General features: G+C 69.4%; 52 protein-coding genes, 2 pseudogenes and 1 riboswitch (1 of these 55 cut by a window edge). Of the genes and pseudogenes, 34 read left to right on the forward strand and 20 right to left on the reverse strand.

All coding sequences use genetic code 11. The features are described 5' to 3' along the window. Nucleotides 1–309: 309 nt before the first annotated feature. Both ACNPQM_RS18255 and ACNPQM_RS18260 read right to left on the reverse strand, forming a co-directional pair. Nucleotides 310–930: an L-threonylcarbamoyladenylate synthase gene (locus ACNPQM_RS18255; protein WP_358861977.1), complete on the reverse strand. Its 621-nt coding sequence runs from the start codon at nucleotides 928–930 to the stop codon at nucleotides 310–312. Nucleotides 931–1,178: 248 nt separating this feature from the next. Continuing rightward, nucleotides 1,179–2,342, reverse strand: coding sequence for a glycosyltransferase (locus ACNPQM_RS18260; RefSeq protein ID WP_418084802.1), 1,164 nt, complete (start codon nucleotides 2,340–2,342; stop codon nucleotides 1,179–1,181). Between the two features lie 195 nt (nucleotides 2,343–2,537). Between ACNPQM_RS18260 and ACNPQM_RS18265 the strand changes: the two genes are divergently transcribed. Next, nucleotides 2,538–3,764: an FUSC family protein gene (locus ACNPQM_RS18265; RefSeq protein WP_418084803.1), complete on the forward strand. Its 1,227-nt coding sequence runs from the start codon at nucleotides 2,538–2,540 to the stop codon at nucleotides 3,762–3,764. 198 nt (nucleotides 3,765–3,962) lie between these two features. Here ACNPQM_RS18265 and ACNPQM_RS18270 read toward each other — a convergent pair whose 3' ends face one another. Further along, entirely contained in the window at nucleotides 3,963–4,916 is a 954-nt protein-coding gene (locus tag ACNPQM_RS18270; protein WP_418084804.1) for a DUF5996 family protein, read from the reverse strand. Between the two features lie 571 nt (nucleotides 4,917–5,487). Continuing rightward, nucleotides 5,488–5,673, forward strand: a riboswitch (cyclic di-AMP (ydaO/yuaA leader). A 4-nt stretch (nucleotides 5,674–5,677) separates the two neighbouring features. Here ACNPQM_RS18270 and ACNPQM_RS18275 point away from each other — a divergent pair. Together ACNPQM_RS18275 and ACNPQM_RS18280 are read left to right on the forward strand one after the other, a co-directional pair. Further along, nucleotides 5,678–6,445 carry a transglycosylase SLT domain-containing protein gene (locus tag ACNPQM_RS18275; protein WP_418084805.1) on the forward strand — a complete coding sequence of 256 codons (768 nt, stop codon included), beginning with the start codon at nucleotides 5,678–5,680 and terminating at the stop codon, nucleotides 6,443–6,445. Nucleotides 6,446–6,817: 372 nt separating this feature from the next. Then, complete coding sequence (locus ACNPQM_RS18280) at nucleotides 6,818–8,464, forward strand: GMC oxidoreductase (RefSeq protein ID WP_418084806.1); 1,647 nt, start codon at nucleotides 6,818–6,820, stop codon at nucleotides 8,462–8,464. A gap of 3 nt (nucleotides 8,465–8,467) precedes the next feature. Here ACNPQM_RS18280 and ACNPQM_RS18285 read toward each other — a convergent pair whose 3' ends face one another. Together ACNPQM_RS18285 and ACNPQM_RS18290 are read right to left on the reverse strand one after the other, a co-directional pair. Then, a complete protein-coding gene (locus ACNPQM_RS18285) occupies nucleotides 8,468–8,947 on the reverse strand; it encodes a carboxymuconolactone decarboxylase family protein (protein WP_358861982.1) in 480 nt (159 codons plus the stop codon). After that, on the reverse strand, nucleotides 8,944–10,023 hold the full coding sequence (locus ACNPQM_RS18290; protein WP_418084807.1) for a dihydrodipicolinate reductase: 1,080 nt from the start codon (nucleotides 10,021–10,023) through the stop codon (nucleotides 8,944–8,946). The genes ACNPQM_RS18285 and ACNPQM_RS18290 overlap by 4 nt, the downstream gene beginning before the upstream one ends. Nucleotides 10,024–10,192: 169 nt before the next feature. Between ACNPQM_RS18290 and ACNPQM_RS18295 the strand changes: the two genes are divergently transcribed. After that, nucleotides 10,193–10,912 carry a hypothetical protein gene (locus tag ACNPQM_RS18295; RefSeq protein ID WP_418084808.1) on the forward strand — a complete coding sequence of 240 codons (720 nt, stop codon included), beginning with the start codon at nucleotides 10,193–10,195 and terminating at the stop codon, nucleotides 10,910–10,912. Between the two features lie 251 nt (nucleotides 10,913–11,163). On the opposite strand, the gene ACNPQM_RS18300 is transcribed toward ACNPQM_RS18295, so the two are convergent. Continuing rightward, nucleotides 11,164–12,360 carry an MFS transporter gene (locus ACNPQM_RS18300; protein WP_418084883.1) on the reverse strand — a complete coding sequence of 399 codons (1,197 nt, stop codon included), beginning with the start codon at nucleotides 12,358–12,360 and terminating at the stop codon, nucleotides 11,164–11,166. A gap of 74 nt (nucleotides 12,361–12,434) precedes the next feature. Here ACNPQM_RS18300 and ACNPQM_RS18305 point away from each other — a divergent pair, with 74 nt between their 5' ends. The 4 genes and pseudogenes from ACNPQM_RS18305 to ACNPQM_RS18320 all read left to right on the forward strand — a co-directional run. Continuing rightward, nucleotides 12,435–13,193 (forward strand): DeoR/GlpR family DNA-binding transcription regulator, encoded by a 759-nt coding sequence (locus tag ACNPQM_RS18305; RefSeq protein WP_418084809.1) that lies wholly within the window; start codon nucleotides 12,435–12,437, stop codon nucleotides 13,191–13,193. A gap of 514 nt (nucleotides 13,194–13,707) precedes the next feature. Further along, on the forward strand, nucleotides 13,708–14,154 hold the full coding sequence (locus ACNPQM_RS18310; protein WP_418084810.1) for a nitroreductase family deazaflavin-dependent oxidoreductase: 447 nt from the start codon (nucleotides 13,708–13,710) through the stop codon (nucleotides 14,152–14,154). Nucleotides 14,155–14,335: 181 nt separating this feature from the next. Beyond that, entirely contained in the window at nucleotides 14,336–14,557 is a 222-nt protein-coding gene (locus tag ACNPQM_RS18315) for a DUF6381 family protein (RefSeq protein ID WP_418084811.1), read from the forward strand. Between the two features lie 78 nt (nucleotides 14,558–14,635). Next, nucleotides 14,636–15,163 (forward strand): annotated as a pseudogene (locus tag ACNPQM_RS18320) (SDR family NAD(P)-dependent oxidoreductase); the annotation flags it as partial. A gap of 207 nt (nucleotides 15,164–15,370) precedes the next feature. Here ACNPQM_RS18320 and ACNPQM_RS18325 read toward each other — a convergent pair. The 4 genes from ACNPQM_RS18325 to ACNPQM_RS18340 form a co-directional block, all read right to left on the reverse strand. Further along, nucleotides 15,371–16,180 (reverse strand): carbohydrate ABC transporter permease, encoded by an 810-nt coding sequence (locus ACNPQM_RS18325; RefSeq protein ID WP_418084812.1) that lies wholly within the window; start codon nucleotides 16,178–16,180, stop codon nucleotides 15,371–15,373. Between the two features lie 125 nt (nucleotides 16,181–16,305). Continuing rightward, nucleotides 16,306–17,454, reverse strand: coding sequence for a carbohydrate ABC transporter permease (locus tag ACNPQM_RS18330; protein WP_418084813.1), 1,149 nt, complete (start codon nucleotides 17,452–17,454; stop codon nucleotides 16,306–16,308). A 5-nt stretch (nucleotides 17,455–17,459) separates the two neighbouring features. Next, nucleotides 17,460–18,704, reverse strand: coding sequence for a sugar ABC transporter substrate-binding protein (locus ACNPQM_RS18335; protein ID WP_418084814.1), 1,245 nt, complete (start codon nucleotides 18,702–18,704; stop codon nucleotides 17,460–17,462). A gap of 90 nt (nucleotides 18,705–18,794) precedes the next feature. Next, nucleotides 18,795–19,844 carry a LacI family DNA-binding transcriptional regulator gene (locus ACNPQM_RS18340; RefSeq protein ID WP_418084815.1) on the reverse strand — a complete coding sequence of 350 codons (1,050 nt, stop codon included), beginning with the start codon at nucleotides 19,842–19,844 and terminating at the stop codon, nucleotides 18,795–18,797. Nucleotides 19,845–19,969: 125 nt separating this feature from the next. Here ACNPQM_RS18340 and ACNPQM_RS18345 point away from each other — a divergent pair, with 125 nt between their 5' ends. After that, on the forward strand, nucleotides 19,970–22,093 hold the full coding sequence (locus ACNPQM_RS18345; protein ID WP_418084816.1) for a glycogen debranching N-terminal domain-containing protein: 2,124 nt from the start codon (nucleotides 19,970–19,972) through the stop codon (nucleotides 22,091–22,093). A gap of 293 nt (nucleotides 22,094–22,386) precedes the next feature. Here ACNPQM_RS18345 and asnB read toward each other — a convergent pair whose 3' ends face one another. After that, nucleotides 22,387–24,240: an asparagine synthase (glutamine-hydrolyzing) gene (gene asnB, locus ACNPQM_RS18350; protein ID WP_418084817.1), complete on the reverse strand. Its 1,854-nt coding sequence runs from the start codon at nucleotides 24,238–24,240 to the stop codon at nucleotides 22,387–22,389. A 469-nt stretch (nucleotides 24,241–24,709) separates the two neighbouring features. Between asnB and ACNPQM_RS18355 the strand changes: the two genes are divergently transcribed. Further along, nucleotides 24,710–25,519 (forward strand): inositol monophosphatase family protein, encoded by an 810-nt coding sequence (locus ACNPQM_RS18355; protein WP_418084818.1) that lies wholly within the window; start codon nucleotides 24,710–24,712, stop codon nucleotides 25,517–25,519. Nucleotides 25,520–25,742: 223 nt separating this feature from the next. On the opposite strand, the gene ACNPQM_RS18360 is transcribed toward ACNPQM_RS18355, so the two are convergent. Both ACNPQM_RS18360 and ACNPQM_RS18365 read right to left on the reverse strand, forming a co-directional pair. After that, complete coding sequence (locus ACNPQM_RS18360; RefSeq protein ID WP_418084819.1) at nucleotides 25,743–26,480, reverse strand: flavodoxin family protein; 738 nt, start codon at nucleotides 26,478–26,480, stop codon at nucleotides 25,743–25,745. Between the two features lie 275 nt (nucleotides 26,481–26,755). Continuing rightward, entirely contained in the window at nucleotides 26,756–27,445 is a 690-nt protein-coding gene (locus tag ACNPQM_RS18365; RefSeq protein ID WP_418084884.1) for a TetR/AcrR family transcriptional regulator C-terminal domain-containing protein, read from the reverse strand. Nucleotides 27,446–27,568: 123 nt separating this feature from the next. Here ACNPQM_RS18365 and ACNPQM_RS18370 point away from each other — a divergent pair, with 123 nt between their 5' ends. Beyond that, nucleotides 27,569–29,284, forward strand: a complete 1,716-nt coding sequence (locus ACNPQM_RS18370; RefSeq protein WP_418084820.1) for a CocE/NonD family hydrolase — start codon at nucleotides 27,569–27,571, stop codon at nucleotides 29,282–29,284. A gap of 164 nt (nucleotides 29,285–29,448) precedes the next feature. Here ACNPQM_RS18370 and ACNPQM_RS18375 read toward each other — a convergent pair whose 3' ends face one another. Further along, nucleotides 29,449–30,198 (reverse strand): hypothetical protein, encoded by a 750-nt coding sequence (locus ACNPQM_RS18375; protein WP_418084821.1) that lies wholly within the window; start codon nucleotides 30,196–30,198, stop codon nucleotides 29,449–29,451. Between the two features lie 333 nt (nucleotides 30,199–30,531). Here ACNPQM_RS18375 and ACNPQM_RS18380 point away from each other — a divergent pair, with 333 nt between their 5' ends. The 7 genes and pseudogenes from ACNPQM_RS18380 (at nucleotide 30,532) to ACNPQM_RS18410 (ending at nucleotide 35,000) form a co-directional block, all read left to right on the forward strand. After that, nucleotides 30,532–31,533, forward strand: coding sequence for a PHP domain-containing protein (locus ACNPQM_RS18380; protein ID WP_418084822.1), 1,002 nt, complete (start codon nucleotides 30,532–30,534; stop codon nucleotides 31,531–31,533). Nucleotides 31,534–31,670: 137 nt separating this feature from the next. After that, nucleotides 31,671–32,050, forward strand: a pseudogene (locus tag ACNPQM_RS18385) (ArsR/SmtB family transcription factor). Next, a complete protein-coding gene (locus ACNPQM_RS18390) occupies nucleotides 32,047–32,817 on the forward strand; it encodes an aquaporin (RefSeq protein WP_418084823.1) in 771 nt (256 codons plus the stop codon). The pseudogene ACNPQM_RS18385 and the gene ACNPQM_RS18390 overlap by 4 nt, the downstream one beginning before the upstream one ends. After that, nucleotides 32,817–33,236 carry an arsenate reductase ArsC gene (locus ACNPQM_RS18395; RefSeq protein WP_418084824.1) on the forward strand — a complete coding sequence of 140 codons (420 nt, stop codon included), beginning with the start codon at nucleotides 32,817–32,819 and terminating at the stop codon, nucleotides 33,234–33,236. The genes ACNPQM_RS18390 and ACNPQM_RS18395 overlap by 1 nt, the downstream gene beginning before the upstream one ends. A 110-nt stretch (nucleotides 33,237–33,346) precedes the next feature. Next, nucleotides 33,347–34,123, forward strand: a complete 777-nt coding sequence (locus ACNPQM_RS18400; protein ID WP_418084825.1) for a heavy metal-responsive transcriptional regulator — start codon at nucleotides 33,347–33,349, stop codon at nucleotides 34,121–34,123. Continuing rightward, a complete protein-coding gene (locus ACNPQM_RS18405; RefSeq protein WP_418084826.1) occupies nucleotides 34,120–34,434 on the forward strand; it encodes a hypothetical protein in 315 nt (104 codons plus the stop codon). Before ACNPQM_RS18400 ends, ACNPQM_RS18405 begins: the two co-directional genes overlap by 4 nt. Before the next feature lie 239 nt (nucleotides 34,435–34,673). Beyond that, nucleotides 34,674–35,000, forward strand: a complete 327-nt coding sequence (locus tag ACNPQM_RS18410) for a transposase (protein ID WP_418084827.1) — start codon at nucleotides 34,674–34,676, stop codon at nucleotides 34,998–35,000. 611 nt (nucleotides 35,001–35,611) lie between these two features. Here the strand turns inward: ACNPQM_RS18410 and ACNPQM_RS18415 are convergent. Further along, a complete protein-coding gene (locus ACNPQM_RS18415; protein WP_418084828.1) occupies nucleotides 35,612–36,385 on the reverse strand; it encodes an ABC transporter permease subunit in 774 nt (257 codons plus the stop codon). After that, complete coding sequence (locus ACNPQM_RS18420) at nucleotides 36,382–37,302, reverse strand: ABC transporter ATP-binding protein (RefSeq protein ID WP_418084829.1); 921 nt, start codon at nucleotides 37,300–37,302, stop codon at nucleotides 36,382–36,384. The genes ACNPQM_RS18415 and ACNPQM_RS18420 overlap by 4 nt, the downstream gene beginning before the upstream one ends. Nucleotides 37,303–37,480: 178 nt before the next feature. Between ACNPQM_RS18420 and ACNPQM_RS18425 the strand changes: the two genes are divergently transcribed. The 9 genes from ACNPQM_RS18425 to ACNPQM_RS18465 all read left to right on the forward strand — a co-directional run bounded on the left by ACNPQM_RS18425 (nucleotide 37,481) and on the right by ACNPQM_RS18465 (nucleotide 45,682). After that, on the forward strand, nucleotides 37,481–38,686 hold the full coding sequence (locus tag ACNPQM_RS18425; RefSeq protein WP_418084830.1) for a sensor histidine kinase: 1,206 nt from the start codon (nucleotides 37,481–37,483) through the stop codon (nucleotides 38,684–38,686). Then, nucleotides 38,683–39,417 carry a response regulator transcription factor gene (locus ACNPQM_RS18430; protein ID WP_358862261.1) on the forward strand — a complete coding sequence of 245 codons (735 nt, stop codon included), beginning with the start codon at nucleotides 38,683–38,685 and terminating at the stop codon, nucleotides 39,415–39,417. The genes ACNPQM_RS18425 and ACNPQM_RS18430 overlap by 4 nt, the downstream gene beginning before the upstream one ends. Before the next feature lie 49 nt (nucleotides 39,418–39,466). Further along, on the forward strand, nucleotides 39,467–39,652 hold the full coding sequence (locus ACNPQM_RS18435; protein ID WP_418084831.1) for a helix-turn-helix domain-containing protein: 186 nt from the start codon (nucleotides 39,467–39,469) through the stop codon (nucleotides 39,650–39,652). A 164-nt stretch (nucleotides 39,653–39,816) separates the two neighbouring features. Then, nucleotides 39,817–40,341 (forward strand): IS30 family transposase, encoded by a 525-nt coding sequence (locus tag ACNPQM_RS18440; RefSeq protein ID WP_418084832.1) that lies wholly within the window; start codon nucleotides 39,817–39,819, stop codon nucleotides 40,339–40,341. A gap of 592 nt (nucleotides 40,342–40,933) precedes the next feature. Further along, on the forward strand, nucleotides 40,934–41,623 hold the full coding sequence (locus tag ACNPQM_RS18445) for a hypothetical protein (RefSeq protein WP_418084833.1): 690 nt from the start codon (nucleotides 40,934–40,936) through the stop codon (nucleotides 41,621–41,623). Continuing rightward, complete coding sequence (locus ACNPQM_RS18450; protein ID WP_418084834.1) at nucleotides 41,620–42,300, forward strand: DUF4166 domain-containing protein; 681 nt, start codon at nucleotides 41,620–41,622, stop codon at nucleotides 42,298–42,300. The genes ACNPQM_RS18445 and ACNPQM_RS18450 overlap by 4 nt, the downstream gene beginning before the upstream one ends. A 38-nt stretch (nucleotides 42,301–42,338) precedes the next feature. Continuing rightward, complete coding sequence (locus tag ACNPQM_RS18455; RefSeq protein ID WP_418084885.1) at nucleotides 42,339–43,001, forward strand: TetR/AcrR family transcriptional regulator; 663 nt, start codon at nucleotides 42,339–42,341, stop codon at nucleotides 42,999–43,001. A 156-nt stretch (nucleotides 43,002–43,157) separates the two neighbouring features. After that, nucleotides 43,158–43,865 carry a hypothetical protein gene (locus ACNPQM_RS18460; RefSeq protein WP_358862258.1) on the forward strand — a complete coding sequence of 236 codons (708 nt, stop codon included), beginning with the start codon at nucleotides 43,158–43,160 and terminating at the stop codon, nucleotides 43,863–43,865. A gap of 521 nt (nucleotides 43,866–44,386) precedes the next feature. After that, nucleotides 44,387–45,682 (forward strand): alpha/beta fold hydrolase, encoded by a 1,296-nt coding sequence (locus ACNPQM_RS18465; RefSeq protein WP_418084835.1) that lies wholly within the window; start codon nucleotides 44,387–44,389, stop codon nucleotides 45,680–45,682. A 76-nt stretch (nucleotides 45,683–45,758) separates the two neighbouring features. On the opposite strand, the gene ACNPQM_RS18470 is transcribed toward ACNPQM_RS18465, so the two are convergent. Further along, complete coding sequence (locus ACNPQM_RS18470) at nucleotides 45,759–46,331, reverse strand: rhodanese-like domain-containing protein (protein ID WP_358862256.1); 573 nt, start codon at nucleotides 46,329–46,331, stop codon at nucleotides 45,759–45,761. 76 nt (nucleotides 46,332–46,407) lie between these two features. Between ACNPQM_RS18470 and ACNPQM_RS18475 the strand changes: the two genes are divergently transcribed. Further along, nucleotides 46,408–46,686, forward strand: coding sequence for a metal-sensitive transcriptional regulator (locus tag ACNPQM_RS18475; protein WP_266978054.1), 279 nt, complete (start codon nucleotides 46,408–46,410; stop codon nucleotides 46,684–46,686). Nucleotides 46,687–46,713: 27 nt separating this feature from the next. Here ACNPQM_RS18475 and ACNPQM_RS18480 read toward each other — a convergent pair whose 3' ends face one another. From ACNPQM_RS18480 to ACNPQM_RS18490, 3 genes are read right to left on the reverse strand one after another with little or no spacing between them, the layout of a single operon-like run. Then, a complete protein-coding gene (locus tag ACNPQM_RS18480) occupies nucleotides 46,714–47,496 on the reverse strand; it encodes a sulfite exporter TauE/SafE family protein (protein WP_418084836.1) in 783 nt (260 codons plus the stop codon). Continuing rightward, complete coding sequence (locus tag ACNPQM_RS18485; protein ID WP_358862274.1) at nucleotides 47,493–47,852, reverse strand: rhodanese-like domain-containing protein; 360 nt, start codon at nucleotides 47,850–47,852, stop codon at nucleotides 47,493–47,495. Before ACNPQM_RS18485 ends, ACNPQM_RS18480 begins: the two co-directional genes overlap by 4 nt. A gap of 49 nt (nucleotides 47,853–47,901) precedes the next feature. Continuing rightward, complete coding sequence (locus ACNPQM_RS18490; RefSeq protein WP_358862254.1) at nucleotides 47,902–49,314, reverse strand: MBL fold metallo-hydrolase; 1,413 nt, start codon at nucleotides 49,312–49,314, stop codon at nucleotides 47,902–47,904. A gap of 400 nt (nucleotides 49,315–49,714) precedes the next feature. Here ACNPQM_RS18490 and ACNPQM_RS18495 point away from each other — a divergent pair, with 400 nt between their 5' ends. The 6 genes from ACNPQM_RS18495 to ACNPQM_RS18520 form a co-directional block, all read left to right on the forward strand. Continuing rightward, entirely contained in the window at nucleotides 49,715–50,539 is an 825-nt protein-coding gene (locus ACNPQM_RS18495) for an LLM class F420-dependent oxidoreductase (protein WP_418084837.1), read from the forward strand. An 87-nt stretch (nucleotides 50,540–50,626) separates the two neighbouring features. Further along, nucleotides 50,627–51,055, forward strand: coding sequence for a TIGR03668 family PPOX class F420-dependent oxidoreductase (locus ACNPQM_RS18500; RefSeq protein WP_418084838.1), 429 nt, complete (start codon nucleotides 50,627–50,629; stop codon nucleotides 51,053–51,055). Between the two features lie 371 nt (nucleotides 51,056–51,426). Continuing rightward, nucleotides 51,427–52,392, forward strand: a complete 966-nt coding sequence (locus tag ACNPQM_RS18505; RefSeq protein WP_418084839.1) for an NADPH:quinone oxidoreductase family protein — start codon at nucleotides 51,427–51,429, stop codon at nucleotides 52,390–52,392. Then, the gene (locus tag ACNPQM_RS18510; RefSeq protein WP_418084840.1) at nucleotides 52,389–53,576 is read left to right on the forward strand and encodes an acyl-CoA dehydrogenase family protein; all 1,188 of its coding nucleotides are present in this window, start codon (nucleotides 52,389–52,391) and stop codon (nucleotides 53,574–53,576) included. Before ACNPQM_RS18505 ends, ACNPQM_RS18510 begins: the two co-directional genes overlap by 4 nt. Beyond that, complete coding sequence (locus tag ACNPQM_RS18515; RefSeq protein WP_418084841.1) at nucleotides 53,573–54,682, forward strand: acyl-CoA dehydrogenase family protein; 1,110 nt, start codon at nucleotides 53,573–53,575, stop codon at nucleotides 54,680–54,682. The genes ACNPQM_RS18510 and ACNPQM_RS18515 overlap by 4 nt, the downstream gene beginning before the upstream one ends. 328 nt (nucleotides 54,683–55,010) lie before the next feature. Further along, on the forward strand, nucleotides 55,011–55,804 hold the 5' portion of the coding sequence (locus tag ACNPQM_RS18520) for a phosphatidylinositol-specific phospholipase C/glycerophosphodiester phosphodiesterase family protein (RefSeq protein WP_418084842.1). 97 nt of this gene lie beyond the right edge of the window; 794 of the gene's 891 nt are visible here — the first part of the coding sequence; the start codon lies at nucleotides 55,011–55,013; its stop codon lies off the right edge, out of view.

Below are 55,804 nucleotides of genomic sequence, written 5' to 3' on the forward strand. Positions count from 1 at the left end.
CGCTACGGCTCCATCGACCACGTCAACTCGGCCTACTGACCGCACCTGCCGGCGGTACGGCCGAACCAGGCCAGAACATGCCCAGGGCCCGGCCTGACGTCGTGACCGAGGCGGAAGCATGGGGCTTCCCGGGCTCCCCGCCCTCGAACAGGTTCGCTCGGCAGGCAGGTTCATCCCGCTCCACGCACACCCGCTGGGCCCGGACCCTGAGGGCGGAGACAGCTGAGCGTATGGCGGTCGACCACGTGGCATCCGAGGCAGGGGCAAGCGGTCCCATGCCTCGCCAGTGGTGACGCCGTCGGTGTATGGCTATTCGAATCGTGTGGTGTCGCCAGCGCCTCGGCGCACGATCATGGCTTCGCCTTCGGAGAAGTCGATGACCGTCGTCGGTTCGGTGCCGCAGTCACCCGAGTCGACCACCGCGTCCACCTCGTGGTCGAGCCGCTCCTTGATCTCCCATCCCTGTGTCATCGGCTCGTCCTCGTCGGGCAGGAGCAGGGTGCTGGAGAGCAGCGGCTCCCCGAGCTCGGACACCAGGGCCTGGGTAACCACGTGGTCGGGAATGCGGACTCCTACCGTCTTCTTCTTCGGGTGCAGCAGCTGACGTGGCACCTCCTTCGTCGCCGGGAGGATGAAGGTGTAGCTCCCGGGCGTGGCTGCCTTGATCGCGCGGAACACGTCGTTGTCGACGTGTACGAACTGACCGAGTTGCGCGAAGTCCTGGCACACCAGGGTGAAGTGGTGACGATCGTCGAGGTTCCGGATCGAACGGATCCGGCCGATGCCGTCACGGTTGCCCAGCTGGCATCCCAGTGCGTAGCAGGAGTCCGTCGGGTACGCGATGAGCGCACCGGAGCGGATGGTCTCAGCCACCGTGCTGATGGTGCGCCGTTGAGGATTTTCGGGGTGTACGTCGAAGTACTTCGCCATTGTTCGAGCTTATGTGATCCGGACTGCCGTGGTGAGGTACAAACAGGATCCGGGACGTCGGCGAGAACCCCGGCAAGTCCGGCGCAGGGTGACGACGTACGACCGCCGTGCCCCGGGCGTGGTTCGGCGGCTGCCGGCCGACGACTGGGCCTCCGCCGCCGCCCAGTACAGCCGGCAAAGCCGGACCACGCCCAGGTCGTGCCGGCACAGGTTCTCCCACTGACCGCCGCTCGTCCCCTTCCCTCGTCTCAGCGAGGACCGGGCGCCGGACAGGCCTCGAGACTGTCGAGCAGTTCGCCGGCTGTCGGCGTGTCACACATCTCGGCCGTCAGGCGCTCGGCACCCGCCCGGTACGACGGATTCTTGAGTACCAGTTCGACGGCCGACCGTATGCCGGCAACACCGTCCGGGCCGAACCCGGCCGCCTCCTGCCCCGGCCCGTCCGCCGTGACGGTCAGACCTGCGCCCGCCTCGGTGACCAGCCTTGCGTTCGTCGGCTGGTCGGCGAAGAGGGGCAGGCAGACCAGCGGGACACCGGAGGCGAGGGCGCCGTAGACCGTGCCCGAACCGCCGTGGCAGAGCACGAGGGAGGCGCCGCCCAGTACGTCGGCCTGGGGGACCCACTTCTCCACACGGACGTTGCGGGGGATCGCCCCGAAGTCCGACACATCGGTGAAGGGACCCGTGGTCAGCAGGACGCGCGCCGGCAGCCCGCTCACGGACGCCAGTACCGTCCGGTACAGGGCGGAGGCGTTCGGCATGCCGCCCACCTCGGTGCCGAGCGTGACGTAGACGAGCGGTTCTTCGCGGCCGTGCCACCAGTCCGGCAGAGCGTTCGAGGCAGGCGGCTGATGGTAGCGCCGGGTCACCGCGTACGGTGAGGGGTCCAAGGAAGCGGGCAGCCGGGTCAGATAGGGGGAGACCCGGAGCCGTTCCGCGATGCCCGTACCGTACGAATCGAGTGCAGGGCGGAGCAGTTCGTCGGTGGACTCGGTGAACTGTGCGACAGAAACGGCGACCTGGGCATGTGGGACACCGTGCCGCTCGGCTGCCACCACCGATGCGAGCTCGTACGTCTCGTGCAGGACGAGATCCGGCCGCCACTCCCGGCAGAGCTCCTCCAGCGTCGGCAGCATGGCGGTGATGCAGAGTCTGCCGAACACCTCCCTGGTCATCAGGGACACGCCCTCGTCCGCGGGCAGCCCCAACACCCGCATCATCAGCGGCACGAGCTCGGCCTGCGGCGGCTCCCCGCCGATGTGGTAGGGCTGTTTCCGGGCTGCCAGTAACGGTTCGAGCTTCGGCGGTGCGACGACGAGGACATCGTCCCCACGCACCGCGCAGGCGTCGATGAACGGGACAAGCGGGCTGAAGTGGCCCGATCCGCTGGTAGAGGCGACAAGTACACGCATGGCACGAGCGTAGGGATCGGCGTCTCGCACCCACAGGACCGCATTGCGCCGACTTTCGGGCCTCCGCCATCGTCCCGTCCTGCTGCCCACCCACCGACCCCAGGCGGCGGTACGGACCCGACGACGGGGCCCACGCGCAACCCGTCCGGTGGATTCGTGGTGCTGCGAGCAGACGTACGAGGGAAGGAGAGTGAAATGCCCGAACTCTCCGCACCCGTGATCAAGCTCGTACGGCAGACCACCGAGCCTGTCGCGGCGCAGACCCTGCGCTCGACGGCGGCCGCGGTCATCTCCTATGTCGTCGCGGTGTGGACCCTTCCTCAGCCGGTACCGCTGACGGCTCCACTGACCGCGCTCCTTGTCGTTCAGGTCACCCTGTACGCGACGCTCACCACGGGCATCCGGCGCGTCAACTCCGTCGTCGTCGGGGTGCTCATCGCCATCGGCTTCAGCGCACTGGTGGGTCTGAACTGGTGGAGCCTGGGTCTGACGATCTTCAGCTCGCTGATCATCGGACGGATGGTGCGAGTGGACGAGTTCGTGCCGGAAGTCGCCATCAGCGCGATGCTCGTCCTCGGTGTCTCCCAGGTCGCAGCCACCGCCTGGGACCGCGTTCTGGAGACCCTGATCGGTGCGGGCGTCGGCCTGTTGTTCAACCTGCTCGCACCGCCCGTATGGGTGCAGAACGCGGGCGTGTCCATCGACGAACTGGCGCGCGAGATGGGAGGGATGTTCCGGGCCATCGGCGAGGAGGTCGGCGGCCACATGTCGGTCGCGCAGGCGGCGGCGAGACTGCACGACGCCCGCAGACTGGACCACGACATCGTGGCCGTCGACGCCTCGCTCCGGCAGGCCGAGGAGAGCCTCTTGCTCAACCCCCGGATCCGGCAGGGCCTTCTGTACCGCATCGTCCTGCGTACCGGACTCGACACACTGGAGATCTGTGCCGTTGTACTCCGTGTGCTGGCTCGCACGCTGACGGACCTGGCCAAAACCCGGACCGGGGAAACCATGTTCCCGCAGGACGTGGCCGAAGCGCTCCGGGAACTCTTCGCGCAGATGGCCGACGCGGTCGAGAGCTTCTCCACGCTGATCACCACCCCGGTGTCCGCCAATGCCGAGGACGCGGAGTCGCGACTTGCCGCCGCACTGGCCGCCAGCCGCGCCACTCGGGACGTGGTGGCCGACCTCCTGCTGGAGGACGTTCAGGAGCACCCCCGACAGTGGCAACTGCACGGTGCGCTGCTCGCCGAGGTCGACCGCATTCTGGATGAGCTGGACATCGACAAACGCGCCGAACGCCTTGGCGAGGAACTCGACCGCCACTCCGCTGAACTGCACGAACGTCATCCCCGGCTCGCCGCACTGCGGCGGCGGCTCGGCAGCCACCGGGCTCCGCAGCCGACAGTCCCGGGAGGGTGAGGGCGAGGCGATGGGACATCCCTTCCCGGCCGGCTTCGAGCCGGGGGAGAACTGGCTCCGGAACAACGAGGCCGAGGAATATGACGAGGGATTGGAGCTGCTCCGGCCCATCTCGCACCCGGTCGCCCAGCCGACCCCGGGTTCCCAGGGCAAGATCCCCGCGGACTGGGAGCGGCAGCAGCACTGGAGCCGTGCTCCTCATCCACCGGCAGGCGTACGGGTCCTCAGGCACGGATCGGTGATCCCGCCGGGACAGGCGAGACGGTCGATGTCCCAGCCGGCGCGCCCCGCTCCGGCCTGATAGGCGCTTTCGTAGAAGGCGAGTACGGCCGCACGGGGATCGCTCTCGGTGCGGACCGCGTCGTACGGCAGCACCGCCAGGTGGCTGCCGCCACGATCCACCCATTGCGCCGACACCGGGGTGAGCGGTTCCTCCGCCAGCCGCGCCGGTTCGGGAGCGGTGTACGAGTAGAACGCGGGCGCGGCGAACTTGTCGTCACCGAACCAGAAACCGAAGCTGATCACTTCCCGGGAGTAGGCCTCCCGCGTCACCGGGTCGATCTGCTCGGGCTGGTCGATCTGACGCTCCGAAAAGCGGGTGTGAGCGATATCGAAGGTGTGCCAGAAATGGTGCACGGGGCTGACTTTCCCCGAAAACCGTGCGGAGAATTCCTCCAGTACCAGCGCCACTTGGCTGAGTACCTGCCAATACCGGTTTGCCTGTTCGGGATTGTATGCCGCGTGCTCCGTGTCCTCGGCGAACGGCCGGTCGGCGTCGGACAGATCGAATGGCTTGGGAAATCTGATATCCACCTCGATACCCAGCGCGTCCAGGGCGGCCATGATCTTCTTGTGGAAGGAAGCCACAGACTGGCCCGAAAGCGGGAACGAGACCCTCACGCCGTCCAGTCTTGTGATGACGAGTTGATGGCCGACGAAGTCGAAGTCCACCGTGAAAATCGGGTTGCCGTCGATCTGCCCCATGGGGCGGGTGGTGATACCCCGGCCAGTGAGGTGAAACGGAACGTTCCACCAGTGGTTGCGCTGGACACTGGCCGCGAGACGGATCTTTCCGACGATCTGCGCGAAGCGGTGGAGCGTCTCTTTGGTGTCATGCCACTCGGCGAGCGGCATGGGTGGGAACAGCTCCATCGCCATCACTTCTCTCGTGCTGCCGGGCGGTCCCGGCGGGTGGGCAGGGCGTTCTTCCGCACCATCATGGCCACCCCGAAGATCTACGGCACCTTGTGCGGCCGCCATGGTGTCGTTCGCGTGAACATGCACGACCTGGCCGGTGGGCGGCCACTCGCGCGCCGCAGTCGGCGCAGGCGGATGACGCGCGACTGCTCCCGGTCGTCTCCCCCGGGTGCCCTTCCCGACGAGCCGGAGCCCGAATGTCTGCCCCTGGCGTCAAAATCTCCTGAATGTCCCAATTTTGGCGATAAAGGGAAGTTGCTTGCCGTGCTGGTGAACGTGCAACCCGCGTTGGTCCGAAGGCTTTCGTGCCGGGCAAATCGCCCTTTTCGGGCCGAGTGGTGAGAGTCACCTTCCGGGCCCGCAGGCGAAGCGGCGCACCGCCCGGTTCCCTTCTGCGCCAAGAAAGTTGGCTTCACGGACCGGGGTGGATTGCGGAAATTTCCGCGACTCGATCTTGTAAATGAATTGTGATCGAGAAATGTGGGCTTGTTCAGGTCGGAGTTTCTCGCCTACGGTCACCGTCAATCCGGATGGAACGCCGAATCCTGCCGCCGTCCGGTAACCCGACCACTCACGTACGGCAGGAGCGGGGGACCCGCGTAAGCCGCCGATCCGGTATCCGGAACGGCTAGGGGTGAAGTCGTATTCCCATACGGCGAGGCAACTCCAGCCTCAACCCGACAGCTCACCTCGTAGGCGACGGAGAGGAATACGTCATGCCCGCACAGGTTAACCACCGTCGTCGTAAGTTCAGTTCGCTGACTCGCGGATTCATCGCCGTGAGCACGGGCGGAGCCGCTCTCACGCTTCCGATGATCGGGGCGACCGTTGCCTCGGCAGCGCCGGCGCAGCCTGTCCCTGCAGCCGTCGCCAAGACGGTGGCGGCCGCTGCCGCCCCCGCCAAGCCGACTGCCGTGCGGGCAGCCACGCCCACCGTCTATTCCGTGATAGCCGGTGATTCCCTTTACAAGATCGCCCTGAGCCATTCCGTGAGCGGCGGTTGGCAGCAGCTGTACAAGGACAATCGAGCGGTCATCGGAGCCGACCCCAGCGTCATTCACGCGGGCCAGAAGCTCACCATCGGCGCCAGCGCGCCCGCGGCAGTCGCGTCCACGACGGCCGCGAGCACGGCCGCTGCCGTCACCGCGAAGCCCGCGACGTACACGAACGACCTCGATGGCTGGATCAAGGAGTCGCTGGCCGTCATGGCCCAGCACGGCATCCCCGGCAGCTACGACGGCATCCACCGCAACATCATGCGCGAGTCCGCGGGCAATCCCCGGGCCATCAACAACTGGGACTCGAACGCCGCCAAGGGCACGCCGTCCAAGGGTCTCCTGCAGGTCATCGACCCCACGTTCCGGGCCTACCACGTGCCCGGTACGTCGATGGACCCCTACGACCCGGTCGCCAACATCACGGCCGCGTGCAACTACGCCGCCGCCAAGTACGGCTCGATCGACAACGTGTTCGGGGCCTACTGACGCCCGGTCGGGTCGATTCGGGCATGACGGGTGGCGAAGGTCCGATGGGACTTCGCCACCCGTTCCCGTCGGTGTCGCGTACGGAGGGCGATTCAGAGGTCGATCCGCATGGCGGCCCGCCCGAGTGTGGGCCTGCTGACCTCGACGAACCCTGCGTGGGCGAAAGTGTCACAGCTGCCGACATGGGGCTCACCCCAGGGGGTGAGGGCACCCGGCCGATCGGGGAAGGTCGCCGGGGCCGGCCCGCCTGACGCGCGGCGTTGTGCATCCGGAGTGCCTCGGTCGGGCGCATGTTACCCATGGGTATGTAGTGACTTAACGCGCGAACAGCAGTAGAACCAGTTTCACTCTCTGGAGAGTGAGGCGTGTCACATGAGTGACTCTACCATGCATAATGCAGGCCCCAGGGGCGTTTCGCGTCGAAGGTTCATCACAGGAACTGGTTCTATTTTAGGAGCCGTGGCCCTCGCGGGTCACACCACCACCGCGGCCCAGGCCGGGGTCGGCTCTGCAACTGCCCCGATCGACTCCGGGGCCCATGTCCCGGCCCTGGTGATCGGCACCGGATACGGCGGCTCCGTCGCCGCACTGCGTCTCGCCCAGGCAGGCGTCGACGTGCACATGATCGAAATGGGCATGGCCTGGGACACCCCCGGCCCGGACGGCAAGATCTTCGCCAACACGACATCCCCGGACAGCCGGTCGTACTGGCTCCGCACCAGGACCAAGCAGCCCCTCAGCAACTTCCTCGGCTTCCCCATCGACAAGAACATCACTCGCAACACGGGGATCCTCGACGCCGAGGAGTTCAGCGGGATCACCGTCTACCAGGGCCGCGGCGTCGGTGGCGGCTCGCTGGTCAACGGTGGGATGGCGGTCACTCCCAAGCGCGAGAACTTCGGAGCCGTCCTCCCGTCGGTGGATGCCGACGAGATGTACGACATCTACTACCCGCGCGCCAATGCCGGGCTCGGGGTCGGCACCATCGACCCGGCCTGGTTCGACACCGCCGCGTGTTACCGGTACGCCAGGGTCGGCCGTGAGCAGGCCCAGCGCGCCGGCTTCCCGTTCGTCTTCGTGCCCACCGTGTACGACTGGGACTACATGAAGCAGGAAGAGGCCGGAGCCGTCCCCAGGTCGGCGCTGGCCGGCGAGATCCTCTACGGCAACAACTACGGCAAGAAGTCGCTGCAGAAAACGTACATCGACCGGATCAGAGCCACCGGCAGGGTCGTCATCTCGCCGCTCCACAAGGTCACTTCGGTCGCCCCGGCGGCCGGTGGCGGTTACACGGTCGTCATCGACCAGATCGACACCGGCGGTGTCACCACGGTCACCAAGACGGTGACCGCCGACCGGGTGTTCTTCGCGGCCGGCAGCGTGGGCACCAGCAAGCTGCTGGTGAAGCTGAAGGCCACCGGCGCTCTCGCCGGCCTGAACAACGAGATCGGTAAAGGGTGGGGCGACAACGGCAATGTCATGTGCGGCCGGGCCAACCACATGTGGGACCCGACCGGCAGCCTCCAGGCGTCCATTCCCACGGGCGGCATCGACAACTGGGCCGCCGGTGGCGCGTTCGCCGAAGTCGCGCCGCTGCCCACCGGGATCGAGACGTACGCGTCGTTCTACCTGTCCATCACCAAGAACCCGAACCGGGCCGAGTTCTCCTGGAACGCCGCGACGGGCACCGTCGACCTGAACTGGCAGACCGCCTGGAAGCAGCCGTCCATCGACGCCGCCAAGACGATCTTCGACCGGATCAACCAGAAGGAGGGGACGATCTACCGGACCGATCTCTTCGGCACCTACAAGATCTGGGGCGACCACCTCACGTACCACCCGCTCGGCGGCGCGGTGCTGAACCGGGCCACCGACAACTACGGCCGCCTGCACGGCTACTCCGGCCTGTACGTCATCGACGGCTCGCTGATCCCCGGCAACACCAGCGTCAATCCGTTCGTCACCATCACCGCGCTCGCCGAACGGAACATCGAGAAGATCATCGCCACCGACCTGTGACGGTCAACGGCCGGGCAGCGCGCACCTGGTGTCGAGGCCCAGCACATGGTTGAGCCGGCCGAACGCCAGCCATGATCCGATGCTCATGCTCAGCTCCACGATCTCGAGCTGGCTGTAGTGCGCGGTCATCCGGGACCAGAACGCGGCGTCGAGGTTGTGGTGATCCAGGGCGTACCGCTCGGCGTATTCGGCGGCCAACCGGGTCCGGTCGTCGAACACGTCGGTGGTACGCCACTGGGTCACCGCGTCGGCGAATTCCTCCTCGACCTTCACGCCGTCCCGTTCGGTTCGCCAGTCGAGGCAGAAGGCACACCCGTTGATCTGGGCGATCCGCAACCGTGCGGCTTCGAACTCGCGCAGTCCCAGGGTCGTGTGGGCGTACACCGACATCGAGAAGTTCGATGCGGCGATCCCGATCCCGGGCACCATCTCACCCCACACGTACTCGATCGCGTCCTTGCCCTCGGGGATGTCGATGTTCATGGATGTCTCCTTCCGAGCCTGCCGACTGCTGGGCGCAGCGGGACGTCGAGCGCGTCGTACAGTCCTGGTTGCGCGTCCACGAGCCAGTCGATGGCGCTCACGAGCCGGCCGACCGCGGTGGCGTTCCCGCCCGCGGACCTGTTCTCGCCCTCGTCGGTGGCCTCGACCGTGACCTCGATGCGCGGGCGGCCCTCGATGATGACTCGATGTGCGCCGTCCCCGTCGGGCGGCTTCGGCCAGTCCGGTGCGCAGGAGGGGTGGATGCGCGTGATGTGCTCGATGACGATGCGGGGTTCGCCCCCGACGATGCCCTGCACTTCGAACCGCACGGCGCCCTGGGTGCCGGCTTCGAACGTGCCCATCGTCCTGGTGCTCACCGTGGCGTCGAGCGGGTGCCGGTCCAACGTCTCGCGGATGTCGTCGAGTTCGGCTCCCAGGGCCCTGGCCATCAGCCGTATCTGTCCACCCCACACCATGGTCGGGACGGTCGGTGCGAGCATCAGCGGCTCGTACTCCATCGGCTGGCCCATGCCGACCAGGTACCGGACCGATTCCTCCTGGTCGTAGGTGGAGTAGTCGAAGATCTCCTGACAGCGGATCACGTCCACGGAGGTGCCGAGTCCGCTGATCAGCAACGGGAGGACGTCGTTGCCCCAGCCGGGGTCGACACCGGAGACGAACAGTGAGCCGCCACCCTCCGCGATGGCGGCCAGCACCGGATCCCGCAGCTCCGGCGGGGCGCCCAACTGGTCGTACAGTGCGTACAGTGCGGGGGTGACGACCACGGCCCCGGCCCGGATCGCCCTGCTGATGTCGGCGAGGGCCTCGTCGGGGCGGATGTCGCCGGACGCGGCGTACACGACGGCCCGGGGACCGGTGGCCAGCACGCCATCGACGTCGGCGCCCGCCATGACCCCCAGCGGACGACCGAGCCCACCGAGTTCGCCCGCGTCGCGTCCCACCTTGACGGGGTTGTGGACGAGTACGGCGGTGAGTTCGAGCGCCGGATGGGCCTCGACTGCGCGGATCGCGGCGCGGCCGACGTTTCCCGTGCCCCAGACAACCGTGGAAATCATGCGCGGAGGGTAGCGACAGGGCCTATCACTTCCTAGTGCCGCGACGCGACGAATTCGCCGGGCGGGGCAGGGGAGTCGGCGGCCACCACGACGCCGCTCGGGCCGCGCCGGCTACGTCGTCACCGAATGGGGCACACCTCCGGGCCGGCGCCTGGGGCATGATCGCGGTGTGACCGAGGAACGGGATGCTGGAGCGAGCGCAGGCGGCGACGACGCACGCGCCTGGGACGAGCGGCTGGGCTGGGCGTTCGGATTGATCTCGGACGACCCCGAGGAACGGGCCACGGCGGTTGCGACTCTGGCCGTTGCCAGGAAGAACGCCCAGGACGCGCTCGACCGATTCAACGAGTTGTGGTGGCTGACGCTTCCGCTGGGGACGGAGGAGCAGTACCGGGAACCGGCTTTCCGGCAGGCGTACGAGAGGTACCACGACGTCTGCAGCCATTCGATCCCCGAGGGCTTGTGGAACCTCCCGGTCGGTGCGGACATCAGGACCTGGCCGGGGCTTCCGTACGCGCTGCTCTTCCTGGAGTGGGAGGCCCGATACCCGCAGGAGTGGACGCGCCACGCCAAGGCCTGGGGCACCAAACAGAGCCTCATACGGGATGTGGCTGTCGTCGGGCATGACGAGACGGTCAGGACGAAACTCATCGACCTGGTCGAGGTCGTCGTCCAGCGGGCCCATCGCTGCAAGGACCGTGAGTACGTGCGCGTTGCCCGGGCCGTGGACTGCGAGGATCTGCGCGGCAGACTCGACACCGCGGCCCGGTCGGACCGTCCATGGGCGCGGTGCCACGCCGGATACGTTCTCTGGCTCCTCGACCACCCCGAGGTCCCCAGCACACGCCATGTCTGGCGCACGTGGCTTGCAGGGGCAACCCGAGGATGAGCCGGGGTGGACGGCTCGTCGCGGAGGGCAGGCCCGCCGAGCTCGCGCATCTGACGCACGTCACGTCCCCGGCGCTGAATAATGCCGGTCATGCCCTCCCTGGTTGCTCCCGCTATTTCCGTCGGCGCTCTTGCCACGTCCGATCCGGTGCACCGGCCACCACGTGGGTCACGGCCGGGGAATGACCGTGTTCGTGAGCGGTGCGGCGAGGACGACGCGGGTGGACAGGGAGCTCGTGCGGTCCGTGCCGGTCATGCCGCCTCGGCCTGCAGACGGCTGGGAGCGCTGTGCGGTGAGCGGAGCAGGCCGGCTGCGCACGCGGCCACGACGCAGAATCCAAGGGGCAGCAGGAAGGTCAGGTTGAGCGGGAGGAAGTGTGTCAGCGGTCCGATGACGGCGGGACCGGCCAGCATGCCGAGATAGCCCAGACCGGCGACACGTGAGACGTTCGTTCCGGCGGTGCTCGGGTCGGCGTGGCCGGCGGCGCTGAAGAGCTGGGGGATGCAGCCGGACAGCCCGGCCCCGAACACGGCCCAACCGGCCAGGGCCAGCGGGATCCAGGTGGAGAACGTGGCTGTCGTCAGCCCGACCGCGGCCAGGGCCGCCCCGTAGCGGAGGATGGCGACGGGCCCGAAACGCATGGCCACTCGGTCGGTCAGCAGACGACCGATGGTCATGGCAGTCGCGAACGCACCGTAGGCGAGAGCGGCGGTGGCGGCGGTGGCGTTCAGGACGTCCCGCAGATGCAGAGTGCTCCAGTCGTTGGCCACTCCTTCGCAGAGCATGAGCATCAGCGCGAGCGCGGCCAGCGCCCAGATGCGGCGGGATGCCCGGTGCACCGGTTGTGTCTGACCGCCGGAAGCCTCCTCGGCAGGGGAGGGGACGGCGTTTTCGGTAGGCAGGAGCCCGCGGGCGGCGAGTGCGGCGACCGCGAGGCCGAGGACGGCCACCGAGCCGAGGGTCGCCGCCGGGCTCCAGCCCCAGCTGAGCGTGCGCGCGCCCACCAGCGCGGCAAGGACGCCACCGATGGAGAACGTGGCGTGGAAGGCGGACATGACGGGGCGTCGGTAGCCCCGCTCGACCTGGATGGCGTGGGCGTTCATGCTGACGTCCAGACAGCCGTTGCCGAGTCCGAGCAGTGCGAGTGCGGCTCCCAGCGTCCACGCGTTCGTGGCCAGACCCGGAAAGACCACGGCCGCGCTGCACAGGGCCGCACTCAGGGGTACTACGACGCGGGCGCCCCACCGATCGGTGAGTGGGCCCGTGATCCGCATCCCCGCGAAGGCTCCCGCGCCGAGGAGCAGCAGCAGCCAGCCGAGCACGGCATGACTGATGTCCACGTGGCGCTCGACAGCAGGGATGTGGACGACCCACATCCCCAGGACGAAGCCGTTCAGGGCGAAGTAGGCGGTCGTGACCAGGCGGCCGGTCCGCAGCGATCTCTCCATGTCAATGAACATATCGAACATCATTGATGTTCGAAAGCTTGCACAGTGAACATCAATGGTGTTCTATCGCTGATGTGGCGAGCACAGATCGACTGAGACGGATCACTGAGGCGGTACGTGACGCGGGCAGTGCCGGCGTCGCGGAGCTGGCCGTTCTGACCGGCGCGTCGGAGATGACCATCCGCCGTGACCTGGAGACCCTGGCCGAGCAGGGCATTCTGGAGCGATACCGGGGAGGAGCGAGGAGCCTGCTGCTGCGCGGCGACGAACCCCCCTTCGGGATGCGGGCGACGGAGGGGCTGGAGGCCAAGCGACGCATCGCTTCCGAGGTTGCGGGGCTGATCGCCGACGGGGAGTCCGTCGTCCTCGACAGCGGCACCACCTGCCTGGAAGTGGCCCGCGCGCTGGAGCACCGCCGGCTGACGGTCATGCCCCTGTCCCTGCACGCGGTGAACGCCCTGACCGGAGCACCGGACCTCACGCTGCTGGTGCCCGGTGGCCGCCCCCGGCCGGGCGAGCTCGCCCTCACCGGCCCGCTCGCCGAGGCATCGCTGGCCGCCCTGCGTTTCGACACCGCGGTCATCGGCTGTTGTGGACTGAACGCCGCGAACGGCCTGACCGCGTACGACTTGGACGACGCCGCCGTCAAGCGGGCCGCGATCGCGTCGGCCCGCCGCGTCATCGCGGTCACGGACGGCGCGAAGCTCTCCCGTACCGCCCTTGCTCTTGTCGCGCCTGCCACCGCACTGCACGCCGTCGTCACCGACGAGGCCGCGCCCGAGGCGGAGGTCGACGCACTGACTGCGGCGGGTGTGCACGTCAGACAGGTATGACCTGAGCGTCAGTTGAACAGTACGCACGTCACGGCGTCTTCCGTCCCAGGCCGGCTCAGCCGTAACGGTCGAAGAGCGATGGAGATGTTCCTTCAGTCTGCTGGTGAGCAGAGCCCGGGTGAGGTCGTCCCGCCCCAGTTCGGGCCAGGGCCCGGCGCCCTTGTCCGTGTCCGGTGCGTAGGCGAGCGCATCCAGCATCCGCGAGTACAGGTGGGCTGCGGGATCGTCGGCCAGGATGCTGCCCTCGGCGACGTAGTGGTCGGCGAACAGGGCTCCGAAACGGGCACCGTGCAGCAGTGCCAAGGCTGTTGAGCAGCGGGCCACGTCCAGGCCTGCAGGCCACTGCAGCTGCGCCGGAGACCGCCCGACTTCTGACCCCGGTCCGGCTGCCGCTGTGACACACATACGGTCCGCGCCCTTGCGACCGGGGAAAGATGAAAGAGTTCTCGGTGCAGTGGGACACGCCGATGTCCGCGTGTCCGCATGTCCGTATGCCGACGATGGGACAGATGCCATGCCTCTCAAGGGTGAGTACGAGCCGAGCCCCGCACAGTGGGTCCGCGATCAGGTCGAGCTGTTCGAGAGCTCGGGCGGCGCGGAGGGGACCACGATGCGTGGTATGCCGGTCGTCATCCTGACCACGCGCGGAGCCAAGAGCGGAAAGATCCGCAAGACACCGCTGATGCGGGTCGAGCACGACGGAACATATGCCGTGGTCGCCTCGCAGGGCGGCGCTCCCCAGCACCCCGTCTGGTACCACAACATCACGGCGGACCCCCGGGTGGAACTCCAGGACGGCCCGGTCCGGCAGGACATGAACGCCCGTGAGGTGACCGGTGAGGAGAAGGTCCTGTGGTGGGGGCGAGCGGTCGAGGCGTTCCCCGACTACGCGGACTACCAGCTGAAGACCGACCGGCAGATTCCCGTCTTCGTCCTGGAGCCGGCGGCCCGGAGCCACTGACCACGACCAGGAGGCGCTGTCCGGGTATCCGCCACCGGGGACCAAGGGAACAGCCGTCGGTGCTGAGCCGTGAAACACCGACCTGCAGTGATTGCGCACGGTCACCCTCCGGGGTGCGGCGGAGAGAGGGCACTGATTGGCTGCGACGTGTCCCCACCCCCTCCCGTGCCAAGGAGCGATGATGAGCGTTGCAGGCGAGTCCGCCAGTCGTGCGCAGCAGACGCAGAACGAGGTCCGTGAGCTGAACGCGCGTGCCGAGCGCACGAGCGATCCCATGGAACGCCGCAGGCTGCACGACGAGGTCCGACGCCTACTTGAGCCCATACAGCAGGGCGGACGCGCGGCCGAGAACAGGCCCGAACGCCGTCCCGACAGTCAGAAGGACGAGTTCCCGCCCCGGTGACGCACCGTTCGCGTCCAGCGGTACCGATGGCCTCCCCCGACCTCCAGGGGAGGCCATTCGTGCTCGGCGAAGGGACTCACGGCCGGGATCACCGCGGAAGCCTTCCCGGCCGACGTCGCCGACGCCGCACAGCTCACCGGCGCGCTCGATGCCGCCATCGCGCGGTTCGGGCGGATCGACGTGCTGGAGTTCTCCCCGCACGCAGGCCTGGCCATGACCGCGCCCAAGGAGGTGACCGTCGACAACCTCCGGGCGCAGATCGACGGTCTGCTCTACGGCGCGGTGACCGCCGTCCGGACGGTGCTGCCCGGGATGCTCCAGGCCGGGGCCGGCACCCTTCTGTTCACCACCGGCGGCGGCGCGATCAACCCCTACCCGATGCTTGCCACCGCCAACATCGCCCAGGCGGGCCTGCGGAACTGGGCGGTCAACCTCCACAACACCCTTGCCGCTGAGGGCATCTACGCCGCCAACGTGGCCATCAACCTCATGATCGGCAGCCAGGCCCCCGAAGGCGTCCCGCACCGCTCGCCCGACGAGATCGCCCTCGACTACTGGGCCCTCCAAACCAGTCGCGACCAGGCGGAACACCTCATCGACGCCTGAGGACACCTGTCCACGCACGACGGCGTCCGTTTTCGCGCGGCCCCCACCACCGCGCGACCGCTCGGCCGAGCACGGGTGGACTGTCGCCCGAACCGGCGCCGGCGCTCGGTCCGCCTCGGGCGGCTGACACGGGTCGACGCATGTCAGCCGCCCGAACGGGCCGCCTGGCCCCGTGCCGACCTCGGTGTGATCCGGGCCGGCCGGCGCTCACTCCTTGACCGCACCCGAGTTGGCGCCGTTGACGAAGTAGCGCTGGAAGCAGAAGAACAGCGCGGCCACCGGAAGGGTGGAGAGAAGGGCTGCCGCCAGCTTCAGCGGATACTGCGTTCCGCCACCGAGCCCGCCCGAGACGAAGCGGGCCAGGCCCGTGGTGAGCGTCTCGTACTGGCCGGACTGCGTGCTGACGAGGAAGTGCGTGAATTCGTTCCACGACCCCTGGAACGACAGGATCGTCAGGGTGATCAACGCCGGTCTGGCCATCGGCAGGACGACGGACCAGAAGATCCGGAACACACCCGCCCCGTCGACCCGCGCGGCCTCCTCGACCTCACGCGGCACCGATTCGAAGAACTGCTTCATGATGAAGATGCCCGCCGCGTCCACCAGCAACGGCAGGACCATGCCGGAGTACGTGTCGAAGAGTCCGAAGGTGTTGAGCACCAGGAACTTCGGGATGAGCAGGGCCACTCCGGGCACGGCCATCACTGCGAGTACAAAGCCGAACAGTGCCGAGCGGCCCCGGAAGCGCAGCCGCGCCAGCGCGTATCCCGCCATGGAGTCGAACAGCACCCGGCCCGCGGTCACCAGCACCGCCACCAGTGCCGAGTTGCCGAGCCAGCGCAGGAAGGGCACCCCCTCAGCGGCCTGGCTCAGCCCGAGCAGCCGCTGGTAAGCGGCTGTGGTCGGAGTGGTGGGCAGCAGGGCCAGCGGATGCGCGGCAGCGTCCGGGTCCGTCTTGAATCCGGTCACCAGCTGGAGGGCGAACGGCAGCAGATAGAGCAGACCCAGTCCCAGCACCGCGGCGTATCCCGCCAGCCGCCACCGCAAGGGGAAACGACCCAGAACAGGGCGTCCGCGGTCGTGTGGGCCGCGACCGCCGGGTTTGCGCCGAGGCCGGTCCCGTATGGCCGTTCCGGCGGCGGTCATCGGTTCCTCCCGGTGCTTGCGCCGCGCTCCCGCAGCGCCCAGCGCTGGAACGCGGTCAGGATGAGGATCAGGGCGAGCAGGATGAACGCGATCGCGGAGCCCTGACCGAAGTCCGCGTTGTCGAAGCCCGCGGAGTACGACAGGAAGGCGGGTGTCAGCGTCGTATTGCCCGGAGCGCCCTGACCCATCACATACACCTGGTCGAAGACCTGCCAGGTGGAGATCAGCCCCAGGGTCAGGACCAGGAACAGCACGGGGCGCAACGCCGGCAGCGTCACATGCCAGAGCATCTGGCGGCGGTTGGCACCTTCCATGGCGGCCGACTCCTCCAGCTCCCGCGGAATGTCCTGGAGTGCCGCGAGGAAGATCAGCATGAAGGAGCCGGAGGTGGTCCACACGGCCAGCAGGATGAGCGTGCACATCGCGACCGAGGGGCCCGAGAGCCACTCGAACCACGACAGTCCCAGGGCGGAGTGATCGGCCAGCATTCCGGTGGGCCGCTCGGGATCGACGATTCCCAGGCTGCCCAGGATCAGGGAAAGCACCCCGCGGGGGTCGGCGAACCAGTTCGGTCCCTTGATCCCGATCCAGGACAGCATGGTGTTGACGGATCCGCTGCCCTGGAAGAGAAAGAGGAAGACCGTTGAGACGGCGATGGAGCTGGTGACGGACGGGAAGAAGAACGTCGTGCGGAGGGCGCCACGCCCCCGGAGCAGCCTCTGGTTGACGACCAGGGCCAGACCCAGTGCCAGCACGGTCTGCAGGGGGACGGTCAGCAGTACGTAATAGGCGTTGTTACGCAGGGAGGTCGCGAAGAGCGTGCGGTCGAGTCCGTCCTGCGTGAGCAGCGCCCGGTAGTTGTCCAGGCCGACGAAATCGGCCTGGCCGGAGAACGGGTTGGACTGTCCGTCCCAGTGCAGCAGGCTCACCCACAGCGCCATCAGGATGGGAAGCACCATGAACAGGCCGAGGACGAGCACCATGGGGCTGACGAACAGCCAGCCCCAGGTGCCCTCCCCGCGAAGGCCCGCGCGCCGGGCGCGAACCTTCGCGGTCGTACCGGCTCTGCCGGGTGCGCTGTCAGGTGCGCCGGGCGAGCCGGTGGTGCGGGGGATACTGCTGGCGCGCATCGTGCGGATGGGCATGGGGCTCAGTTGCCCTTCGTGATCGCCTGTTCGCCGTTGCGCTGAAGGTCGGCGAGGATCTTCTTCGGGTCGGCGGTGCGCAGCGACTGCAGATCGGTGTTGAACTGGCTCAGGACCTTGTCGAAGCCGGCGATCGTCACCGGGCCCTGCGCGTAGGCGTTGCCCTCCACCCAGGCCTTGGCGGCCGGCTTCTTCTCGGCGTAGGTCTTGAGCGCGCTCGTCCGCGACGGCATGACACCGAACGCGTCGGCGAAGTCGAGCTGTTGCTGCGCGGAGGTCAGGTGCTTCACAAGGTCGACTCCCGCCGCCCGGTGCGCGCTGTCGGCGGCGACTCCCCAGCAGTTGCTGAAGGCGAGGGTGCCCTTCCCGGCGGGTCCCTCGGGCAGCGGCGCGACGGCGTACTTCACATCGGGGTAGTCGAGCTTCATGCCGCCCTCGAGCCAGTTGCCCTCGATGGTCATGGCGGCCTTGCCCTTGCCCAGTGCCTCACCGCCCCAGCTGGTGTCCACCTGCTTGGCGAACTTCATCGAGCCGGACTTGAGCAGGGACTGGACGAAGTCGAGCCCCTTGGCGTTCTCCGGGGTGCTCGCGGTCATCTTCTTCTGGTTCGGGTCGGTGAGCCAGCCGCCCGCCTGCTTCATGAAGACTCCGAGCCGCTGGTACTCGTCGCTGGTGACCAGGCCGGTCACGCCGTTGCCGGTGAGCTTGTCCGCGACGGTCCTCAGCTCCTCCCAGCTCTTCGGGTAGTCCTTTTCCGTCAGTCCGGCCTTCTTCCACAGGTCGGTGTTGATGGCGAGAGCGAGGGTGGAGGAGTCCTTCGGCAGACAGACCAGTTTCCCGTCGTACGAGAACGAGCCGCGCAGCTGCTCGGAGAAGTCGTCGGCGTCGGATATCCGGTCCCCGTACGGGTACAGCGAGCCGCCCTTCGCGTAGTTCGCGAACTGGTCGGAGTTGACGTAGAAGACGTCCGGCGGCTTGTGACCGGCGAAGGACTGAGCGAGCTGCTGGTTCATGTCCTTCGCGACCTCGACCGAGACCGAGTTGCCCGACTTCTTCGCATACGCGGCAGCGGCGGTCTTGACTGCCTGGGTCTCGGCGTCCCCCGAGGTGGCGATCAGTACCGTCAGTTTCTGCTTTCCGGCCTTGTCCTGCGCCGGCTCCTTGTCGCTGCCGAAGCTGGACGAGCAGCCGGTGGCGGCCAGGAGCGCCGCGCAGGTGGCGAAGGCGGCGACGGCCGTACGGGTTGCCATGAATTCCTCCAGATGGGATGAGGCTTGCGGCTCAGCTGCCCGGAAAGGGCGTGCTGTGAATGGGGGCCCGTCAACAGGCGCGGGGGTGGTTCAGTCGTCCGACGGGGAGGTGCTGTCCCGCACGACGAGGGACGGTTCGAGCAGGACGCGCTCGGGGGGAGCGCCGAGTTCCGACATCCGGGCCAGCAGAAGCCGGACGCATTCGCGGCCGACGGCCTCCAGCGGCTGGGCGACGGTGGACAGTCCGGGGGAGAGGAGGGCCGCCGTGGGGGAGTCGTCGAAGCCGACGACCGCGACATCCTTGCCCGGCACAGCCTGTCGCTCGCGCAGGGCGTGGTAGCAGCCCAGTGCGAGCATGTCGCTGGCGGCGATCACGGCCGTCGCACCCGCGTCGAGCAGTGGTCCGACAGCGGCCTGCGCCGAGGCGATGTCATCGATGCTCAGTGCCCGCTTACCACGCACGGGAAGGCCGTGCCGCTGCATGGCGCGCTGCCAGCCCATCGCACGGTCGTCACCGACCCCGGAGCCGCGCGGCCAGCCGAGGAACACGATCCTGCGATGCCCCAGAGCCACCAGATGCTCGACCGCCGCATCCGTGCCCGAGGCGCCGTCGACATCCACCCAGTCGCCGATCTGCCGGCCGGACCACATCCGGCCGAAACCCACGAACGGTACACCGCGCTTTTCCAGCCAGGCCTGGCGCTGGTCGCCCCGCTCGGTGCCGCTCAGCACGAACCCGTCCACGCTGTGCAGGTCGAGGAGCTCCTCGTATCCGTCGAGACCGGCGCTGCCAGGGGGTGAGGCGAAGAGCAGGATCCGATAACCGGCCTCGTCAGCGGTCTGGGACAGGGCGTGCAGAAACCGGTCCATGACCGGGGCCGAGGTGCCAGGGGCGGTGGGACGGATTCCGTACCCGATGAGCTTGCTCGATCGGGTACGCAGGGTCTGGGCCGCTCGGTGCGGTCGATAGCCCAGCTCGTCGATGGTGCGGCGGACCCGTTCCAGGGTTTCCGGACGCAGCAGCTCGGGCGAGTTGAGCGCGTTCGACACCGTCTGCGGAGAGACTCCGGCCCGCCGTGCGACCGTGGCCAGGGTGACTGAACCGGCCTTTGATCTGGGGGTGTTGGGCGAGCGGGGCATCAGTGTCTCCGGAACCGGTCGTACGAGCGGGTGAGTTCATTGGAGCGTTCCAAAACCGTTGTCAACGCACTGAAGTCGTCGTTAGGGTTCTTGGAACGCTCCAATGCCTGAGAGGTTCTGCTCTGTTGGACACCACTGTCAAGACCCACGACATGACGAACTCCGACACGGGGGCCGGCCCGGCGGTCGAAGGCCTCCAGCCGTTCCTGCATGACGCCTGTGTGACGCTGTACGCCCCGAGCTTCGCGATCTCCCACGCGGACGGACAGATCGGCGGTGGCGCCGACGGCTTCTACCACGGCGACAGCAGAGCCCTTGCCCGGCTGACCGTCGCGGCCGACGGAGTCGCGATCGCCCCTGTCCGAGAAGCCTTCGAGGGAGCGGACCGGGCGGCCTTTCGCAGTGTGCTGCGCGGCCTGGGCGAGGAGACACCTGATCCGGCCGTCACCCTGCACCGGCGCCGCCATGTCACCCCCGGGCACCTGGAGGAGACCCTCGAAGTCGCCAACGCCGGGCGGCAACACGTCCATGTCCGGCTGATCGTCACCGCCGGGACGGACCTCGCCCCGATCGAGCGCGTCAAATCCGGACACGCCGAGAGCCCGGTCATCGCCAACGTCACGGAGAGCGGACTCGGTTGGTCCAGGGACGACTTCGCGGTACGACTCACCAGCTGCCCGCGGCCTGCCGCCGTCGACCCGGCCGCCGGAACGCTGGCCTACGACATCGAACTCGCTCCCGGCTCTGCATGGACCGCTGAACTGCACTGCGACGCGGCTCATGAGGACGGCGACCAGTTCCCCGCGCCCCCGGCCGACAGCCTGCCCTGGCGCACACCGGTCCTGCGCAGCGCCGACCGGCGCTTCGACCACTGGCTGAGTCAGTCGGCCGCCGACCTCGACCGGCTGCGGCTGACCGATCCGATCGATCCCGCCGACCAGTTCCTGGCCGCCGGGGCCCCGTGGTTCCTCACCCTCTTCGGCCGCGACGCCCTGTGGGCGGCCCGCATGCTGCTGCCGCTGGGCACCGGTCTCGCCGCCGGCACGCTGCGCACACTTGCCCGCCGGCAGGGCACGAAGTCCGACCGGCACACCGAGGAGCAGCCCGGCAAGATCCTGCACGAAGTGCGCCGCGCCACCCAGAAGTTCAACGACAACTTCTCCCTGCCGCCCTGCTACTACGGCACGGTCGATGCCACCCCGCTCTGGATCATCCTGCTGCACGACTCATGGCGCTGGGGCCTCGCGCCCGAGCAGGTCGAACAGCTCCTGCCGCACGCGGAGTCCGCCCTCGCCTGGATGCGCGACCACGGCGACGCGGACGGGGACGGATTTCTCAAGTACATCGACCACACCGGTCGCGGCCTGGCCAACCAGGGCTGGAAGGACTCGGGCGACGCCATCCAGTACCGCGACGGCCGCCTCGCCACCTCCCCGATCGCGCTGTGCGAGGTCCAGGCGTACGCCTACGAGGCGGCCCGCGGCGGTGCGGAACTGCTGCGCGCCTTCGGCCGCCCCGGCGCAGACCGGTGGGAGGAGTGGGCCGAGCGGTTGCGTGACCGTTTCCGTAGGTACTTCTGGGTGGAGGACGAGCGCGGACCGTACCCGGCCGTGGCGCTCGACGGGGAGAAGAAGCCGGTGGACTCCGTCACCTCGGGCTTCGGCCACCTGCTGGGCACGGGCCTGCTCGACCACGAGGAGAGCGCCTTGCTGGCCGCCAGGCTCAGCGCTCCCGACCTCGACTCCGGCCATGGTCTGCGGACCCTGAGCAGCAACTCCGTGACCTACAACCCGTACGGCTATCACATCGGTTCCATCTGGCCGCACGACACAGCGATCGCGGTGCACGGCCTGACCAGGGCCGGCTTCCCGGATGCAGCCGCGTCCCTGTCCGAGGGACTGCTGACCGCATCGGCGGCCTTCGACGCGCGGCTTCCCGAACTGTTCGCCGGTCATGGAGCGGCGACCGACACCCGGCCTTCGCCCTATCCGGCGTCCTGCCGCCCGCAGGCCTGGGCGGCGGCCTCGTCCGTCATGATCCTCCAGTCGGTGCTGGGTCTCTCCGCCGATGTCCCTGGCGGAATACTCACGGTCGCGCCCGGCTTCGCGGAGGCCTACCGGCCGCTGAAGGTCGAGGGGCTCGCTGTCGCGGACGGGCGGTTGGACATCGCTGTCGACGCCGACGGCACGGCACACATCGAGGCCCCGAAGGGCCTGGTGGTGAGGAGGCAGCACACGACACCCCGTTGACTCGGAGCGGCTGTACCCGATCCGAGGCAGGGACCCGTGGGCCGGGGTCAGGTCCTGTCTCGGATCTGGCGGCCGAGGGCTGACGAGGGCCGCGGCCGGCACCCGGAGCATTCTTCGGCGACCGCCCAGGGCGTGGCACCTGCGCGCCGGACGAGCGGGCCCTCCCCGGCACTGTGGCAACGTACGAACCCCGGCTCATACACCACACTCTGGGGGCGACGCCCGTCCAGCACCGTGGGCCGCTCGCCGTCACCGGCCATAGCCCGCCACGCCGCGCACCCGGTGGGGCTGCGTCAGCCGCCGGTGCCGAGCGTGAGCGTAGGCCGTTCCAGTTCGAACCAGACGGCCAGGTCCAGTGTCCGCTCCAGACCGCTGCGGTCCGCGGTGTCTACCTGGCCCGGCTCGGCGGAAATGATCTCCTGCAGACGGCCGCGGTCCAACAGGTCGAGGGCGGGGCTGTTGCCTGCCGACAACATGTCGCGGACCTGGGTCTGCAGCTCCATGACGTAGGCCGGGTCCTGGGTCGAGGGGTACGGGCTCTTGACCCGGTTCAGAACCGAACGCGGCAGCAGGTCCGCGGTGGCAGCCCGGAGCAGACTTTTCTCCCGGCCGTCGAACGTCTTCATCGACCAGGGGGTGTTGAAGACGTACTCGACCAGACGGTGGTCGCAGAACGGAACGCGCACCTCCAGACCGGTGGCCATGCTCAGCCGGTCCTTGCGGTCCAGCAGTACCCGCACAAAGCGGGTGAGGTGCAGATAGCACACCTCCCGCATCCGACGCTCCAGCGGATCGCGTTCCCCGTCCAGGCGGGGCACCTGCGCCATGGCCTCTTCGTAGCGCTGGGCCACGTAGCCTTCCAGGCCCAGACGTTCGCGCAGCCCGGGCTCCAGCACCGAACTGCCACCGCGGCCGGGTTGGCGTTCCAGGGCCGCCAGCCAGGGGAAAGTGCCGGCATCTCGTGCGGCAGGATCGTGGAACCATGCGTAGCCGCCGAAGACCTCGTCCGCGGACTCACCGGACAGTGCCACCGTGGAGTGCTCGCGGATCGCCCGGAACAGCAGGAGCAGTGACTGGTCCAAGTCGCCCAGCCCCAGAGGCAGGTCCCGCGACCGCACGGCTGCCGCGCGCACGCTCGGATCCGCCAGCCCCTCGGGGGCGAGGACGATGTCCTGGTGGTCGGTTCCGACGTGCCTGGCGACGTCGTGCACATAGGGAGTGTCCGGGGTGGCCCGCAGATCGTCGGGGACGAAGTTCTCGCTCTGGCCGACGAAGTCGACGGCGAAGCTGCGCACGGTCTCCTTGCCGCGCAGCTGTTCGGCTGCCAGCGCAGTGACCGCGCTGGAGTCGAGCCCGCCCGACAGCAGGATGCAACGCGGCACGTCGGAGACCAGCTGGCGGCGGACGATGTCGTCGAGCAGCTCGCGTACCCGCGCGACGGTGTCGTCGCGGCTGTCGGTGTGCGCGACAGAGCGCAGCTGCCAGTAGGGGTGGGTGCGCAGGCCGGAGCGGTCGACGGTCACCAGCGTGCCCGGCTCCACCTCCCGCATCCCTCTCCAGATCGCGTGACCTGGGGTCTTGCACATCGAGAACAGCTCGCGCAAACCCTCCAGATCCACCTCGCGGGGAACCATCGGGTTTGCCAGGATGGCCTTCGGCTCGGAGCCGAACAGCACTCCGTCGTCGGTGGGGAAGTAGTACAGCGGCTTGATGCCCATCCGGTCGCGCATCAGGTGCAGCCGCTCGGTACGGCCGTCCCAGATCGCGAACGCGAACATGCCGTTCAGCCGCTCGGGGAGGTCGACGCCCCATTCCAGGTAGCCGCGCAGTACGACCTCGGTGTCACTGTCGGTACGGAAACGCCGGCCGTTTCGACGCAGTTCGTCGCGCAGTTCCCTGTAGTTGTAGGCCTCTCCCGAGTAGAGCAGCACGACATCGCCGTCCGGGGTGCGCTCCGTCATCGGCTGGACGCCGCCGGGCAGGTCGATGATGGCGAGTCGGCGATGGCCCAGTGCGGCGTGTCTGTCGAGCCACAGGCCCTGTGCATCCGGTCCGCGGCAGGCCATCGTGACGTTCATGGCTTCGGCGGTGGAGCGTTCCTGCCGCAGGTCGCGCCGGTAGGAGACCCAGCCGGAGATTCCGCACATGGGGTGGCCCTCCTTGTCGTGGAGAATGCATCCAGAGGGATGCGCACCATGCCGACTATAGGGATCAAATGGACATAACGGGTGGCTGATGTAGGCCTCTCCGCGGCCGTGTCGACCCGCTCGCAGGCCACACGGAGCACTCTCAGGGAACGCTTTGCCTACGGACTTGCACGCCTGAGCGACGGCGCCGGCGGAATGGTCGTTGAGGAAGTCACCGTCGGCGGCTCTGCGCAGGAGCCAGGCCCGAACGACCAGGTTGTCGGCCGCGAGCCGGCGCAGTGCCTCCATCACATGGACCCGGCCCCGACCGGCAACCCGTTCTGCCAGCCGGATCAGCGCGTCAGCTCCGCCCGGCGACCATTGTTCCAGTCCTCGACGTGGACACTGAAATGGCGGTGAGCCGCACCATCGGCGGCGGAAGCGATCGATTCTGCTCCGGCGTGGAATTGCCACCGATAGCATGCACGACATGATCAACTCATACGCGGGCCTTGACGATGCCGGGGTTGCGATAGCTGCGGCACATGCCGGCGCCGACGTGGTGCGCACCATGTACGGCCAGCAGCTCGCTCGCATCGACAAGGGAGCCGGGGACTTCGCCACCGCCGCCGATCTCGAGGCCGAGAGAACGATCCTCGGCGTCATCCGTGCCGCTCGACCCGAGGATGCGGTGCTCGGCGAGGAGGGCGGGCAGCAGGGGACTGCCGAGGCCGGGCGCCAGTGGCTGGTGGATCCCTTGTGCGGCACGCTGAACTACGCCGTCGGCAACATGCTGGTGGCCGTCAACGTGGCGCTGCGGGACGGGGCGGCGGCGGTGGCCGACCCGTTCAGCGGCGAGGTCTTCTTCACCGACGGTGAGACCGCCTGGGTGCGGCACAACGGGGCCGATGCACAGCTGGTGCCCACGTCCGCCACCCAACTGGTGGACGTCAACCTGGATCCGCCGTTCCCGAACGCACTTGACTTCCGGGCCGTGGACCTGTTGGCCCACCCGAAGTTCATCGAGCGGTTCCGGCCGCGGGTCGTGTCCACGACGCTGGCGCTGGCCTGGGTCGCCGCCGGCAAGCGTGCCGCGTACGTCACCGATGGCGGCGACCTGTCCGAGAGCGTGCATTTCGCCGCCGGCATCGCTCTGTGCCGGGCCGCCGGCTGCGTCGTCACCGGGATCGACGGCGCCCCGATCGGGCAGGGAGGCCGCGGACTTGTCGTGGCGGCCGACGCCGAAACCCACGGGCTACTGATGTCGGTGATCCGCGACCGAAGCGAGAACCGCACCTGAAGGGCCGCTCTCGCGCCGCCGCTTTCCGCGCCCTCCCGCACCCGAGCAGCTGCGTCGCACGCTTGACGACGTCGGCCTGGACGACACCACGTTCGCCACTCGGACCGTCACGAACCAGGCGGGGGCGGAGAGGGCCGGATTCACTGGTTCGCCGACCGTTCCGGTCAACGGACGCGATCCGTTCGCGGGAGAGGGGCGGGAGCCGGGGCGCGACCTTCCGGCTTCAGCGGTGTTCCGGGTTCGCGGAGTCGAAGCGGCAGCCCGCATCCCATTCGGATCGCTGGTTGCCGTGCGCCGGAATCCCGCCCGCCCGCTTGAGCATGGCCGCCAGGTGTATCAGGTTCCACGTCATGAAGGTGGTGTTGCGCTTGGTGAACTCGTTGTCGGGTCCGCCGGATCCGGGATCGAGATACGACGGTCCTGGGCCCGCCTCCCCGATCCAGCCCGCGTCGGCCTGCGGCGGGATGGTGTACCCGAGGTGTTGGAGGCTGTAGAGCACATTCATCGCGCAGTGCTTCACGCCGTCTTCATTGCCGGTGATCAGGCAGCCGCCCGCCCTGCCGTAGTAGGCGTACTGACCCTTCTCGTTGAGCAGACTGGAACACGCATAGAGCCGCTCGATCACCTTCTTCATGACTGACGAGTTGTCTCCCAGCCAGATGGGGCCGGCCAGCACGAGGATGTCGGCCGCCATCACCTGGTCGTACAGTGCGGGCCACTCGTCGCCGGCCCAGCCGTGTTCCGTCATGTCCGGCCATACGCCGGTCGCGATGTCGTGGTCGACAGCCCGTACGACGTCGACGCTTACGCCCTGCGCCTCCATCACGCCCCGGCTCCTGTCGATCAGCCCTTGTGTGTTGCTGACTTCGGGTGAGCGTTTGAGCGTGCAGTTGACGACGAGGGCGCGCAGGTCGTCGTAGCGAGTGGGTGACGAGTCGTCACTCGGCGACTGGGGGGTCACAGGTCCTCCTGGCTTCCGTCGCCGTGCCGTCACGGCGGCGCAACACCGACCATGGTGCTGGCAGGGATCTGGCTACGGCTGCTACGGCACAGTCGAACACCGGCGATCACTCCGACAGCCGAGCGCCCGGCAGGCCACCATCCGGACTTCGTCGCCTGCGCAGAGAGTTCCGGTGCCCGAGGACGCCGCTCAGCGGGTCAGGCACAGGTAGCGCAGAGGGCGCACGGATGTGCCCGGCGCTGCGGCCGATGTGTCCTTCTCGGAGGACTTCCGGATCAGTCGGTGTCGAGGCCGTCGACCAGGCGGTTGAGGAACCGGGTGAACGTGGCTTCCGGAGTGAGCGGGCGTCCGGGCGCGGCGAGGGCCTCGGCGAGCTCCGGATGGTGGCCGTCCGCGGCGACAGCGGCGAGGTAGCGGGCTTCCGCTGCGGCCCGGTCGGGTGATCCCGCGGCTGCGGCCTGCGCGATCTCGTGGGCGACGTGCCCGGCCACGAACCCGGTGAGCTGGGCGAAGATCTCCAGCTTCACTGCGCCGTCCAGCCCGGTGGGCCGAAGGGCGGCAAGGGCGCGTTCCAGGAAGGCCAGGGTGTTGGGGCCGGGTGTCCGGCGGGCCGACAGCGCGGCGGGCAGCCAGGGGTGCCGGAGCATGTGAGCGCGCTGGAGGTGCGCGATGGCCTTCAGGTCGGTGCGCCAGTCGCCGGTGCGGTCGTTCGTCGTCGGCAGTTCGCCGCTGACGTGGTCGACCATCAGTTCCAGCAGCGTCTCCTTGTCGGGGGCGTAGCTGTAGAGCGACATGGCACCGGCTCCGACCTGTGCGGCGACCCGCCGCATGGTGACCGCGTCGATTCCTTCCGCGTCTGCGAGGGCGACGGCTGCGGCCGTGATCGCCTCGCGGCTGAAGGTGGGCCTTCGCCCCCTGCGGGGCCGGGTGGGACCGAGCCAGAGTTGCTGTGGGTCGACGCTCATGGCGTCGGACTCGCCGTCGGGGGTCACGACCCTCGTATTCCTTTCCTGGTTGCTGCCTCTCGTGTCGAAGCCATCCAAGCATCTACTATTCTCGTACGTGGTACGAGAATAGTGGAGGGCACGATGACATCACGCATGTACGACGCTGTGCCGAGGTCGGCCTGGATGCCGCCTTCCGGGAATCCGCCGCTGATTGCACGGCTGATGAGAGCGACCTGGCGCAATCTCCCGGCCAAGCGGCACGAAGCCGGGTGGGAGCCGGGACTGGTGGTGCCGGCCGCCGACGGCAGCCCGTTGCGTACGGATCACTACTTTCCGCGTGCGGAGGGAGACTTCCCCACCCTTGTCGTGCGCTCGCCGTACGGTCGGGGCGTGCCGTGGTCACCCATGTACGGCATGCTCTTCGCCGAACAGGGCTTCCATGTGGTCCTGCAGAGCTGCCGCGGCACCGGCGGCTCGGGTGGCCGGTTCGACCTGTGGCGCAACGAGGCCGCCGACGGTCAGGCCACGGTGACCTGGCTGCGAGAGCAGCCCTGGTTCAACGGAATTCTGGGCACGGTCGGCCCCAGTTACCTGGGTTACGTGCAGTGGGCGCTCGCCCTGGACCCGCCACCGGAGCTGAAGGCGATGGTGGCGCAGGTGGGTCTGCACGATCCCTACGCCTGTTTTCACACCGACGGTGCACTCCGCCTGGAGAACGCCCTCGCTGTCGGTGTCGGCATGAAGTACCAGCATCGGGGGATCGCCTCCTTCGTGAGGGCGACGCTGCGCCTGCAGCGCCGACTGCGCGCCATCACCACCGCGCAGCCGCTGCGCGGAGCGTACGCGTCCGCACTGGGGGGAGAAGTGCCCTGGCTGGACGACGTGATGACGCACCCTGACGCCAACGACCCGTACTGGCTCGGCGCGTCCCCGGGGGAAGCGGCTGAGAGGTTGAGCGTGCCCACCGCCCTGACCACCGGGTGGTACGACGCACTGGTCGACCAGACCTTCGAGCAATACGACAGGCTGCGTCGGGCCGGCTGCGACGCCGCTCTGCTCGTCGGCCCCTGGACACATACCTCCGCGCTTCAACAGGGCTGGCCCGAGGTGTTCGCCGAGAGCCTCGCCTGGCTGCGCGCGCACCTGTGCGCCGACCCCTCCGGCCTGCGCCCCACCGCAGTGCGCGTGCATGTCGGTGGCGAGAACGCGTGGCGGGACCTCGACGACTGGCCGCTGTCCGCGGCCGCTACGTCATGGTTCCCCACCCCGGGCGGGTATCTGACCCAGCAGGCCCCCACGGACAACACACCGCTGACGTCCTTCCGTTACGACCCGGCCGACCCCACCCCGTCCGTCGGCGGCCCTCTGCTCTCCCGCGGCGCCGGACCCCGCGACAACAGCACCCTGGAAGCCCGAGCGGACGTCCTGACATTCACGGGCCCGCCGCTGGCCGAACCCGTGGACGTCGTCGGTCCGGTCTCCGCGCGGCTGAGCATCGCCACGGACACCGGATACGCCGATGTCTTCACCCGATTGTGCGACGTGGACGCACAAGGCCGTTCACTCAACGTCTGTGACGGATTGGCTCAGCTGCGGACGGGTGAGCAGGAGCCCTCGATGGTCACCGTGCCGATGGGCCCGACCGCCCACCGCTTCGCCGCCGGCCACCGTATCCGCTGGCAGATCAGCGGAGGTGCCCATCCGCGCTACGCCCGTAATCCCGGAACCGGGGAGTCGTCGGTCACCGCCACCGACTTCACACCGGTACACCTCACGCTCCACGCGGACTCAGCACTGATGCTTCCCCGGAGCACCCAGGCTGCGCAGCCCTTCGAAGGTGAACAGCCCGGCGCATAGACAGCGGGGCGCCACCGGGAAGAAGGAATACAGTCCCGGTGCGCGACGTCCTCGTTCGCCGCCTGGTGCCCCCCGACGGGTTCGGCCGCGGGCGGGACCCCCTCGTGTCCGGTGAGGGCGTCGTCCGCAGCGCCGCGGTGCCACCGGCGCCGCAGGTCCGGGCCTCAGCAGCCGGGCGCGTGCGGGTCCTCCCAGCGGGCGGGGCCCGGGAGGCCGAGCAGCCGTATCAGGTGGAGCAATTCCTCCGAGTCGCCGTGGCCCTGCAGCCGGTCAGGGGCGTGGAGGATGAGCCAGGTGGCGAGCTCGGCGCACATCTCATCCCTGTTCTCACGGCTGTGCCAAGGGAGCAGATCCCCAAGCAGGGCGTACTCCCACTCCCTTACCGCCTCGGCCAGGTTCTGGTCGGCCACGGGATGACGCAGTTCCGCCCAGACGGTGAGCCACGGACTGAGCTCGCCGGACGCCTCGGCGCACAGGGCCAGGACCTCGTACGCCGGCACGGTGGGATCCGGGTCGGTGAGACTGAGGGCCCACCAGGCGTGCAGGAACTCCCGCACCGCTGCGGCTTGCCCGACAGGCCACCGCTGCCAGTGGCCTCGGGCGAACGACCGTCCGGCCTCCTCCATACCGAGTGAATCGGCGGGGCCACGGACAAGTGCCGCGGCGAACTGAGGCAGGATGCGACGCAGGACGGCCGCGTGGTCGGTCCAGTCCGGGGCATCCCAGGTGCGACGCAGGAGGTCGGGGTCCAACTCCAGGTCCGGCACTTTCAACTGCGCGAGTTCCTCCGCGCTGCCCCAGTGACACGGGCAGTTGTACTCCTCGGAACGGGCGGTCATGCCACGGAAGGTGACGGCAAGGCCGTCCAGTGCCGCGTAGAGACGGAGTCGAGCCGGAGCGTCGTCACGGTTCATCGGGGGCGCCCGTCCTTCAGGTACTCCGGAGGGCTTCCGCCGGCCGAAGATTCCTACTCTACGTGGCTTCCGTACTGCCCTCGTCGTGGCCTGGCAACGCGGGAACGTCATCGCCGAGGGCCGTGACCGTGGCACTCTTCCGATGACCTGCCGACCCGCTCGGTGACCGGCTTGCCCAGGGGGCGAACTCGGCGGAATGCATACCCCATGACACGCACCTCACCGGACTCGGGCCACCGTCCGTGCACAAGATGCCGCCTGCTGCCGGGCTGTGCCAACGTGGAGGGAGCAGCGGCGCAGCCCTGGCGTGCCGGGGCCGGAAATGAGGTGCCGATGGACCCGGTCGATGCCCTGCGGCGGATCGCCTTCTTGCTGGAACGCGACCAGGCTGCCACGTACCGCGTCCAGGCGTTCCGCAGGGCCGCCGCCACGGTGGGGGCGATGACGGGCCACGAGATCACGGAACGAGTGGCGTCGGGGTCGCTGGAGTCGGTCAGGGGCATCGGGCCGAAGACGGCACAGGTGGTGCGTGAAGCGCTGGCCGGGGAAGTCCCGGGCTACCTCCAGCGGCTGGAGGCCGCCGCCGCGGCTCCCCTCACGGAAGGGGGTGAAACGCTGCACGCCCTGCTGCGTGGCGACTGCCATCTGCACTCCGACTGGTCGGACGGCGGGAGTCCGATCGAGGAGATGGGACGGACGGCGATCGAGCTGGGGCACGAGTGGGCGGTCCTCACCGACCACTCACCCCGGCTGACTGTGGCGAACGGACTGTCGCCCGAACGGCTGCGCCGCCAATGGGAGGTCGTGGCCGAACTCAACGAGCAGTGGGCACCGTTCCGGCTGCTCACCGGCATCGAGTGCGACATCCTTCCGGACGGCTCCCTCGACCAGGAGGACGGACTGCTGGAGCAGCTCGATGTGGTGGTCGTGTCCGTCCACTCCAAGCTGCGGATGGACGCACGTGCCATGACGCGCCGGCTGGTCGCGGCCGTTCGTCATCCGCAGGCGGATGTGCTGGGGCACTGCACGGGCCGTCTGATCACCGGCCGGGGACGCCCGGAGTCGGAGTTCGACGCGGACGAGGTCTTCGGCGCGTGTGCCGAGGCGGGCACAGCGGTGGAGATCAACAGCCGTCCGGAGCGGCTCGATCCGCCGCGGCGTCTGCTGCGGCAGGCCGTCGCCACAGGTGTGCTGTTCGCCATCGATACCGACGCGCATGCGCCGGGACAGCTCGACTGGCAGATCTTCGGCTGCGCCCGGGCGGAGGAGTGCGGTGTGCCCGCAGAACGGGTCATCACGTCGTGGCCGGTGGACGAACTGCTGCCCTGGTCATGATGCCGAGCCCGGCCGGTCCGTGGCGAGGGCGAGGACAGGGAGGGTTGGTGACTTCGCCTCCCATCGAACGTCTTGTTTCGACATTTGTCGATACAGCCGACCTTGGCATCGGGATCGACAGTTGTCAATATTGAGGAATGTCGAAACAAGCTGGTCTGCTGGTGCTCGGGCAGAACGAGACGGCGTGCTGCGCGCCGATGGTCCGCGAGCCACTGGGCGAAGAGGCCGCGTCCGAGCTGTCGCGGATGTTCAAGGCGCTCTCGGACCCGATCCGGCTGCGGCTGCTCTCGCTGATCGCCTCACACGAGGGCGGCGAGGCGTGCGTGTGAGACCTCATCGGCCCGTTCGACGTCTCCCAGCCGACGATCTCCCACCACCTGAAGGTGCTGCGGGAGCCGGCCTGGTCGGCTCCGAGCGGCGCGGGACCTGGGTGTACTACTGGGTGCTCCCCGAGGCGCTTGCGAAGCTGTCCGCCCTGCTGGAGATCCCCGCCGTACCCGCGAAGGCCCTCGCGTGAGCGCGCCCGCGTCTCTGCTGCGGCGGGCCGCCGTCGAGGGACTGGGGACGGCCGCGCTGGTCGCGGTAGTGGTCGGCTCCGGGATCCAGGCCACCGAACTGACCCGCGACGTCGGAACGCAGCTGCTGGCCAACTCCCTCGCCACCGTCTTCGGCCTCGGCGTGCTGATCACCCTGCTTGGCTCGGTGTCGGGGGCGCACTTCAACCCGGCCGTCACCCTCGCCGCCTGGTTCACCGGCCGCCGCACCGGAGACGGTCCCGCCCTGCGCGACGTCGCCGCCTACGTACCCGCCCAGGTGGCCGGGGCGATCGCGGGTACGGTGCTGGCCGACGCCATGTTCGGCAAGCCGCTGGTCGCCTTCTCCACCCACGACCGGTTCCACAGCCAGCTGTGGCTGGGCGAGGTCGTGGCCACCGCCGGGCTGGTCTGGCTCATCTTCGGCCTGACCCGCGCCGGCCGCGCGCACCTCGCGCCGCTGCTGGTCGCCTCCTACATCGGGGCGGCGTACTGGTTCACCTCCTCCACGTCCTTCGCCAACCCGGCCGTCACGATCAGCCGGGCGTTCACCGATACCTTCGCAGGCATCGCCCCCGCCTCCGTGCTGCCGTTCCTCGTCGCCCAGCTGGTCGGCGCCGCCGCCGGTCTCGGCCTGGTCGCCGCCTGCTTCGGCCGCCCTGCCGCCGCAGACGACGAGGTCGTCCTCCCCCTTGGCGGGCAGCAGCCCGCCGCCCCCGCCCGTTCCGCCGAAGAAAGCGCCCTGGCCTGATGAGCACCTCCGCCACCCCGTCCGTGCTGTTCGTCTGCGTGCACAACGCCGGCCGCTCCCAGATGGCCGCCGCCTTCCTCACCCACCTCGGCGGGGACCGCGTACAGGTCCGCTCCGCCGGGTCCGCCCCCGCCGACACGGTGAACCCGGCCGTGGTTGAGGCCATGTGGGAGGTCGGCATCGACATCTCGGCCGAGGCCCCGAAGGTCCTTACCACCGAGGCGGTGCAGTCCTCGGACGTGGTGATCACCATGGGCTGCGGCGACGCCTGCCCCTACTTCCCCGGCAAGCGGTACCTGGACTGGCAGCTCGAAGACCCGGCCGGGCAGGGTGTCGCTGCGGTCCGGCCGATCCGCGACGAGATCGAGCGGCGCATCCGCGGCCTGCTCGCTGAGCTCGCCATCGAGCCAGCGGCGTGAAGACCAGGCCCGCCAAGTAGCGATCGGAATCACCAACCGCTAGCCGGAGTCACAGGGCTGACCAGCCAGGCTTGACCTTCAAGTCGGGTCGAAGGTTTACCGTCGGCGGTGTGACGATCTACCGAATCTCGCAGCTGGCCGAGCGCTCCGGCGTCCCGGCCACGACGCTGCGCTTCTACGAGGACGCCGGCCTGCTGCCCGCCGATCGCACGCTGTCCGGGTATCGGGTGTACGGCGAGGACGCGGTGGAGCGTCTGGCCTTCATCTCCTCAGCCAAACTGCTGGGCCTGGCCCTGGAGGAGATCCGCGAGCTCCTGGACGTCCGTGAGGAAGGGGTGTGCGCCTCGGTCCGAGCGCGGATGCTACCGCTGGTCGCGGGCCGGATCGCCGAGACGTACGGCCGGATCGCCGAGCTGCGCGCGTTCTCCGCCCACCTGACTGGTGTCCACACCGAGCTGGCCGGTCCGGCGCCCGCGGGGGCGTGCGGGCCGGATTGCGGCTGCACCACGACCGGCCCGGCGCCGGCGGCCGGGCCCATGCCGATCGCGCTGTCGCCGACCCGCCTCGCCCCGGACGTCGAGCCGTGGCGGGACGTCCCGGCGGCGTGCACCCTGGGCGGTGCCGAGCTGGGCGAGCGCACCGAGGAGTGGCGGCAGCTGGTCGGCGAGGCCGAAGGCCGCGAGGAGATCCCCGACGGCGTACGCCTTGTCTTCCCCGCCAGCGCCGAGCTGGCTGGCGAGCTCGCAGCCCTTGCCGTGGCGGAGCAGGGCTGCTGCGCGTTCTTCGACTTCACCCTGCACCTGACTCCGACCGCTCTCCAGCTGGAGGTGCGGGCGCCCGAGTCCGCCGCCGGGATGCTGGCCGACCTCTTCGGAGTACCCGCATGACCACCACCTCGCCCCGTCCGTCCCGGCCCTGGGGCACGCTCGGCGCTGGCGCCGCCGCGGTTGCCGCCTGCGCGGTGTGCTGCGCGGGGCCGATCCTGGCCGTCCTCGGCGGTATCGGCGTCACCTCCGCCCTCGGCGCGCTGTGGATGCCCGCCCTCGCGGTCCTGGCCGTAGCCGCCGGACTCGGCATCCTCGTCGTACGGCACCGGCGCCGCACGGCGCCCTGCCGGACAGCACGGGCACCGGCCGACCTCGGCATGCCCACGATGGGGCCGCCCCAGGAAATGGACGACAGTCGCAGCGCTCGCTGAGCGGGAGCCGCGGGCCGCGCCGGGCAAGGTGGCTGTGAGGCGAACCAGACCCTCACCGAGGTCCGCCGCCGGGTCACCGTGACGCACCGCGGCCGGCGCGGACGCAAGGGCAACCGTGAGTGGGACCTGCGCAACCGGCTCACCCGTTCCGCCGCCCGGATGCGCGGCGAGCACGTCGACGCTCTCCTCGACGAGCTGTCCAACCTGTCCAAGGCGATTGGCGAACCGATCACCGCGGCGTGGAACGCCAAGGAAGACCTCTTGGACCTGCTTGCCACCGTCCGGACCGGGAACAGGTCCGCGATCTGCTGTACCGGTTCTACCGACGCTGCGCCGACGCCGGCCTTCCCGAACTGCAGCGCCTGGCCACAACCGTCGAGACGTGGTGGCCAGCGATCCTGGCGTTCCTGCACACCGGGATCACCAATGCCGGCTCCGAAGGCACCAACCGGGTCATCAAGACCGTCGCCCGCGACGCCTACGGCTTCCGCAACCCCGTCAACCAGCGCTTACGCACCCGCTGCGCGACCACCCGTCGAACCCGTGGACACCTCGATGCCCGCTAATTTCGTTGAGCCCGCACCCTGCAATCGTGTTGGCTAGTGCTGTGACCGGATTGGTTCGCCGGGTCGGCGGTTGGAGCGGTTGGAAGGTGGAAGCTGCAGTAGATCAATTACGCCGCGTGCCCGGCGGACGGCATCGAGCACGGCGGGACGGCGGGGCACTCTTATTCCTGGCGTGTCGTATTCCTCGCCTCAGCCGCGCTTCATGCTCGACGTCGGGGACCTGGCCAGGGGTAGCCGAGCTGATCGGCAAACTCCTTCGAACCGCCGCAAACCTCGGCGACCTCGCGGGGATCTTCGGCCATGAGACGCGCCTCGAGGCGCTCTGCCTGCGAGGACTGGTGCGGGCAGGTCACCGGCGAGCGCGACCAAGGCCGCGTTCCGGGCCGGTCTGGTGTCGATGCCGTGGGGCAGGAGTTTCGAGCTGAGGCCGGTCTGCGAGGTGGGGCGGCCGGGGAAGAGGCCGGTGGAAGGCATGGGCGACGCCGGCCTCGTACCGGTCGAGGCCGACGTCGACAGCGGCGGTGGGGTCGGTGATGGCCTGCTCGTATCGGCCGGCCTGCCGTTGGGCTTCCCCACAGGACCTGGCCACGTGGGACCGACTGATTGTCCCGTCAGGCGTCCTGTCGGCGCAGTACCAGGTAGCCGCTGATCAGGGCGGCGGCCGTCCAGGCCAGCAGGATGGCGAGAGCCGCCCCCGATCCGTAACCGGGTCCGTAGCGTCCGTCGTTGGACGGCCCGGCGATGTGCATCAGTTCCAGGCCGGCCTGGTCGGGCAGATACCGCAGGACGGGCTTCAGAGCGGGGATGTTGCCGAGCCCCTGGGAGCCGAGGAACAACAGCGGGAGCAGGATGCCCATCGAGATCGCCGAACTGCGCACGACGGTCGCGATCCCCATGGAGAAGACGCAGATCAGGGTGAGGTAGACGACGGCCCCGGCGAGCGCGGCCGGCACTCCGTCCGCGGTGAGGTCGGTTCCGTACGGGCCAAGCGCCGCCTGTGCCGCGACGAACGTGATGAGGACGATCACCATCGAGGCGGTGAGGGCCGTCAGAGTGCCGGCCAGCACCTTGCCGCCGTAGAACAGACCACGTCCCGGCACCGCGGCCAGCGAGGTCCGGATCGATCCGGACGAGTACTCGGCACCGACGAGCAGGACACCGAACACGACGAGGGCGAGCTGCCCGAGGGTCACGCTGTACAGGGCGGCGACCAGCGGATTGAAGTTGACGACGTGCTCGATGTTGTTGCGCCAGTTGGACGCGACGAGCGTGCCGATGCCTGTGCTGAGCACGAAAGCCAGCAGCAAGGTGTAAGCGGTCGAGCGCACGGTCCACACCTTGGTCCATTCGGCGGCGAGCACCGCCCGGGGCGAGTTGCTGGTCATCGCTGTGCTCCTCCCGGCTGCTCCGCCCGGTACTCGACCGCGTCGGCGGTCAGCCGCATGAACGCCTCTTCCAGCGATGCGTGACTTCGTGCCACCTCGTGCACCGGCACCGCGTGGGCCCCGACCAGTTCACCGATCCGCTCCGGGCCGGCGGCCGCACTCAGGCTCCCGTCCGCGCATTCGGTGACCTCGATCCCAGCGTCGGCCAGCACGTCGCGCAGCCGCTGCGGTTCCGGAGTGCGCACTCGCACCCCTGCTTCCGTGTGTTCGTCGATGAACTCGGTCATGCCGGTGTCCGCGAGGAGCCGGCCGCGGCCGATCACGACCAGATGATCGACGGTGAGTGCCGCCTCACTCATCAGGTGACTGGAGATCAGCACGGTGCGCCCTTCGGCCGCCAGGTCCCGCAGGAGGCGCCGGATCCACAGGACGCCCTCCGGATCGAGGCCGTTGACCGGCTCGTCGAGCACCACGACGGCCGGCTCGCCGAGCAACGCAGCGGCGATTCCCAGTCGTTGGGCCATACCCAGCGAGAACGTCCCCATCCGTTGGCGCGCGGCGCTCGCCAGCCCGGCCAGCTCGATCACCTCGTGCACGCGGCGTGCCGGGATCCGGTTGCTCCGGGCCAGACACCGCAGATGGTTCAGCGCGGTCCGGCCGGGGTGCACGGCCCTGCTGTCGAGCAGAGCGCCCACCGTACGCAGCGGATCGCGCAGCTGTCGGTACGGCGCGCCATCGATCCGCACCTCGCCGGCGGTCGGGCGGTCCAGGCCCAGCATCATGCGCATCGTGGAGGACTTTCCGGCGCCGTTGGGGCCGAGGAATCCGGTCACCAGGCCGGGCCGTACCCGGAAGCTGAGCCCGTCCACCGCCGTGGTGTTCCCGTAACGCTTGGTCAGGTCGGTCGCTTCGATCATGTCGGCGATGTTCCGGGACGAGAGGCCGCTGCCACATCCGGCCCAGGGCCTACCGCCTTTCCTCCACCCACGGGTGGAGGGGGCCGGCATAGGAGCCTGTGCCTCCGCCCCTGGAAGGAGCGCCAGGTTCAACTGCCGGACGGAGGTGGCGGGCCCTGCGCCTGGATAGGGTCGAGAGGTGCGAGCAAGTACTACTGAGGTGGACCCGGACTATCATCTGATCCTGGCCCGGCGGCTGAGCCGACGCCAACACATCGCTCTGGACTGCGTGTTCGTATTCGCCTACGCGGCCGCGCTGTTGCTGACCGGCTCGACAGATGCGCCGTCGTCCACGGCACCCTCCCCGGCCCCGGTGCCGTGGGAGCGGCTCGTACTCATCGCGGCGGCCACCGCGCCCGTCGCCGTGCGGCGGATCTGGCCGTTGCCCGTGTTCGTGTTCGTGCTGGCGGTGACCGTCGTCGCCGTAGTGCGGGACGCCACCTGGGACCCGTTCCTGGCGGCGGCGTTCGCCATGTACACCGTCGCCCTCACGGTGCCGTCACAACGTTGGTGGCAGCGGTGGCTGCCCGGACTGGCGCTGGCGACCCTGTCCCTGGCCGGTGCCGCCGGAGCGACGCACGCGGACGACGCATACTGGTGGCGCGGCGGCCCGGGGCTGCTGCTGCTCGGCTTCACCGCGCTGCTCGGCGCCTGGCAGCTGGGACGGACCGCGCGGCAGAGACGCGCGTTCGCCATTCGGGCGGTGGAGCAGCTCGCGCAGCGAGCCGTCACGGAAGAACGCCTGCGGGTCGCCCGCGAACTGCACGACGTCGTCACCCACAGCATGGGCCTGATCGCGGTCCAGGCCGGTGTCGCCAACCATGTCCTGCACGCCAGACCGCAGGAGGCGCACGACGCGTTGCAGGTCATCGAACGCACGAGCCGCACCGCACTGAACGACATGCGCCGGATGCTCGGTGTGCTGCGCACCCCCGAAGGCGAGCGGAAGCCGGCCTCTCTCGGCCCGGTCCCCGGCGCTGCCGCACTTCCCGAACTCGTCGGGCAGGCCGGTGCGCAGCTGACGATGCGCGGTGTCGAGAACCTGCCCGACGGAGTCGCTCTGGTCGTCTACCGAATAGTCCAGGAGGCGCTCACCAACGTCGCCAAGCACGCCGCCCCGGACTCCCGTTGCCAGGTGGAGGTCGTCGCGAACGGCCGCGACGTCCGGATCGACATCACCGACGACGGGGGAGGCCGGGCGCCCCTGACGAAGACGACCGGCGGCCATGGCATCGTCGGCATGCGCGAGCGCGTCGCCATGTACGGCGGGACCCTCACCACCGGACCGCGTCCGGAGGGCGGCTTCGCGGTGCACGCGTCCCTGCCGTACGAGGAGAGCACATGACCAGGCCCGCCGGCTCGCCCGCCGAACCGCCCGCTCTTCCGTCCGGGGATCCGGTCCGGGTCCTGATCGCCGACGATCAGGCCCTGCTGCGCGGCAGCCTCCGCGTGCTCGTCGATGCCGAACCCGGCCTGGTGACCACATCGGAGGCGGCGAACGGGACGGAGGCGGTGCGCTGCGCCCGGCAGGACCCGCCGGACGTGATCCTGATGGACGTACGGATGCCCGGGATGGACGGCATCGAGGCGACCCGGCAGATCTGCGGTTCTCCCGGCACCGCGAACGTCAAGGTGCTCATGCTGACGATGTTCGACCTGGACGAGTACGTCTATGCCGCGCTGCGGGCCGGCGCGAGCGGCTTCCTGCTCAAGGACACGCCGCCCGGCGAACTGATCGCGGCGATACGGGTCGTGGCCGGAGGCGATGCGCTGCTGGCACCGGCCGTGACGCGGCGCCTGATCGCGGAATTCGCGCATCGCCCACAGCCCTCGCAATCACTGCCGCACACCCTGGACGGTGTGACCGGGCGCGAGCGCGAAGTCCTCATCCTCATCGCCCGCGGCCTGTCCAACACCGAGATCGCCGAACGGTTGTACCTCGGTATCGCCACCGTGAAGACCCATGTCGGCCATCTGCTCACCAAGCTCGACTGCCGCGACCGCGCGCAGTTGGTGATCGTCGCGTACGAGAGCGGCCTGGTCACGGTAGTACGCCCACCGGCGATCGGTCCTTGAAGACCGGGACGAGATCTGGAGACGCTGGCGCGAAGGGCAGTCGTTCAGCTTGACCGGGCGGGCACTCGGGGCACCGATGCACCACGTCCGCCAGTTCCTGTACCAGAGCGGCGGCGTCCGCCTCACTCCGCAGACGCGGTCAGAGCGGCATCTGAGCGGCAGCGAGCGCGAGGAGATATCCCGTGGCATCGCCGCCGGTGAATCGGCCCGCCAGTTGGCCAAGTTTTCCTGGTGACGCCTCGATGCAGATCTCGCACGAAGCGGTCTACCTCTCGTTCTACGACCCTCGCCGGCGCCAGGCGATCGACCGCAGCCTCACCCAACGGCTGCGGTCAGGCAGGCCCATGCGTCGTCGGAAGATCGCCCGCCGGCCCACTGGGCGGGGACATCATCCGCGGCATGGTGTCCATCACCGCCCGCCCCGCCGAGGTCGAGGACCGCAAGGTTCCCGGCCACTGGGAGGGCAACCTCGTGATGGGCACCCGGCCCTCGGCCGTCGCCACGCTCGTCGAGCGCACCAGCCGCTATACGGCCATCGTTGCGCTGCCCGACGGCATCAAGGTCGAGCAGGTCACTCCACACCTCACCAGGAGTCTCCTCGGCATCCCGCCCCAGCTACGACGAACGCTCACCTGGGACCGGGGCCGGGAGATGGCCGAGCACCAGGCCATCACCACCGAGACCGGGATGCCGATCTACCTCTGCAAGCCGCGCAGCCCGTGGCAGCGCGACACCAACGAGAACACCGACCGGCTGCTTCGGCAGTACCTGCCCAAGGGCGCGGACCTCCGCACGTTCAACCAGGCCGACCTGGACGCAATCGCCCACGAGCTCAACCATCGCCCGCGCAAGATCCATGGCTATCGCACCCCGGCAGAGGTCTACGCTGACCTCCTGAACAGCGTTAATGCGCTGACCGCTTGAGCTCGCCACCGTTTGTGAGAAGAGTTCGGCGCCTCGGGGCGCCTGAGGCGCCGAACTCCAGTCAGGTGTCGCGCGCTGCCGTCACTGCCGGTCGAGGACGGCAGCGGCCTGGTCCAGGATGTGGTGCCCGATACCGTGAGCGCGGACAACGGAAGAGGGGCCCGGTGGTACGGAAGCTCGACCCGGAGATCGCGCGGAAGCGGATGATCAGCTACGGCATGGAACCGACTGCGCCGTATCCCGGGCGCATCGACGCCCCGTGGCCAGGTATCTGTCTGAAGTGTAAGCAGCCCGGAAGCCCAACGCTGAGCAACGCGAAACGCCAAGGCGTCTGCGCGCCCTGCGGAAAGGCTCGGGCTGCTGAGGCCCTGCGGCTTCCTCTCTCTGACGTAGTACGTGCGGAGCTGAAGGCGTGCCACGCCTTCCTCGACGCGGGCGACACCCTCGTTGTCCCCTACCTCAACTACTCACGCGCGAGCACCTCATGCGCGGCTGCCACCTCTTGAGCAATCGCTCAACTCCCTGTTACCGTCCGCGTCGAGAGCAGGTTGAGCGGTCGCTCAAATGCTGTGGGACGGGGGGCGGGAACGGGATGAGGCTGTATGTCGAGACGCGCATTCGCGCAGACCTTGAAGACCTTTGGGAGCAGACCCAGAATCCTGCACAGCACCAGCGGTGGGATCTCCGTTTCACCGAGATCGTCTGTCTGCCGGGCGGGCCCAGTGATGCCCAACGGTTCCGCTACGCGACCCGCGTGCTCCCCTTCCTGACCGTCACGGGCACTGGCATCAGTGCGGGCGAGCACCGTCGGGCAGACGGTGAGCGGGTCTCGGCGTTGCGGTTCGCATCGGCCCACCCACTCTCCCTGCTGGCCGATGGCAGTGGCTACTGGCGCTATGTACCGACACCGGACGGCATCCGCTTCCTGACCGGCTACGACTACAGGACGCGTTGGGGTCGCCCCGGGGCCGGCGTGGACCGGCTGGTCTTCCGGCCCCTGATGGGCTGGGCCACCGCCTGGTCCTTCGACCGGCTGCGGCTCTGGTGCGAACGCGGCATCAGCCCTGCCCGCTCGCTCTGGCACGCGCTCGCCGAGCTCGGCGTACGGCTGCTGGCCGTCCTGTCGCTACTGCCTTTCGGACCCGTCGCCGCGTTCGTTGCCGTCATGGCCTCGCTCCTGCTGCCGCCCCTGCCCACTACGCCCGCGGCGCGTCGCTGTCTGCGCAGGCCTCCGGCCCGGACCGCCACTCCCACCCTCCTCGCCCGTCTGGAGCGTCCATGACTTCGATCTTCCGCCTTGCCATGGGTCTTGACTTCGACCGGCTGCATCCCCAGTTGCAACGGCGCTTCTCGGTCGGCCTGGAGAGCGGGGAGGCGTGCATCGGCCACGGTGTCATGGACCGGATCTGGCACGGGCGGCCGTTCGTGAAGCCGTTCCTTGCCCTCGGCGGCACGCGCAACGTCCTCGTTCCCCGGACCGGCCGTCACATCCCCTTCACGATAGAGAACGTGCCGTACACCGACTCCTTCGGCCGCGAGACCGTCACCTTCGTGCGCACGTTCGCGCTGCCCGGCGGAACGCGCAGGTTCGACGCCACCATGGTCCACAGCCCCGAACGGTCCTGTGTCCTGGACTATCTCGGCACCCACCAGCATCTCGCCAGCGATCTCTGGCTGAGCGCCGAGCCCGACGGTTCTCTTCTGATCCGATCCGGCGAACACCGGTTCCGGGAGGGGCCGTTCGATCTGAGGGTCCCAGAAGTTCTCGGAGGCGACGCCGAGGTGCGCGAATCCTTCGACGACATGACCGGCCGGTTCCGTATTCGGGTGGCGGTGACCAACAGGCGCTTCGGCCCATTGTTCGGATACGAGGGGACGTTCCGCGCCCATTATGTCGACGCCCGTCGGCACGGCGTCCGCGCGGACCTGCGCCCCGTACGGGAAGAGGCGCGGGCGTGACCGGTGCGACCGATGGCCAGGACACCCGGACGAAGCTCATGGAAGGCGCTCTGAACACGCTCTCCGAGCACGGTATCGCCAAGACCTCTGCCCGCTCCGTCGCGGCCGCCGCGGGGGTCAACCAGGCTCTGGTCTTCTATCACTTCGGCTCCGTCGACGAACTTCTGGCAGCAGCTTGCCGCTATGGGGCCGAACAGCGTGTGGCCCGCTATCGCGACCGCCTGGCTTCCGTCAGCTCTCTCACCGAACTCCTCCAGTGCGGGCGCGAGTTGCATGCCGAGGAGCGGGCGGGTGGCCACGTCGCCTTCCTCGCTCAGCTCCTGGCCGGCGCCCAGACCCAACCGCGCCTCGCTCAGGCAACCGCGGCCGGACTGAAGCTGTGGACCGACGAGATCGAGAAGGTTCTGACCCGGGTCCTTGGCTGCACCGTGCTCGCCGACTTCACCGACCCGGCCGGTCTGGCCCGGACGGTGGCGGCGTCGTTCGTCGGTCTGGAACTGTACGAAGGGGTCGACCATGACGGCGCCGAACAGGCACTCGATGCGTTGGAGCAGCTCGCCACCCTGGTCAACGTCCTGGAAGAACTCGGGCCTGTGGCTCAACGAACCGTGCGGCACAGGATTCGACACACCATGCGGCGCACCAGCACCTCGCGAGCCGTGAAGGACGAGCAGGGGCCGCGGATCCGCCGACCCGACTGACGTAGGAGTTCGGGCTGCCGCTTCTCGTTCGTACGCCCGGTCGGCCCCTTGGTGTCACACCTTCGATATGCCCGATATGACAGCTAATCGGGCCATCAGTACGTTTCATCACAGGTCGGCTGTACGGCCGGCGCCTCTGAGACAGGAAGAAGTGACATGACCACGCGCAACTTCGCTGTGACCGCCGCCGTCGTAGGCGCATCGGTCCTTGCCGTCACCGGCATCACCTATGCCTCGGCCGACGGATCCACCCAGGCCGCCCCGCCCGTCCAGAAGGCCGCTCCGTCCGAATCGTCCGTTCCGAAGGCCGCCCCGCCCGTCCAGAAGGCCGCCCCGTCCGTCCCGAAGTCCGTGCCGTCCGCCCCGAAGGGCGACCCTGCCGGGACGCTCCCCGATGGAGGCAATGGATACGGGAATGGAGGCGGCGGCCGTGATAACGGGGGCCGTGATGACGGGGGTAGCGACTATGGGGGCCGCGATGACGGGGGTAGCGACTACGGGGGCCGCGACGATGAGGGCCGTGATGACGGGGGTCGCGGCTACGGCGGACGTGACCGGGGCTACGGCCGTGGGGACGAAGGAAGAATCCAGTTCAACGATCGGACGTACTCCGCCGCCTCCGAGGGCTGCATCACCGCGGCCAGCGGACTGGGCTCAACCAGCTTCAGCATCAGCAACGACAGCTGGAAGACCGTTCAGGTCTACCGAGGGTCCACCTGCGACAACGGCGCTCCGGTCGCTACCGTCGGTCCGCACGGTGCCACCCACGGCGTCGTGACCCCCACGGTCGAGGGCGGCTTGTTCGCCAACGATGCCACCGTGGGTAGTTTCCTGGTGATGGGTGACCGCTACGACAGCTGGTAACACCGCACCCGCATCACTTGGAACCCGCGGTCCGTCGGAATCGGTCCGGGGCTTCCGGGAGGTCGGCCAGGGCCAGCAAGGGGCGTCGCGTCGGACAAGGACGTCGCCGCCAGGTCCCGGCCGGCAGCCGGTGCGCCGTCAACTCCGACGCCAGGAACCCCCCGGGGCAGAGCTGGGTAGGTCGATGGCAGAGGGGTGGACAGGCACTCGAGGCTCCTGGTGGAAGACGTTGCTCGGCAACTCATCCACCGGGAGCTTCGTCACGTCCCCCGGGAACCCCTTGTGCCCACGGCGCGAGGCTCTCGTGGGAACGGAGCAGTGCGCCTCGTCGCGGTACCAGACGGTCGGGCAGTGGGCGACCAGCGACCGTCCCCTCGCCTGCTCGGCCGGCAGCTGCCGGACATGGCGGGAGCCCGACCCGGCTCGGTGCTGACCGCCGGGGCGTCGCACACGGGCCGGGGCTGTCGGAGTCATGGGCGTGTGCTGAACTGTCGGTGATACGTCTGATTCAGGAGCACCTTTTGACCAGTTACCGGCAGCCCGGCGTCGTTCTCACCGACCGTTATTTCACCGTCCCGCTCGACCACGCAGAGCCGGGCGGCGAGCAGATCGAGATCTTCGGCCGGGAGGCCGTCGCGAGCGGCAAGGTCGACGACGAGCTGCCGTGGCTGGTGTACCTGGAGGGCGGACCCGGCTTCGGTGCCCGTCGTTTCGTCGGTACGGAGGCCTGGCTGGGGCGGGCGGTGAAGGAGTTCCGGGTGCTGCTGCTCGACCAGCGCGGCACCGGGCTGTCCACACCGGCCAACCGGCAGACTCTTCCGCTGCGCGGCGGCCCCCGTGAGCAGGCTGACTATCTCGCCCACTTCCGGTCCGACAACATCGTGCGCGACTGTGAGCGGATCCGGCCGCAGCTGACCGGCGGCGCCCCGTGGACCGTGCTCGGCCAGTCGTTCGGCGGCTTCTGCGCGGTCCGCTATCTGTCGGTTTCCCCCGAGGGGCTCGAGGCCGTCCTGATCACCGGCGGACTGCCCTCGCTCGACGCCCACGCCGACGACGTGTACCGGGCCGCTTACCCGCGGATCGAGCGGAAGGTCGCCGCCCACTACGCCCGCTACCCGCAGGACGTCGAGCGCGCCCGTGAGATCGCCGGGTATCTCCTGGAGCACCGCCCGGAGAGTGCCGGACACCGCCTGACGCCCGAGGGATTCCAGTCCCTCGGCATCATGCTGGGTGGCGAAAGCGGCAGCCATCAGCTGCACTACCTGCTGGAGAACGCCTTTGTCCGTACGCCGCTGGGCACCGAGCTGTCCGACACGTTCCAGGAGGCCGTGCGCACCGCCAACTCGTTTGCGGGCCACCCGCTGTACGCCCTGATGCACGAGGCGATCTACGGCCAGGGCAAGGAGCCCACCGGCTGGTCCGCCGAGCGGGTCCGCGCCGAATTCACGCAGTTCGACGCCGCCACCGCCCTGGCCGGCGACGCGCCCGTGCTCTTCACCGGCGAGAGCATCCACCCCTGGCACTTCGATGTGGACCCGGCCCTGCGTCCGCTGCGTGAGACCGCCGAACTGCTCGCCTCCCGCACCGACTGGCCCGAGCTGTACGACACCGAGCGGCTCGCCGCCAATGACGTACCAGTGGCCGCGGCTGTCTATCACGACGACATGTACGTCGACACCGAGCACGCACTGCGCACCGCCGCGGCGATTCGCGGGCTGCGCACCTGGGTGACGAACGAGTTCGAGCACGACGGGCTGCGCGCCGGGGGACCGCGGGTGCTGGACCGGCTGCTCGCGCTTGTCCGGGGAGAGCTCTGACCTGCTCGTTCACGGCAGGAGCCGGTCACGCTGGTGGCGTGACCGGCTCCTGCCGTACGGGTACGTCCCGACCGCTTCAGCCCTGCAGGGCGTCCAGCGTGGCGTCGAAGTCCGCAGTCGAGCGTGGGGCCCGGTTGTGCGGCAGCTTCGACAGGACGGCGGCCATTCCGCAGGTGTTGGTGACCGCGGAGAAGACCAGACCGGAGCCGACGCCGGCCGAAAGCCAGCGTGCGGCCGGGAAACGCCGGCTCGCGAGCAGACCGGCCACCACGAGCGAACCGGCCGCGAACCGGACCTGACGCTCCATCGGCCAGATGGCCCGGGCGCCGGCGGGACGGTCCAGGTCGTGGCCCTCGCCCTCCCACGCGGAGGTGCCGCCGGACAGCGTGACGGCGTCGATGTCTGCCGCGGCGAGAATGTCGCAGGCCCGGGTGGAACGCACTCCGGAGGCGCACACCAGGAGCAGGGATCCGCGGGCCGCCGCCGCCTTCAGGGCGGGCAGCGCCTCTTCGAGACGGTCAAGTGGGATGTTCAGCGCCCCGGGCACGTGCCCGGAGGTGTACTCGCCCGGAGCTCGCACGTCGATGACGGTGAACTCCGTGATCCGGGCTGCGGCCTGGGCGGGGGAGAGGGAGGCGGGGCTGGTCACGAGGGGTGGTTCCTTTCGTTTCCGGGGCGTACCACGGAGAGGTAGGATACCCCTTGGGGTATCCGGAGGAGGATGTGTGGAAATAGACATGGCGGCCGACGAACTGAAGTCGGTACTCAACCGCCTTCGCCGCGCTCAGGGCCAGCTTGCCGCGATCATCAGGATGATCGAGGAGGGCAGGGACTGCGAGGACGTCATCACGCAGATGGCAGCCGTTTCGCGCGCGCTCGACCGGGCCGGTTTCGCGATCATCGCGACGGGCCTTCAGCACTGCATGGCCGACGACGGCGCAGAACCGGCCGACCGGGACCAGATGCGCGCCCGGCTGGAGAAGCTCTTCCTCTCGCTGGCCTGAGCCCGGATCCGGGGTCGGTGCCGTGGCTCAGGCCACGGCATCGACCAGCATGAATAGAGCCACGGCGAGCAGCGCAGCGCCGAAGATCCGCTGGAGCGCGGTTGTGGACACCTTGGTGGCCAGCCGTTTCCCGTCCCATGCGCCGAGGATGGCCGCCGCCGTGAACGGGGCGATCACCGCCCAGTCCAGCGAGGTGGGCGTGGTGAGGCGGGTGGCCAGGGCGGCCGTGGAGTTCACCGTGATGACGAGCAGGCTGGTGCCGACCGCCGCCGTCATGGGCACGGCTAGGACGGTGACCAGCGCGGGTACGGCGAGAAATCCTCCGCCGACCCCGAGGAACCCGGTCACGGCGCCGAGACCGGCCCCGGCGCGGACGACCCGCCCGGCGCCTGTACGGTCAGCGGGGCCCTGGACATTCGGCACGGGCGAAGCCGCCTCGTGCCGCGCAGGCGCCCGCGGCCGGATCATCCGCACTGCCGCCACCACGGCGAGCACCGCGAACGCTGCTGTCAGTACACCCGCCGGAATCCGGACCGACAGCGCCCCGGCCACCGCCGCCGGCACGATGCCGGCCACCGCGAAGAGGCCGCCGGTCCGCCAGCGGACGTGACCGTCCCTGGCGTGCGCGACCAGTCCGGTCAGGGAGGTCGCGATGACGATGAGCAGAGCTGCGGTGGTGGCCGCGGCCGGGGTGAATCCGAGCAGATAGATCAGCGCGGGAACGGCGAGGACGCTGCCGCCGCCGCCCAGCCCGCCCAGTGCCAGACCGACCACGGCACCGGCGGTCAGGGCCAGGATGAGGGTGCTCATGCGACGGTGCCCGCCGCTCCGTGACGGTCCCGGACAGGCAGCCCCTCGGCCGCCCAGGCGGTCATGCCGCCGGTGACATCGACGGCCTCGGTGCCGCGTCCGGCGAGGATGCGGGCGGCCTGCCGGCTCCGGTTGCCGGAACGGCAGATGACCACCACGGGGCGGCCCGCTGCCGAAGCGGGCAGCGCCTGCCCGGCGGCCAGCCGGGAGAGCGGCAGATGGACGGCGCCCGGGGCGTGACCGGCCTTCCACTCGGGGGTTTCGCGTACGTCGAGCAGAACCGCCGCACCGTCGGCGGTCCGGCGGAGGGCCTCGGCCGGGGTGACACGGCCGGGGCCGCGCCCGAAGAAGGACATCAGGGAAGACATGGGGAAGTGCTCCAGAAGTGCGGGACGGGGAAAACGGTTATGCGGTGGCCGATGCTGTGCCGGTCGTTCCGTCGGGGGCACCGGCTGCCGGATCCGCGAGCGTCAGGCCGGCGGCCTCGGCCGCGCCGAACCCGTCGTCGACTGCCACGACCTCGCGCCCGGCGGCGTCCAGCAGAGACGCCGCGATCGCCGCCCGCATCCCGCCTGCGCAGTGCACCCACACCACTCCGCCCGGCACCTCGGCCAGCCGCTTGGGCAGTTCGTGCACCGGAATGTGCACCGACCCGGCCAGCGCACCGGTGCGGCGCTCGGCATGCCTGCGGACATCGAGAACCACCGGCTGTTCGCCGCGCTCGCGAGCCGCGGCCAGCCCCGCGAAGTCCGACCTGCGGAACGAGCGCAGCTCTTCCCCCGTGCGGACCCAGGACCGCGGGTCACCGGTCGCCGCGGCCACCGGGCGGCCGATGCCCACCCGGGTCAGCTCGCGCTGGGCGTGCGCGACGTCGGCGGCGCTGCTCGCCAGCAGGGTGACGGGCCTGCCCCACGGGATCAGCCAGGCGAGATAGGTGGCGAGCTGCCCCTCGCCCTCGAAGTTGAACGAACCCGCGACATGCCCCTCGGCGAACGCCACCCGGCTGCGCAGATCCACCACCCACTCACCCGCGGCCAGCCGTTGCGCGATCTGTTCGGCGTCCGCCGGGGCAGGCGGGGTCAGATCGACCGGATCGGGACCCGCGGCGTTGGCCGGGCCCATGTGCGCGTAGTAGGCGGGGACGTCGTCCAGTCCGGCGAGCAGTTCGGCGACGAACGTGTCCACATCCTTGACGAGCGCGTCGTTACGGGCCCGCTCGGCGCCGATCGTCGTGGTGGTCCCGTCGGCCTGTGCGGCGGAACAGAAGCTGCCGAAGCCGTGGGTCGGCAGCACGGGAACGGCGTCGTCGAGCTCGTCGGCGAGCCGGTGCGCGGAGGCGTGCTGGGCACGGGCCAGCGCTGCGGTCAGCCGGGGCTCCACCAGGTCGGGCCGGCCCACGCTGCCGATCAGCAGCGAACCGCCGGTGAAGGCGGCCACCGCGCGGCCGTCCTCCTCGAGTACGTACGAGGTGTGGTGCGGGGTGTGGCCGGGGGTGGCCATCGCGCGAAGCGTCAGGCCCTCGTCGACCGGGGCGGTGTCCCCGTCGGCGACCGGAACCCGGTCGAAGGAGACCAGTGCGGCGGCGGGTACCAGGTACTGGGCCCCGGTGACACGCGCCAGCTCCAGGCCGCCCGTCACGTAGTCGTTGTGCAGATGTGTCTCCACGACCAGAGCGATCCGCACGCCGCGCCGTGCTGCCGCGGCGATGACCCGGTCGATGTCGCGAGGCGGGTCCACCACCAGCGCGGAGTGCCGGCCGCCCGTCAGATAGCTGCGGTTGCCGAGGCCGGCGGTCTCCAGGGTGTCGACGAAGAACACGGCATGACTCCTTCGGTTCAGTTTACCCCGGGGGGTATCTCTCATCAAGATTAGCATTTATACCCAGGGGGGTATTTACCGATTCCGGTGTGACGTACGGAACGACAGATGGCTGTCGTCCGCCCTGCCCTGCCCGGCCCTGCGGCGCGAGTGCGCGGGCACCCGCGCGCGGACGTCGGCACGGGGCCATCGGGACACACCACGCCGGCGGTTTCGGGGCGGGCGGGTCCTCCGAGGCGCATCCGGAGGTCCGCGACGCGTTCCTGCGAACCGCGGAGCCCGGAACCGCGCGCCGTGCTGGTTCTCCCGGGTGGTCATGGGAGCGGGATCGCCCGGGGCGGGTAGTCAACAAATCTGTGCCACCCGTTCCTTCCCGTTATCAAGCCTCGACGGAGCCGCCGTGAAATTCGGAGTCTCGACCTTTATCACCGACCAGGGCATCAGTCCGACCTCGCTCGGAACAGCCCTGGAGGAACGTGCTTTCGACTCGTTGTTCATCGCCGAGCACTCCCACATCCCGGCCGACCGTCAGACGCCCTACCCGGGCGGTGGTGAGCTGCCGGAGATGTACTACCGCACCCTTGACCCCTTCGTGGCCCTGACCGCGATCGGCGTGGTGACCGAGCGGCTGCTGCTGGGCACCGGCATCGCGCTGATTCCGCAGCGCGACCCGATCATCACCGCGAAGGAAGTCGCTTCGCTGGATCTGCTCTCCGGCGGCCGGGTGATTTTCGGCGTCGGTGTCGGCTGGAACCGTGAGGAGATGAGAAACCACGGCACGGACCCTTCGACCCGTGGCCGGCTGTCCGACGAGCGGCTGCGCGCCATGCGAGAGCTGTGGACCGCGGAGAAGGCCGAGTTCCACGGCGAGTTCGTGAACTTCGATCCGGTCTTCTCATGGCCCAAACCCGTGCAGCGCCCCCATCCGCCGATCTACGTCGGCGGTGGTGAGGGCGCGTTCCCGCGGGTGGCGCAGCTCGGAGACGCGTGGCTGGCCAACAGCGCGTCGCCGCAGGAGCTCGGCCCACAGATCGAGCGGCTGCGCGCACGTGCCGAACGAGAGGTGCCGGTGACGGTGTACGCGGCTCCCGACGACCCCGAGAAGATCGAGGGCTACGGCCGTCTGGGTGTCGAACGGCTGCTGTTCTACGTGCCGACGATGCCCGAACGGGAGACGCTGGAGTACCTCGACGGGTTGGCCCAAGTGGCTGCCCGGTACCGCTGAGACGCTGGAAACCGCTGAGCCCAGGGATGAGGTGCCGATCCGGAAACCGCTACCACCGTAACCTCCGCGACCGCCGTAAGGAGTGCGATGCCCACGCTGACGAGTGCTGAGGCACGTGAGCGGTTCGCCGCGGCCCGCATCGCCCACCTCGCGACGACCGACGCGGACTCTCGCCCGCACCTGGTGCCGGTGGTGTTCGCCCTGGACGGCGACACGGTGATGCTGGTCGTGGACCACAAGCCGAAGCGGACGATGCGGCTGAAACGCCTGGCCAACATCGCCGCCAACCCATCGGTCTGCCTGCTCGCCGACCACTACGAGGAGGACTGGGAACGGCTGTGGTGGGTGCGGGCCGACGGTGAGGCCCGCGTACTCCCTCCGCCGGACCGCTTCCCCGAGGCCGCCCGCCGCGTCGGCCTGCTCACGGCGAAATACCGGCAGTACGCCGACTGCCCTCCCGGCGGACCGATGGTCGAAGTCTCGGTGCTGCGTTGGAGTGGCTGGCGCGCGTCCTGAGCCGCGTGGCCATGCGACGGGGCGGTTCTCGGCCCATCTCGCCGGAGCCTGGCCGCTCGCTGCGTTGTCGGGGTCGCCCCGATATGCCCGGTATCGGGGCGACCCTCCGCTTTCGGTCGCAACACCGGACGCCGCCCGGCCCGCCCACGGGCGGACGATGGTAGGGGCCGGCTCGGTGGCCCGTGACCCCGGTCGGCCCTGCTCCGGCCGGCTGCGCGCCCGTCATTGCCGTACTGCCCGGGGCGTGCCGGGCGCGCAGCCGTGTCCTGGTCCGGCCGAAACGGTCCGGACAGGTTGTTCCCAGAGGAGCAAGCGACCGCTTAGTATGCCCCGGAGCAGTGGTAATGCCGACAGTGTCGTGGAGGCCCCTCATGCAGGCATGGCGAGTGCACCGGAACGGCGAGCCGAACGAGGTGATGAGGCTCGAAGCGACGGACCGGCCCACGCCCGGCGACGGGCAGGTGCTCCTCAAGGTGCTCGCGGCGAACATCAACTTCCCCGACGCGCTGCTCTGCCGCGGCCAATACCAGGTACGGCCGCCGCTGCCGTTCACCCCGGGCGTGGAGATCTGCGGTGAGACGCCGGACGGGCGCCGGGTGCTCGCCACCCCCGCCCTGCCGAACGGCGGCTTCGCCGAGTATGTCGTCGCGGACGAGGTGGCGCTCCTGCCGGCTCCGGAGGCCCTGGGCGACGCCGAGGCGGCTGCCCTGCACATCGGCTATCAGACGGGCTGGTTCGGACTGCACCGCCGGGCGCGCCTCCAGGCGGGCGAGACCCTTCTCGTGCACGCCGCGGCGGGCGGAGTCGGCAGTGCCGCCGTCCAGCTCGGCAAGGCGGCCGGAGCCGAGGTCATCGGTGTCGTCGGTGGCCCCGAGAAGGCCAAGACCGCCCATGAACTCGGCTGCGACCTGGTCATCGACCGGCGTACCGAGGACATGGTCGCAGCGGTCAAGGAGTTCACCGGCGGACGCGGGGCCGATGTCGTCTATGACCCGGTAGGCGGCGACGCGTACGCCAAGTCCGTCAAGTGCGTCGCCTTCGAGGGCCGGGTGATCGTCGTAGGATTCGCGAGCGGCGGCATTCCCACCCCTGCGCTCAACCACGCCCTCGTCAAGAACTACTCGATCGTCGGACTCCACTGGGGTCTGTACAACACGAAGGACCCGGCCGCGGTGCGCGCCTGCCACGAGGAGCTCACCGCGCTCGCGGCGCAGGGCGTCATCAAGCCCCTGATCAGCGAGCGTGTCGCACTCGACGGGGCGGCGGCCGCCGTTCAGCGTGTCGCCGACGGCACGAGCATCGGCCGGATCGTCGTCCTTCCGGGGGGTGCCCGATGACGGCCGTGGACGCGGCCGAACTCCGCCGCCTTACCCGCGAACTGCTCGCCGCCCATCCCCTGGCCACCACCGACCGGACCGACTTCCTGAAGGCCCGCTTCGACGCCGGACTCGTCTGGGTCCACTACCCGGCCGGGCTCGGCGGACTCGACGCACCGCGCTCGCTGCAGTCCGTCGTCGACGCCGAACTCGCTGCCGCGGGAGCCCCCGACAACGACCCGCGCCGCATCGGCATCGGTCTGGGCATGGCAGCCCCCACCATCCTGGGTTTCGGAACCGATGAGCAGAAGCAGCGTTTCCTGCGACCCCTGTGGGTCGGCGAGGAGGTGTGGTGCCAGCTCTTCAGTGAGCCGGGCGCCGGGTCCGACCTGGCGGCCCTCGGCACCCGCGCCGTTCGGGACGGCGAGGACTGGGTGGTCGACGGGCAGAAGGTCTGGACGTCCAGTGCCCATGTGGCCCGCTGGGCGATCCTCATCGCCCGCACCGACCCGGACCTGCCCAAGCACCGTGGCATCAGCTACTTCATCTGCGACATGACCGACCCGGGCGTCGAGGTGCGGCCGCTGCGTCAGATCACCGGCGAGGCCGAGTTCAACGAGGTCTTCCTCACCGGCGTACGCATCCCCGACAGCAGGCGGCTCGGACCGGTCGGCGACGGCTGGAAGGTCGCCCGGACCACCCTGATGAACGAGCGTGTCTCGATCGGTGGATCCCGCATCCCGCGCGAGGGCGGCATGATCGGCCCCGTCGCCAGGACCTGGCGCGAACATCCCGAACTGCGCACCCACGATCTCCACCAGCGCCTGCTCACCCTCTGGGTCGAGGCCGAGGTCGCCCGGCTCGCAGGTGAGCGGCTGCGCCAGCAACTCGTCGCCGGACAGCCGGGCCCCGAGGGTTCCGGTATGAAGCTCGCCTTTGCCCGTCTCAACCAGGAGATCAGCGGCCTGGAGGTCGAACTCCATGGCGAGGACGGGCTGTTGTACGACGACTGGACCATGCGCCGCCCCGAGCTGGTCGACTTCACCGGACGCGATGCGGGCTACCGCTATCTGCGGTCCAAGGGCAACTCGATCGAGGGCGGTACGAGCGAGGTACTGCTGAACATCGTCGCCGAACGCGTCCTCGGACTGCCCGCCGAGCCGCGCGACGACAAGGACGTCGTCTGGAAGGACCTGTCCCGATGACAGCACAGACCGAAGAGACCCTGGCGCCCGATCTGCTGTACTCGGACGCCGAGGACGATCTGCGGGCCGCCGTACGGTCGTTGCTCGCCGACCGGGCCGACGCTCCGGCGGTGATCGCCCGTATCGAGTCCGACACGCCGTACGACCCGCAGCTCTGGAAGGCCCTCGGCGCGGACATCGGCGCAGCGGGGCTGCTCGTGCCGGAGAAGCTGGGCGGTCAGGGTGCAAGCCATCGCGAGGCTGCGGTGGTCCTGGAGGAGCTGGGCCGCAGCGTCGCCCCCGTCCCCTATCTGACCAGCGCGGTCGTCGCCACCGAGACGCTCCTCGCACTGGGGACGGAGGACGGACCGGTCGGCGAACTCCTCGGCGAGCTGGCGGCGGGCCGCAAGGTCGCGGTCCTCGCCGTACCGTTCTCCGCTACGACCGGGACCGTGACCGGCACCCTGGACGGGGCCGTCACCGCGGTCGCCGACGCGGCCGCCGCCGATCTGTTGCTCGTGCCCACCGGCGACGGCCTGTACGCGGTCGAGGCCGGTGCCACGGGCGTCACCGTCGAACCGCTCGTCGCGCTCGATCTGACCCGCCCGCTCGCCACCGTCACTTTCACCGCAGCAACCGGCACGCGCCTCGCGGACGCGGAGGCGGCGCGTCCCGCCGTAAGCCGGGGGCTGCTCTCCGGTGCCGGACTGCTCGCCTCCGAGCAGCTCGGTCTCGCCGAATGGTGCCTGACCGAGACGGTCCGGTACACCCGCGAACGGCACCAGTTCAACCGGCCCGTCGGCTCGTTCCAGGCGCTCAAGCACCGGATGGCGCAGCTGTGGCTCCAGGTCGTCTCGGCACGCGCAGCCGCGCGCAACGCCGCGGACGCCCTGGCGTCCGGCAGCCCCGACACGCCGCTCGCGGTGGCCGTGGCGCAGGCGTACTGCTCCGGGGTCGCGGTCCGTGCGGCGGAGGAGTGCATCCAGTTGCACGGAGGCATCGGCATGACGTGGGAACACCCCGCGCATCTGTATCTGAAGCGGGCCAAGGCCGACTCGATCGCGTACGGCACGGCGGGGCGTCACCGTGAGGCCATCGCCGAGCTGATGGAGCTGCCCGCACCGTAGAGCAACTTCCTTTCTAGCAAAGGGACATGGAGGCGAGGCTGCCAGGCAGCCCTGCCCCTGCGTCGTTCCCGTGGACGGTTGCTGGTCGTCCCTTCCTGGTGGCAGTGCTGAGGCGCAGCTGAGCCTGTGGAGCTGCACCAGCAGCGACGACCAGAACCTCGACGGGGTCAGTCGGTGCTGGACGACCTGGCGCGGCCGGGGAACACGAGGCGACGGGCGGGCGACGCCCCGATCAATTCTTGGCAGGTACCTGCCGGACAAGGGTGTCTCGGACCCATACTCGGTCAGGTCCGCCCGTCCGGTCCGCACCCTGATCCCGGGAGAACCCATGGCGTTCCCGACCCGCCGCCGCGTCGTCACCACCGCTCTCGCCACGGTCGCCGCAGGCGCCGTCATACCCCTCCAGTCGGCCGCGGCCGCGGCGCCCGCCGCAGTCGCCCGCCACTACCCCCGCCCCCTCCGGCGGGCTCATGCGCACAACGACTACCTGCATACGCACCCCCTCCACGACGCGCTCTCCCACGGGTTCACCAGCGTCGAAGCGGACATCTTTCTCGTGGACGGGGAACTCCTCGTCGCTCATGAGGCCTCCGATCTCGACCCCGCCCGCACCCTCGCCTCGCTCTATCTCGACCCGCTGCTGGCCAGGGTCAGGGCCAACCACGGAGCCGTGTACCCCGGCCACCGCGACCCCGTGCAGCTGCTCATCGACATCAAGACGGACGGCGCCGCCGCCTACCTCGAACTCGACCGGCAGCTCCAGCGCTACCGTCGGATGCTGACCTCGTACCACGACGGCCGGGTCCGCGCAGGCGCAGTCACCCCCGTCATATCGGGTGACCGGGCCGCCCGCGTCCCCATGGAGGCGCAGCGCACCCGCCTCGCCTTCTACGACGGCCGGCTGGACGACATCGGCACGGCGGCAACCGCCTCGTTCATCCCGCTCGTCAGCAGCAACTGGACCCAGAGCTTCAGCTGGCTGGGCACGGGCGCCTTCCCCACCGCCGAACGGGACAGGCTCCGCGCCCTCGTCACTGCCGCCCATCGCGAGGGCCGACGTGTGCGCTTCTGGGCCACGCCCGAGGTGGCGGGCCCCGAACGGGACGCCGTCTGGTCCGAATT

The organism is Streptomyces sp. NPDC056231, assembly GCF_048270745.1.
Taxonomy (GTDB): domain Bacteria; phylum Actinomycetota; class Actinomycetes; order Streptomycetales; family Streptomycetaceae; genus Streptomyces.

Bases quoted from the DNA above. Each gene is read 5' to 3' on its own strand.
- ACNPQM_RS18280 (WP_418084806.1), top strand. From the start codon at position 6,818: ATGAGTGACTCTACCATGCATAATGCAGGCCCCAGGGGCGTTTCGCGT.
- ACNPQM_RS18445 (WP_418084833.1), top strand. From the start codon at position 40,934: ATGAGGCTGTATGTCGAGACGCGCATTCGCGCAGACCTTGAAGACCTT.
- ACNPQM_RS18415 (WP_418084828.1), bottom strand. From the start codon at position 36,385: ATGACCAGCAACTCGCCCCGGGCGGTGCTCGCCGCCGAATGGACCAAG.
- ACNPQM_RS18480 (WP_418084836.1), bottom strand. From the start codon at position 47,496: ATGAGCACCCTCATCCTGGCCCTGACCGCCGGTGCCGTGGTCGGTCTG.
- ACNPQM_RS18505 (WP_418084839.1), top strand. From the start codon at position 51,427: ATGCAGGCATGGCGAGTGCACCGGAACGGCGAGCCGAACGAGGTGATG.
- ACNPQM_RS18290 (WP_418084807.1), bottom strand. From the start codon at position 10,023: ATGATTTCCACGGTTGTCTGGGGCACGGGAAACGTCGGCCGCGCCGCG.
- asnB (WP_418084817.1), bottom strand. From the start codon at position 24,240: ATGTGCGGAATCTCCGGCTGGGTCTCCTACCGGCGCGACCTGCGGCAG.
- ACNPQM_RS18285 (WP_358861982.1), bottom strand. From the start codon at position 8,947: ATGAACATCGACATCCCCGAGGGCAAGGACGCGATCGAGTACGTGTGG.
- ACNPQM_RS18380 (WP_418084822.1), top strand. From the start codon at position 30,532: ATGGACCCGGTCGATGCCCTGCGGCGGATCGCCTTCTTGCTGGAACGC.
- ACNPQM_RS18420 (WP_418084829.1), bottom strand. From the start codon at position 37,302: ATGATCGAAGCGACCGACCTGACCAAGCGTTACGGGAACACCACGGCG.
- ACNPQM_RS18370 (WP_418084820.1), top strand. From the start codon at position 27,569: ATGACATCACGCATGTACGACGCTGTGCCGAGGTCGGCCTGGATGCCG.
- ACNPQM_RS18440 (WP_418084832.1), top strand. From the start codon at position 39,817: ATGGTGTCCATCACCGCCCGCCCCGCCGAGGTCGAGGACCGCAAGGTT.
- ACNPQM_RS18300 (WP_418084883.1), bottom strand. From the start codon at position 12,360: ATGGAGAGATCGCTGCGGACCGGCCGCCTGGTCACGACCGCCTACTTC.
- ACNPQM_RS18275 (WP_418084805.1), top strand. From the start codon at position 5,678: ATGCCCGCACAGGTTAACCACCGTCGTCGTAAGTTCAGTTCGCTGACT.
- ACNPQM_RS18395 (WP_418084824.1), top strand. From the start codon at position 32,817: ATGAGCACCTCCGCCACCCCGTCCGTGCTGTTCGTCTGCGTGCACAAC.
- ACNPQM_RS18265 (WP_418084803.1), top strand. From the start codon at position 2,538: ATGCCCGAACTCTCCGCACCCGTGATCAAGCTCGTACGGCAGACCACC.
- ACNPQM_RS18260 (WP_418084802.1), bottom strand. From the start codon at position 2,342: ATGCGTGTACTTGTCGCCTCTACCAGCGGATCGGGCCACTTCAGCCCG.
- ACNPQM_RS18315 (WP_418084811.1), top strand. From the start codon at position 14,336: ATGAGCGTTGCAGGCGAGTCCGCCAGTCGTGCGCAGCAGACGCAGAAC.
- ACNPQM_RS18460 (WP_358862258.1), top strand. From the start codon at position 43,158: ATGACCACGCGCAACTTCGCTGTGACCGCCGCCGTCGTAGGCGCATCG.
- ACNPQM_RS18510 (WP_418084840.1), top strand. From the start codon at position 52,389: ATGACGGCCGTGGACGCGGCCGAACTCCGCCGCCTTACCCGCGAACTG.
- ACNPQM_RS18430 (WP_358862261.1), top strand. From the start codon at position 38,683: ATGACCAGGCCCGCCGGCTCGCCCGCCGAACCGCCCGCTCTTCCGTCC.
- ACNPQM_RS18455 (WP_418084885.1), top strand. From the start codon at position 42,339: ATGGAAGGCGCTCTGAACACGCTCTCCGAGCACGGTATCGCCAAGACC.
- ACNPQM_RS18375 (WP_418084821.1), bottom strand. From the start codon at position 30,198: ATGAACCGTGACGACGCTCCGGCTCGACTCCGTCTCTACGCGGCACTG.
- ACNPQM_RS18450 (WP_418084834.1), top strand. From the start codon at position 41,620: ATGACTTCGATCTTCCGCCTTGCCATGGGTCTTGACTTCGACCGGCTG.
- ACNPQM_RS18515 (WP_418084841.1), top strand. From the start codon at position 53,573: ATGACAGCACAGACCGAAGAGACCCTGGCGCCCGATCTGCTGTACTCG.
- ACNPQM_RS18485 (WP_358862274.1), bottom strand. From the start codon at position 47,852: ATGTCCTTCTTCGGGCGCGGCCCCGGCCGTGTCACCCCGGCCGAGGCC.
- ACNPQM_RS18365 (WP_418084884.1), bottom strand. From the start codon at position 27,445: ATGAGCGTCGACCCACAGCAACTCTGGCTCGGTCCCACCCGGCCCCGC.
- ACNPQM_RS18330 (WP_418084813.1), bottom strand. From the start codon at position 17,454: ATGCCCATCCGCACGATGCGCGCCAGCAGTATCCCCCGCACCACCGGC.
- ACNPQM_RS18340 (WP_418084815.1), bottom strand. From the start codon at position 19,844: ATGCCCCGCTCGCCCAACACCCCCAGATCAAAGGCCGGTTCAGTCACC.
- ACNPQM_RS18310 (WP_418084810.1), top strand. From the start codon at position 13,708: ATGCCTCTCAAGGGTGAGTACGAGCCGAGCCCCGCACAGTGGGTCCGC.
- ACNPQM_RS18500 (WP_418084838.1), top strand. From the start codon at position 50,627: ATGCCCACGCTGACGAGTGCTGAGGCACGTGAGCGGTTCGCCGCGGCC.
- ACNPQM_RS18355 (WP_418084818.1), top strand. From the start codon at position 24,710: ATGATCAACTCATACGCGGGCCTTGACGATGCCGGGGTTGCGATAGCT.
- ACNPQM_RS18255 (WP_358861977.1), bottom strand. From the start codon at position 930: ATGGCGAAGTACTTCGACGTACACCCCGAAAATCCTCAACGGCGCACC.
- ACNPQM_RS18270 (WP_418084804.1), bottom strand. From the start codon at position 4,916: ATGGAGCTGTTCCCACCCATGCCGCTCGCCGAGTGGCATGACACCAAA.
- ACNPQM_RS18405 (WP_418084826.1), top strand. From the start codon at position 34,120: ATGACCACCACCTCGCCCCGTCCGTCCCGGCCCTGGGGCACGCTCGGC.
- ACNPQM_RS18335 (WP_418084814.1), bottom strand. From the start codon at position 18,704: ATGGCAACCCGTACGGCCGTCGCCGCCTTCGCCACCTGCGCGGCGCTC.